Annotated in this window: 48 protein-coding genes (1 of these 48 running past the window's edge); 18 read left to right on the top strand and 30 right to left on the bottom strand. The window is 52.0% G+C overall.

Translation table 11 applies throughout. From position 1 onward, the window contains the following. Together AC0QH1_RS16530 and AC0QH1_RS16525 are read left to right on the top strand one after the other, a co-directional pair. Window positions 1-1,529, top strand: partial view of a M48 family metalloprotease gene (locus tag AC0QH1_RS16530; protein WP_324632317.1) — the 3' portion only. 376 nt of this gene lie to the left of the window's left edge; only the last 1,529 of its 1,905 coding nucleotides appear in the window; the start codon falls outside the window, past its left edge; the stop codon is at window positions 1,527-1,529. 150 nt (window positions 1,530-1,679) lie between these two features. Beyond that, a complete protein-coding gene (locus AC0QH1_RS16525) occupies window positions 1,680-1,916 on the top strand; it encodes a hypothetical protein (protein WP_324632316.1) in 237 nt (78 codons plus the stop codon). 39 nt (window positions 1,917-1,955) lie between these two features. Here AC0QH1_RS16525 and AC0QH1_RS16520 read toward each other — a convergent pair whose 3' ends face one another. The 8 genes from AC0QH1_RS16520 to AC0QH1_RS16485 form a co-directional block, all read right to left on the bottom strand. Next, window positions 1,956-2,330, bottom strand: a complete 375-nt coding sequence (locus AC0QH1_RS16520) for a hypothetical protein (protein ID WP_324632315.1) — start codon at window positions 2,328-2,330, stop codon at window positions 1,956-1,958. Window positions 2,331-2,610: 280 nt separating this feature from the next. Then, on the bottom strand, window positions 2,611-3,849 hold the full coding sequence (locus AC0QH1_RS16515; protein ID WP_324632314.1) for a hybrid sensor histidine kinase/response regulator: 1,239 nt from the start codon (window positions 3,847-3,849) through the stop codon (window positions 2,611-2,613). Then, window positions 3,846-9,062, bottom strand: coding sequence for a PAS domain S-box protein (locus AC0QH1_RS16510; protein ID WP_324632313.1), 5,217 nt, complete (start codon window positions 9,060-9,062; stop codon window positions 3,846-3,848). Before AC0QH1_RS16510 ends, AC0QH1_RS16515 begins: the two co-directional genes overlap by 4 nt. After that, on the bottom strand, window positions 9,005-9,475 hold the full coding sequence (locus tag AC0QH1_RS16505) for a response regulator (protein WP_324632312.1): 471 nt from the start codon (window positions 9,473-9,475) through the stop codon (window positions 9,005-9,007). The genes AC0QH1_RS16510 and AC0QH1_RS16505 overlap by 58 nt, the downstream gene beginning before the upstream one ends. A 6-nt stretch (window positions 9,476-9,481) precedes the next feature. Further along, window positions 9,482-11,779 carry an ATP-binding protein gene (locus AC0QH1_RS16500; protein WP_324632311.1) on the bottom strand — a complete coding sequence of 766 codons (2,298 nt, stop codon included), beginning with the start codon at window positions 11,777-11,779 and terminating at the stop codon, window positions 9,482-9,484. A 361-nt stretch (window positions 11,780-12,140) separates the two neighbouring features. Beyond that, complete coding sequence (locus tag AC0QH1_RS16495; protein ID WP_324632309.1) at window positions 12,141-12,764, bottom strand: YdcF family protein; 624 nt, start codon at window positions 12,762-12,764, stop codon at window positions 12,141-12,143. Between the two features lie 207 nt (window positions 12,765-12,971). Further along, entirely contained in the window at window positions 12,972-13,625 is a 654-nt protein-coding gene (locus tag AC0QH1_RS16490) for a DNA endonuclease (RefSeq protein ID WP_324632308.1), read from the bottom strand. A 338-nt stretch (window positions 13,626-13,963) separates the two neighbouring features. Then, a complete protein-coding gene (locus tag AC0QH1_RS16485) occupies window positions 13,964-14,176 on the bottom strand; it encodes a hypothetical protein (protein WP_324632307.1) in 213 nt (70 codons plus the stop codon). 83 nt (window positions 14,177-14,259) lie between these two features. Here AC0QH1_RS16485 and AC0QH1_RS16480 point away from each other — a divergent pair, with 83 nt between their 5' ends. Both AC0QH1_RS16480 and AC0QH1_RS16475 read left to right on the top strand, forming a co-directional pair. Continuing rightward, window positions 14,260-14,496, top strand: a complete 237-nt coding sequence (locus AC0QH1_RS16480) for a hypothetical protein (RefSeq protein WP_324632306.1) — start codon at window positions 14,260-14,262, stop codon at window positions 14,494-14,496. Between the two features lie 460 nt (window positions 14,497-14,956). Further along, a complete protein-coding gene (locus tag AC0QH1_RS16475) occupies window positions 14,957-15,895 on the top strand; it encodes a ParA family protein (protein WP_324632304.1) in 939 nt (312 codons plus the stop codon). 101 nt (window positions 15,896-15,996) lie between these two features. Here the strand turns inward: AC0QH1_RS16475 and AC0QH1_RS16470 are convergent, their stop codons facing one another. Both AC0QH1_RS16470 and ileS read right to left on the bottom strand, forming a co-directional pair. Then, on the bottom strand, window positions 15,997-16,767 hold the full coding sequence (locus AC0QH1_RS16470) for an ADP-ribosylglycohydrolase family protein (protein WP_324632303.1): 771 nt from the start codon (window positions 16,765-16,767) through the stop codon (window positions 15,997-15,999). A 248-nt stretch (window positions 16,768-17,015) separates the two neighbouring features. Continuing rightward, window positions 17,016-20,375, bottom strand: a complete 3,360-nt coding sequence (ileS, locus tag AC0QH1_RS16465; RefSeq protein ID WP_324632302.1) for an isoleucine--tRNA ligase — start codon at window positions 20,373-20,375, stop codon at window positions 17,016-17,018. A 259-nt stretch (window positions 20,376-20,634) separates the two neighbouring features. Between ileS and AC0QH1_RS16460 the strand changes: the two genes are divergently transcribed. Continuing rightward, window positions 20,635-21,705, top strand: a complete 1,071-nt coding sequence (locus AC0QH1_RS16460; RefSeq protein ID WP_324632301.1) for a tocopherol cyclase family protein — start codon at window positions 20,635-20,637, stop codon at window positions 21,703-21,705. Between the two features lie 202 nt (window positions 21,706-21,907). Here the strand turns inward: AC0QH1_RS16460 and AC0QH1_RS16455 are convergent, their stop codons facing one another. Further along, window positions 21,908-23,347, bottom strand: coding sequence for an MFS transporter (locus AC0QH1_RS16455; protein WP_324632299.1), 1,440 nt, complete (start codon window positions 23,345-23,347; stop codon window positions 21,908-21,910). Between the two features lie 322 nt (window positions 23,348-23,669). On the opposite strand from AC0QH1_RS16455, the gene AC0QH1_RS16450 reads away from it, so the two are divergent. Then, a complete protein-coding gene (locus tag AC0QH1_RS16450; RefSeq protein WP_324632298.1) occupies window positions 23,670-24,194 on the top strand; it encodes a phosphoribosyltransferase in 525 nt (174 codons plus the stop codon). Here the strand turns inward: AC0QH1_RS16450 and AC0QH1_RS16445 are convergent. Next, window positions 24,191-25,168 carry an AEC family transporter gene (locus AC0QH1_RS16445; RefSeq protein WP_324632297.1) on the bottom strand — a complete coding sequence of 326 codons (978 nt, stop codon included), beginning with the start codon at window positions 25,166-25,168 and terminating at the stop codon, window positions 24,191-24,193. The genes AC0QH1_RS16450 and AC0QH1_RS16445 overlap by 4 nt on opposite strands. 711 nt (window positions 25,169-25,879) lie before the next feature. Here AC0QH1_RS16445 and AC0QH1_RS16440 point away from each other — a divergent pair. Continuing rightward, on the top strand, window positions 25,880-26,722 hold the full coding sequence (locus AC0QH1_RS16440) for a M15 family metallopeptidase (RefSeq protein ID WP_442957325.1): 843 nt from the start codon (window positions 25,880-25,882) through the stop codon (window positions 26,720-26,722). Between the two features lie 161 nt (window positions 26,723-26,883). Beyond that, entirely contained in the window at window positions 26,884-27,570 is a 687-nt protein-coding gene (locus AC0QH1_RS16435; protein ID WP_324632296.1) for an ATP-dependent Zn protease, read from the top strand. A gap of 145 nt (window positions 27,571-27,715) precedes the next feature. On the opposite strand, the gene AC0QH1_RS16430 is transcribed toward AC0QH1_RS16435, so the two are convergent. From AC0QH1_RS16430 to AC0QH1_RS16395, 8 genes are all read right to left on the bottom strand, one after another. Next, complete coding sequence (locus AC0QH1_RS16430) at window positions 27,716-30,631, bottom strand: calcium-translocating P-type ATPase, PMCA-type (protein WP_324632294.1); 2,916 nt, start codon at window positions 30,629-30,631, stop codon at window positions 27,716-27,718. A 477-nt stretch (window positions 30,632-31,108) separates the two neighbouring features. Then, window positions 31,109-31,747, bottom strand: coding sequence for a lysophospholipid acyltransferase family protein (locus AC0QH1_RS16425; protein ID WP_324632293.1), 639 nt, complete (start codon window positions 31,745-31,747; stop codon window positions 31,109-31,111). Between the two features lie 91 nt (window positions 31,748-31,838). Further along, window positions 31,839-32,720: an ACP S-malonyltransferase gene (fabD, locus tag AC0QH1_RS16420; protein ID WP_324632292.1), complete on the bottom strand. Its 882-nt coding sequence runs from the start codon at window positions 32,718-32,720 to the stop codon at window positions 31,839-31,841. Between the two features lie 85 nt (window positions 32,721-32,805). Continuing rightward, complete coding sequence (locus AC0QH1_RS16415) at window positions 32,806-33,804, bottom strand: beta-ketoacyl-ACP synthase III (protein ID WP_324632291.1); 999 nt, start codon at window positions 33,802-33,804, stop codon at window positions 32,806-32,808. A gap of 53 nt (window positions 33,805-33,857) precedes the next feature. Continuing rightward, complete coding sequence (plsX, locus tag AC0QH1_RS16410; protein ID WP_324632290.1) at window positions 33,858-34,925, bottom strand: phosphate acyltransferase PlsX; 1,068 nt, start codon at window positions 34,923-34,925, stop codon at window positions 33,858-33,860. 597 nt (window positions 34,926-35,522) lie between these two features. Next, window positions 35,523-35,657: a hypothetical protein gene (locus AC0QH1_RS16405; RefSeq protein WP_324632289.1), complete on the bottom strand. Its 135-nt coding sequence runs from the start codon at window positions 35,655-35,657 to the stop codon at window positions 35,523-35,525. Window positions 35,658-35,694: 37 nt separating this feature from the next. Continuing rightward, entirely contained in the window at window positions 35,695-37,104 is a 1,410-nt protein-coding gene (locus tag AC0QH1_RS16400) for an LCP family protein (RefSeq protein ID WP_324632288.1), read from the bottom strand. A gap of 209 nt (window positions 37,105-37,313) precedes the next feature. Beyond that, complete coding sequence (locus tag AC0QH1_RS16395) at window positions 37,314-37,628, bottom strand: hypothetical protein (RefSeq protein WP_324632287.1); 315 nt, start codon at window positions 37,626-37,628, stop codon at window positions 37,314-37,316. A 935-nt stretch (window positions 37,629-38,563) separates the two neighbouring features. Between AC0QH1_RS16395 and AC0QH1_RS16390 the strand changes: the two genes are divergently transcribed. The 3 genes from AC0QH1_RS16390 to AC0QH1_RS16380 all read left to right on the top strand — a co-directional run bounded on the left by AC0QH1_RS16390 (window position 38,564) and on the right by AC0QH1_RS16380 (window position 41,988). Then, window positions 38,564-39,613, top strand: coding sequence for a mannose-1-phosphate guanylyltransferase (locus AC0QH1_RS16390; RefSeq protein ID WP_324632286.1), 1,050 nt, complete (start codon window positions 38,564-38,566; stop codon window positions 39,611-39,613). A gap of 217 nt (window positions 39,614-39,830) precedes the next feature. Next, window positions 39,831-40,223, top strand: coding sequence for a phosphomannose isomerase type II C-terminal cupin domain (locus AC0QH1_RS16385; protein WP_324632327.1), 393 nt, complete (start codon window positions 39,831-39,833; stop codon window positions 40,221-40,223). A gap of 103 nt (window positions 40,224-40,326) precedes the next feature. Beyond that, on the top strand, window positions 40,327-41,988 hold the full coding sequence (locus tag AC0QH1_RS16380; RefSeq protein ID WP_324632284.1) for an ABC1 kinase family protein: 1,662 nt from the start codon (window positions 40,327-40,329) through the stop codon (window positions 41,986-41,988). 312 nt (window positions 41,989-42,300) lie between these two features. On the opposite strand, the gene AC0QH1_RS16375 is transcribed toward AC0QH1_RS16380, so the two are convergent. From AC0QH1_RS16375 to coaD, 5 genes are all read right to left on the bottom strand, one after another. Beyond that, entirely contained in the window at window positions 42,301-43,143 is an 843-nt protein-coding gene (locus AC0QH1_RS16375; protein WP_442957324.1) for an acyl-CoA desaturase, read from the bottom strand. Between the two features lie 228 nt (window positions 43,144-43,371). Further along, window positions 43,372-44,091 carry a GDYXXLXY domain-containing protein gene (locus AC0QH1_RS16370; RefSeq protein ID WP_324632282.1) on the bottom strand — a complete coding sequence of 240 codons (720 nt, stop codon included), beginning with the start codon at window positions 44,089-44,091 and terminating at the stop codon, window positions 43,372-43,374. After that, window positions 44,081-45,628, bottom strand: a complete 1,548-nt coding sequence (locus AC0QH1_RS16365; RefSeq protein WP_324632280.1) for a DUF2157 domain-containing protein — start codon at window positions 45,626-45,628, stop codon at window positions 44,081-44,083. The genes AC0QH1_RS16370 and AC0QH1_RS16365 overlap by 11 nt, the downstream gene beginning before the upstream one ends. 95 nt (window positions 45,629-45,723) lie before the next feature. Next, the gene (locus AC0QH1_RS16360; protein WP_324632279.1) at window positions 45,724-46,398 is read right to left on the bottom strand and encodes an ATP synthase subunit B family protein; all 675 of its coding nucleotides are present in this window, start codon (window positions 46,396-46,398) and stop codon (window positions 45,724-45,726) included. Next, window positions 46,311-46,859 (bottom strand): pantetheine-phosphate adenylyltransferase, encoded by a 549-nt coding sequence (gene coaD, locus AC0QH1_RS16355; protein ID WP_324632278.1) that lies wholly within the window; start codon window positions 46,857-46,859, stop codon window positions 46,311-46,313. Before coaD ends, AC0QH1_RS16360 begins: the two co-directional genes overlap by 88 nt. A gap of 572 nt (window positions 46,860-47,431) precedes the next feature. Here coaD and AC0QH1_RS16350 point away from each other — a divergent pair. Next, the gene (locus tag AC0QH1_RS16350; protein WP_324632277.1) at window positions 47,432-47,593 is read left to right on the top strand and encodes a hypothetical protein; all 162 of its coding nucleotides are present in this window, start codon (window positions 47,432-47,434) and stop codon (window positions 47,591-47,593) included. Between the two features lie 177 nt (window positions 47,594-47,770). Then, a complete protein-coding gene (locus AC0QH1_RS16345; RefSeq protein WP_324632276.1) occupies window positions 47,771-49,072 on the top strand; it encodes an endonuclease/exonuclease/phosphatase family protein in 1,302 nt (433 codons plus the stop codon). Here the strand turns inward: AC0QH1_RS16345 and AC0QH1_RS16340 are convergent. Both AC0QH1_RS16340 and sipA read right to left on the bottom strand, forming a co-directional pair. Next, entirely contained in the window at window positions 49,069-49,971 is a 903-nt protein-coding gene (locus tag AC0QH1_RS16340) for a YegS/Rv2252/BmrU family lipid kinase (protein WP_324632275.1), read from the bottom strand. The genes AC0QH1_RS16345 and AC0QH1_RS16340 overlap by 4 nt on opposite strands. Continuing rightward, window positions 49,971-50,255 (bottom strand): regulatory protein SipA, encoded by a 285-nt coding sequence (gene sipA, locus AC0QH1_RS16335; RefSeq protein WP_324632274.1) that lies wholly within the window; start codon window positions 50,253-50,255, stop codon window positions 49,971-49,973. Before sipA ends, AC0QH1_RS16340 begins: the two co-directional genes overlap by 1 nt. Before the next feature lie 181 nt (window positions 50,256-50,436). On the opposite strand from sipA, the gene AC0QH1_RS16330 reads away from it, so the two are divergent. Then, a complete protein-coding gene (locus AC0QH1_RS16330) occupies window positions 50,437-51,105 on the top strand; it encodes a chemotaxis protein CheB (RefSeq protein ID WP_324632273.1) in 669 nt (222 codons plus the stop codon). Window positions 51,106-51,111: 6 nt separating this feature from the next. Here AC0QH1_RS16330 and AC0QH1_RS16325 read toward each other — a convergent pair whose 3' ends face one another. Further along, complete coding sequence (locus AC0QH1_RS16325) at window positions 51,112-51,285, bottom strand: hypothetical protein (RefSeq protein WP_324632272.1); 174 nt, start codon at window positions 51,283-51,285, stop codon at window positions 51,112-51,114. A 32-nt stretch (window positions 51,286-51,317) separates the two neighbouring features. On the opposite strand from AC0QH1_RS16325, the gene AC0QH1_RS16320 reads away from it, so the two are divergent. The 4 genes from AC0QH1_RS16320 to AC0QH1_RS16305 all read left to right on the top strand — a co-directional run bounded on the left by AC0QH1_RS16320 (window position 51,318) and on the right by AC0QH1_RS16305 (window position 55,495). Continuing rightward, complete coding sequence (locus tag AC0QH1_RS16320) at window positions 51,318-53,159, top strand: CheR family methyltransferase (RefSeq protein ID WP_324632271.1); 1,842 nt, start codon at window positions 51,318-51,320, stop codon at window positions 53,157-53,159. Window positions 53,160-53,270: 111 nt separating this feature from the next. Continuing rightward, window positions 53,271-53,672: a hypothetical protein gene (locus tag AC0QH1_RS16315; RefSeq protein ID WP_324632270.1), complete on the top strand. Its 402-nt coding sequence runs from the start codon at window positions 53,271-53,273 to the stop codon at window positions 53,670-53,672. A 2-nt stretch (window positions 53,673-53,674) separates the two neighbouring features. Next, window positions 53,675-53,851, top strand: a complete 177-nt coding sequence (locus tag AC0QH1_RS16310; RefSeq protein WP_324632269.1) for a hypothetical protein — start codon at window positions 53,675-53,677, stop codon at window positions 53,849-53,851. 342 nt (window positions 53,852-54,193) lie between these two features. Then, window positions 54,194-55,495 (top strand): PAS domain-containing sensor histidine kinase, encoded by a 1,302-nt coding sequence (locus tag AC0QH1_RS16305; RefSeq protein WP_324632268.1) that lies wholly within the window; start codon window positions 54,194-54,196, stop codon window positions 55,493-55,495. A gap of 134 nt (window positions 55,496-55,629) precedes the next feature. On the opposite strand, the gene AC0QH1_RS16300 is transcribed toward AC0QH1_RS16305, so the two are convergent. Continuing rightward, window positions 55,630-56,664 carry a sirohydrochlorin chelatase gene (locus AC0QH1_RS16300; RefSeq protein WP_324632266.1) on the bottom strand — a complete coding sequence of 345 codons (1,035 nt, stop codon included), beginning with the start codon at window positions 56,662-56,664 and terminating at the stop codon, window positions 55,630-55,632. A 351-nt stretch (window positions 56,665-57,015) separates the two neighbouring features. Next, window positions 57,016-57,297 carry a hypothetical protein gene (locus AC0QH1_RS16295; RefSeq protein WP_324632265.1) on the bottom strand — a complete coding sequence of 94 codons (282 nt, stop codon included), beginning with the start codon at window positions 57,295-57,297 and terminating at the stop codon, window positions 57,016-57,018. Between the last annotated feature and the right edge of the window lie 374 nt (window positions 57,298-57,671).

The following is a 57,671-nucleotide window of genomic DNA, read 5'->3' as shown; positions in this document are numbered from 1 at the left end:
CGGCGGCGGAAGCCTTGTATCGCGAGGTGAAACCGTCTTTTTCCGAAACGGGAGAACACGATGCGATCGCCAGCCTTCCAGACGCCACCACACAGAGCGAACAACTCTCCCCGGCGGGGCAAGTTTACTGGCGCGAAGCCCAAGCGGGATGGGAAAAAAATCTCGAATCGGGGATTTTCGTACCCTTAGAGTTCCTGGTGGAAGAATCACCGGAATTCATTCCCGGTCATCTGTTACTCGCACAAGCCCATACAAAGTATGAAGAACCGGAAAAAGCGGTGGAAGTGCTAGAACGGGCAACCACCTTGTATCCCGATCGCCCCGAACTCATCCGCGCCAAAGTTTCCGCCCTGGCAAATACGGAACAATGGCTGGAAGCCTCGATCGCAGCGCGACAATTTGCGGTACTCAACCCGGAACATCCGGAGTCTGAGGAGTTTTTGCAATTAGCCGACGATAACTTCGGGAAATTCCGCTCGCACATTCGGGAGTTAATTGCCGGCAATGCGATCGGCAATGTGGTCACCGGGGCGATCGGTGTGGCACTCACTGGCAATCCCCTCGGCGCGCTGTCGGCGGTGGAAACCTTGGTCATGCTGGCCCGGGGGGAATCGGATATCGGCGAAAGTGTGGCCAATGACGCGATCGAACACCTGGAAATGGTGGAAGATGAAGAAGTCCTCAGCTACGTGCGAGAAATGGGTCACAAACTGGCCAAAGTCACGGGGCGCGATGATTTTGAATACGAATTCTACGTCATCAAAGATAAAAACCTGAATGCGTTTGCCCTTCCCGGAGGCAAAATATTCGTGAATGCCGGTGCCATATTGCATTCCGACTCGGAAGCCGAATTAGCCGGCTTGATTACCCACGAACTGGCTCACACCGTTCTCTCTCACGGCTTCCAAATGGTGACTCACGGTAACTTGCTGGGCAGCATGACGCGCTATTTTCCCTTTGGCGGCACGTTAACCAATCTGCTAGTTCTCGATTACAGCCGCGATATGGAACGACAAGCAGACGTTCTCGGTACTCGATTGCTCACTTCGGCGGGCTATGCGGCGGATGGGTTGCGAAATCTGATGGTGAAGCTGAAACAAGAGTATGGGGAAGGCAGTTCCTTTTGGAAGTTTATGTCCTCTCACCCCCCCACAAAAGAGCGGATTACCTATCTCGAAACCCTCATCGAAGGCGGCGGTTACAATCGATTGACCTATGAAGGGGTAGAACGCCATCAGGAAGTGCGCCAACGGGTGGCTGAGTTGTTGCGCGATCGACTCTCTGAGTCAGAATTGGCTAAACTGGATATCGAATTAGAAGACCCCGAACCCGAGGTGGAAGAAGCAGAAGCGGACACCGAGGAAGACGCTTCCGCCGCGACAGAAACCGAGGCGCAAACTGATGAGGAAACTTCCGCTAATTCAGAAACCGAGGCGCAAACCGATCCGGAAACTTCCGCTGAATCCGAGTCAGAAATCGAGGTAAATGAAGCAGAAAATCCCGTGGGAGAAGGCGCGCCCACCGAATGATTTTTCGGCGCTTCTCTCCGCTACTCGGAAATCCGGTTGTTTTCACTTTATCGGCTTTCCGATTCTTTTAATCTCGGGGGAAGCGGGAGGAGGTGGGAATTTTTCTGTGTTAAAATGCCTGAAAACTCTACGTGAATTGAGGAGACAAACATGGTGCAAGAGGTCAGACGAAACGAACCGCAATATAGCTGCATTGTTCCCATTGAAAGCCTCACGGGTAATCAAAATGAAGAAATTATGACCTTTGGGGTTTCTGCTGCAGCAGCAACCGAGGAAGCTGAGCGATTATTATCGTCTCAATATGGATGTGCTGCAGAGCAAATTGCACAATTACTCGATCGCGCCACAGTGGAACCTTTAGGCCATTGGTGTGCTACCGATCGCTAGTCATCGGTCATTGGTCATCGACCAATGACCCCACTCACCTTATTCTTCGATCGCCTCTAAACCACAAGCTTCCGCTACCTGTTGCGCCAAACTGCGATAGCGTCGCGGTTCGGATGTGGTTTTGGCATTCAGTTCAAATGCTTCCACCACTCGTTCGATGAGTTCGGAACGCCATTGGGCTTCGATTTCATAATCTGATGCCAAACTTCCTTCCGATAATGCTGCCATTAACTTATCTAATATCTCATATTGCCCGATTAACCTGGCAGCTTTTGCCACTTCCCCGGCGTCCACATCGAGTCCATCCAATTCTCGCAGGATGCGATACCATTCCGACTCGATAATTTGCCCGAGCACGATCGCCCGATTGGCATTGCGTTGCGTGGATAGGGCTTGAAATTCGCGATCGCTCACGTTCGTTGCCTCCTGTTGTTAGTTTTGTACCCTGTTTTCTCCCCCATGTCAACAGCATTGGGGGTTAAAAAAAAATCGATCGCTTCTCGCCCAATTCTCTGATTCCCATTTTATCGACTTACTTTATCCTTCAGACATCAGAACGCAGCACTTCCCTCCCCCTCCAAACCACAATCCTTTATCGGACTTAACCTATCCCAAAACCCCAATAACAATTGACCAATAACAATTGACCAATAACAATTGACCAATAACAATTGACCAATGACCAATGACCAATTTAACTCACCGGCAAGCAGACGGTGAAAGTCGTTCCCACCCCCAGTTGACTGTCCACAGAAATTTTTCCTCCATGTAACTCCACGCATTTTTGCACGATTGACAGTCCCAAACCGGTGCCCTGAATCGTGGCCACATTACTGGCGCGACTGAAAGACTGAAACAACTTTTCTTGGTCTTCTGGAGGAATGCCGATGCCTTCATCTCGGACTTGGAAAACCACCTGTTCGGGGTCGCGAGAGAGGTGCAATTCCACCACACCCCCTTCGGGAGAATATTTAATTGCATTCGACAGCAAGTTCGTCAGAATTTGCCGCAGGAGTTTGGCATCGAATTGGGCATTGACCTCTCCTGCATCCGGCATAAACTTGACTTGATATTTCTCGCGATTCGGTTGTTGAATTTCTTCGACAATTTCGCTACAGAACTTCTCCAAGTTCAAATCCACCGGATAAAAGTCGAGCTTTTCCGATTCAGCGCGATTGATAAACAGCACCTCTTCCACTAAGTTGGTCATGTGCTTGATGGCGCTTTGAATCCGATTAAAATGCTTGAGCTGCTTTTGTTCGTCCCATTTATGGCGATAGGCTTCTAGCAGTTCGGCGGAAGAAGCAATGGTAGTTAAAGGGGTGCGATACTCGTGGGAAATCGTGGTAATAATTCGCGTTTTCATATCGCTGAGTTCTTTTTCTTGGGCGAGTGCGTCGCGCAACTGCACCTCTAACTGGAGTAACGCCGCATTTTTGCGTTTGAGTTCTGCAGTGCGCGCTTCTACCTTAGCTTCCAAATCGCGATTGAGGGATTCTAATTGTTCCTTTTGCTCCTCAGTTTGCTGCTGTAGTTGTCGCAGGTTCAAGTGATTTTCCACCCGGGCGAGAACTTCGGGAAATTGAAAGGGTTTGGTGATATAGTCTACTCCGCCCACTTCAAAGGCTTTCACTTTATCAAATGCATCATCTAACGCGCTGAGAAAAATCACCGGCACGGGGTTAGTGCGCGGGTCGGATTTGAGCTGCTGGCAGACTTCATAGCCATTCATTTCTGGCATCATAATGTCGAGCAAAATCAGGTCGGGCGGTTCGGCAAATGCGGCATTTAATGCCAGTTGGCCGTTAATCGCCCGTCGGACTTTGTAACCGCGATCGCCCAACAGGGCAGAAAGCAACCGCAGGTTATCCGGTTTGTCATCGACGACTAAAATATTGGCAGTTACGGAGTTAGATTCTAGGTTGCCATTCATGGTGTTTCCGGTTGAGTTAATTCAATAATTTTATCCAGACGAAAATTGTTGGCTAAATCTGCTAAAGCGGCGGCTAAAGCAGACTGGGATTCGGGAATTTCTTCGAGCAATTCCAAAATGCGATCTTCATCGACGCGAAACGCGGCGTCGTAAACCCGAGCGATCCATTCCTCGGGCATGAGCGCGATCGCCTCCCGGTTTAAGTCTACAGGCATCGCCTGGGACTCGGATAACGCCGATAAATCCTCCTCCTCATAGATATACCGCACGCCGAGATGTTCTGCCATCTTTTCAAACAAATCCGCTTCTCGGAATGGCTTTCGCAGAAAGTCATCGCAGCCGGCAGACAAAATCAGTGCCCGTTCTTCTTCAAACGCGCTGGCGGTTAAGGCGACGATGGTGGTTGCCTGACCTTTGGTGCTGGCTTTAATGGCTTGAGTGGCTTGATAGCCGTTCATCACGGGCATCCGCATATCCATCCAAATCAAATGGGGGGACCACCTGTCCCAAATTGCGATCGCTTCTTGACCATTTGCCGCATCGCGTACCTGGAAGCCCACCGACTGCAATAACTTTACCAGCAATTCGCGACTTTCGGGGTTATCTTCCACCACTAAAATGCGATACCCCCTGCTTTCCGGGGCCAGGGCTGTCACTCGCTTGGGGGGAGTTTTCCCGAGGATATCCCCCCCGCAAACTTGCTCAACCGAGATATCAAAGGTAAAGGTACTGCCCGCTCCCAGGGTACTCCTCACCTGAATTTCTCCTCCCATTAATGCCACAAATTCGTGGCTGATGGGCAACCCCAATCCGGTACCTTCTTGAGATTGGCGACCGCTTTCAGTTTGCACGAATTGCTCGAACAAACTGTTAATCTCTGCCGGGGCAATTCCCGGACCGGTATCGGAGATTTCAAACCGCAACCGATACTGGGAAGGCGATGAAAAACCCGAGTGATTTTGCGAACCCACAGTGGCAGAAGTCGGTTCCAAATCTGCAGTTTCCCTCGGCCATTCTACCACGCCGACTCGCAGGCTAACGCCGCCGCTTTCGGTAAATTTAATCCCGTTGCTCAGCAGATTAATCAGCACTTGGCGCAGTTTGCTTTCGTCGGTTTTCACGTATTGCGGGACCTCGGGAGCGCGATCGCAAATCAATTGCAATCCTTTCCCAGCGGCTTTGATTTTCAGCATATCTTCAATCGAGTCGAGCAGATGATGCAAATCAAAGTTAGTTTCGTTGAGCGTCACTCGTCCTGCCTCAATTTTTGACATATTCAACACGTCATTAATTAAGGAGAGCAAATGTTCGCCGCTGCGATTGATAATTTTTAGGGTTTCGTCCTGTTCTGCGGACAGGGTAGCGTCGCGCAGCAGGATTTGCGTAAAGCCGAGAATGGCATTGAGCGGGGTTCGCAATTCGTGGCTCATATTGGCCAAAAATTGGCTTTTCGCTTGGTTGGCGACTTCGGCTTGTTGGCGGGCTTTTTCTAGGGCAGCATTTTGCTGGGCAAGTTCTTGGCTAAATTGTTTTTCTTGTTCTAAAAGTTTGGCTTGAGCGATCGCAATTCCCAGGCGATCGGCTACTGCTTCGAGCAGTTCGATTTCATCCACCGTCCAGTGGCGAAATTCTCCGCACTGTTGCAAGGCGATCGCGCCATTGGGCTGATTTTTGTATGAAGTTCGCACCGCTAGTATGGAGTGCAAACCTACCTTTTGGCAAATCGGTTCCATTGCTTTTAACAGCGGATCGGCATACACATTATCGGAGGCGATCGCTGCATCCTGGGCTAACAGTTTTTCTGCATGAACGTTTCCTTCCACGGGAACGACAAAATCCCTCGTGGAATCCCATCCCGGCGCTAAATATTCTGCTACTACTGGCAGGATTGGGTGAGGATGTTCTTGATACCAGTGAATGTGACAGCGACTTGCATTAAACGCTTCGCCAAGTTGTTTGGCTGCGGTGGTAAAAACATGCTGTATATCCAAACTGGAGCGAATTTTGCGGCTAATTTTCTCCAGCAGCAACACTCGTTTCATCTGATTTTCGAGGGCGGTTTTGGCGTGGCTGCGGTCTAGTTCGTTATTGACCCACTGTGCCATTAATTTTAACAGTTGGATATCTCGCCGGGACGGCGGGGGTTTGTCTTCCAGGCTGAAAAAGCTCAAAATCGCCCGTTCTTCACCAGCGACCCTCGCCCTGGCATTCATGTCCCCTTTGATTTTAATTGTTGTGGTGGGTGGATTGTCAGGGGTTGTGCTATCGGAGAGAACGGCATCAGACTGGATTTCTATGGCAGTGGCGGGCACTGTGAGAAGGGTTTCGCCATCCAAATCCGCTGCGACTTGAAACCGGGTTCCGGCTTGCAGGGGCAAGGGAAAGTCCTGACTTGCTTGCACGGCGATCGCCTCGTAACTGTCTCCCTGGATGCGGGCTAACATGCCAATTTCGCGCTCGAAGTGCCGCCGTCCCATCGCCAACAGTCGTTGCAGGCGCTGCTCGAAAGTGAGGGAGCTAGAGGAAGCGACTTTATACAAAGAGCGCAGGGCGAGTTCCCCCTCTTGCAGTTCTTTTTCGGCGGCTTTGCGATCGCTGATGTCGGCGATCGTGCCGAAATAGCCCGTTACCACCCCGGCACCATCGCGCTGGGGCACCGCAGAGGCCACTACCCACACAATTGTCCCGCTCGGTCTCGCTAAGCGATATTCTGTGGCAAATTCCCCGCTGATGGCGAAGGTGGCGAACCACTCAGCCATGACGCGATCGCGATCGTCCGGATGCAGGATCTTCTCCCACTCCCGCCCCATCACTGCTGCGGCGGAAACTCCCATCATATCCACCAACCGGGAATTGACAAACACGCATTCGCCTTCGGCGTTGGTTTGAAAAATCCCCACCGGCACTTGATTCACCAACAAGCGAAATCGTTCTTCGCTGCGGCGCAATGCCTCTTCGGCTTGTTTGGCTTCGGTAATATCTGTGGACAACCCGCAAATGCCATAGGGAATGCCGCGATCGTTGTAGAGTACCGACTTCACGGACATATACGTATGAATCCTGCCATCGGCATGGGAAGCCTGTTCTTCAAATCGCAAGGGTTTGCGCGCTTGCAATACTTTGCCGTCATTGTCTCGAAATGCATTGGCGATTTCCCGGGAAAAAAGCTCGTAATCGGTTTTCCCAATTACCTCGGCTTCGCGCTTCTCACACAGGTTCAAAAACTCTCGATTTACCTTCAAAAATCGCCCGTCCATATCTTTAAGATACACTACGGCAGTGGAATTATCTAGAATCGCCTGTAGTTGTCTTTCGCTTTCGCGCAGGGCACTTTCGGCCTGTTGGCGCTCGGTTATATCCCGACCTTCCGGAATTAATAATACCAATTTACCCGACTCATCTTTTATCGGTTTTAGGGAAAAATCCAGGGCGATTATTTTATCGTTTTTTCCGATGACATCCACTTCATAATTGACCGTTTCTCCCCGAGCCGCTCGGGCGATCGCCGCTTTTAATTGCGCTTGGGTTTCTGGGTTAATTTGCCACCATCGGGTTGTCCAAAATGGCCGACCCACTACATCGGACAGGGCAATCCCGGCAAAGTCTAAAGCGGTTTGGTTGGCTTCGATTACCGTACCATCCGGGTGCAGCAATCCCACAAATTGAAAGGATTGATTGAAAATTCCGCGAAATTTTCGCTCGCTCTCGCGGATTTTCGCTTCCAGTCGTAGGCGATTTGTGATATCCTGAGCTTGGCATAAAATCGAAATTAAATTCCCTTGCGGGTCGAACAAAGCAGAGACGTACCACTCGCAATGAATCACTTCTCCGGTTTTTTTGCGATTGCGGTGGTGGTGAACCAGTCGGGGGATTTCTCGATTGAGTAGTGTGGCTATATTGGTATTGACCTGTTCTACATCTTCTGGGTAAATCAGGGGAATGTCCCAGGGGGTTTTGCCCACCACTTCAGCAGCACTCCAACCAAACATCAGTTCTGCTTGTTCCGACCATCGCTCGATTCTACCGTCCCGATCCAATTCGATAACCGCCAGGGGAGAATTTTCTATATGAAAGCGGAGGTTTTCGGTGGCGCGTTGCAATTGCTGGGTGCGCTCTTCCACGCGATTTTCTAACGCTTCGTTGACCTGGAAAAGGTCCTGTTGCGCCTGTCGCAATTGGGTTTCGGTTTGCTGGCGCTGGGCGATTTCGGTTTGCGATCGCTCGAACAGTTCCCCTTGTTGAATGGCGATCGCAATTTGCACCGCCAATTCATCGAGCAAGTCCAATTCTTCCGCTTCCCACTGGCGAAAGTCTCGACATTGATGGGCAATTAGCAATCCCCAAAGCTGTGGGGTGGATGCAGTGACATCGGCAAGAATTAAAATCGGCACTACCAGATTGGCTTTGATTTGAAATCGTTCGAGCAATTCAATGTGGCACTCGGTCAATCCCGCCTCGTAAATGTTAGAAATGGCCTGCTTTTTTCCCTGGCGATAAGACGCTCCCGCTCCAGTTTGAAAGCAAGTGTCTTTAATTTGGCAATGGATTGCTGAGGAATAGCCCGCCTCCACGGATTCGGCAACGATGGTGCCGCTCAGATCGGGGTTAAACTGATAAACCACCACCCGATCGCAGGCTAAAATGTCCCGCACTTCGGTGACGCTATTTTGCAGAATTTCGTTAAGATTCAATGAGGAGCGAATCCGCAGGGCGATCGCGCCGATTAACCGCAGTTTTTCTTGCTGTTTTTGCAGTAGTCGCTTCAGGCGCGTGCGATCGACGGCACCGTGAATGGCCCGCCGCAAATTCTCCGGCGTGAGGGTTCCTTTCACTAAATAATCTTGGGCACCGCTTTTCATCACCTGCACGGCGATCGCTTCATCTCCTTGCCCGGTTAGCATCACCACCGGCAGTTCCCTTTCGCCGGTTTGCGCTTTTAATTCTTCGATGACTTCCACCCCATCGATATCCGGTAACCTGAAGTCCAGGACAATCCCATCGGGCATCTGTGCGGCGCATAATTCTAGCGCCTCTTCCCCCAACTCGCACTCTAAAATGCGATAATTATATCGGTCATCTCTGAGCAAATACCGTCGATACATTTCCCGGTCTTCGGGAGAATCATCCACAAGCAAAATGCTGCGCGTCGCCTCGGTCATTTCTGCACCCCATTTGGTAAAATTGCCGTTTTCAACCAGTAATCCATCAAACACTGAATCGATTGTTTTAATGCCTGGGTGCCGATGGGTTTGAGCATATAACTATTCGCCCCATATCTGTAGCAAGTTTCGATATCTTTCGGACTCGAAGAAGTGGTCAGCACTACCATCGGAATAGTTTTCAGTTCCTCATGTTGCTTGACTTCCTCAATCACCTCTCGTCCATCGATTCCGGGCAAATTCAAGTCGATTAGCACTAACGCCGGACGGGGAGCGTTGGCCTGATTTTCGTATTCTCCTTCATGGTAGAGAAAATCTAACGCTTCATCCCCATCGCTGGTTCGATAAATCTCCCCGGTAAATCCGCAACTGTTGAGGACCCGGGTTAAAGCCGTAAAATCTTCGTCGCTGTCTTCTACGACCAGCAGGGGGGCGCTGAGATTGCGATCGCCATTCAACTCTACCATTGTTCGTTACTGGGCTAGGGTGAAATAAAAGGTACTGCCTTTTCCGTATGTCGATTCTACCCAGATTTTGCCCCCGTGACGTTCGATAATTTTTTTAACAATTGTTAAGCCAGCTCCCGTGCCCCCGCCGTATTTGCTCGGGGCGTGCAGGCGCTTGAACAAGCGAAACACGCTGTCAATATGCCGTTCGCGAATCCCAATCCCGTTGTCTCGGACGTAAAACCCGATGGCACTTTCCTCGGTATCCCACTGCGCCCCGGCGTCTTCACGATCGCCCCCGGGGGGATTTTCTTCCCGGACAAACCACCCCACTTCGACTCGTTTTTCGCCATTTTTGTTGTATTTAAGTGCATTGCCAATCAGGTTACTCAATACTTCTTCAATTAAGACGCGATCGCAGCAAATTTTGGGCAACGGACGGGGAATGCACAGCTCTACCTGGGTCTCGGGTTTGCTAATCCTCAAGACTTCTGCCACATTCTCTACTACTTTATTCAAATCGGTTTGCTCCATCGAGAGTTCTTCGCGTCCCAACCGAGAAAAATGCAGCAGGGCGTTAATCAAATCTTCCATGCGCGCGGTCAACCGCACCAAGGTTTCTAATTTAGTCACCCCTTCTTCGTCCAGCACTGGGGCATAATCTTCTAGCAAGAAATTAGAATAGTTATGAATCCCGCGCAGGGGTTCTTTTAAATCGTGGGAGGCAATGTAAGCAAAGGCATCTAGCTCGTTGTTGCTCCGCTCTAATTCTAAATTTATCATCGCCAGTTCTTCGGCTTTTCGCAGCACGATTCCCACAATAGCACTTCGCAGTTCTACGGCTCCTTCGATTTCGCACGGTTGCCAGGGTAAGGAATGCGATCGCACGGTTTCTTGCCATCTTTCAAAGGATTGGCGCGGCGATAAGGTGAGGCTCCCATCGGCTTCAATTTTGCCGTTTTTTACTGGATTCCCCGCCCAATTCACATTTTTTAGCACTTCCGGGCGAAACCACACTACGTAGTTTTTTTGAAGTTTGGAAATCCACAGCACTAGCACGCCACTGGCGATTTCTTTATACCTTTCCGCTTCCGGATACAGGGTCGGTAAGGCGTTGGTGCAAAAAATATCGTTCTCGATTTGCGGTTTCACCCATTCGATTAATTCTTGAATTTCGCTTTCCTGTGGCGTTTTCCCCACTAAGGTTAAGGTTCCTTCCACGCACAGGGCGGCTCCCTGCGCTCCCACTAAGCTCAGTAAGGCGTTTCTATCTGCGACTAAGCCAGTTCCTAAGTTGTCCGCTTGAGAAATCTTTTCGATAAACCGCGATTGAATGGACTTTAATTTCATTTGATAGTCCAATCCTTCCCGTTGTTCTTTTTCGGGAATTTCTATTGCCATGACTTGCCCTAAAAATTCGCAGACGGTGCGAATTTCATAAGGGACTATTTTGGGGGTTTGATGATGACAGGCAATCAATCCCCACAGGGTTTTGTTTTTTAGCAAGGAAATGGACATGGAAGCGGCAACGCCCATGTTTTTCAGGTATTCTATATGGATGGGGGAAACGCTTCTCAATCCGGATAAGCTCAGATCCAGCGGTTCGGATGCCACTGCAGCAGATGAGAGCAGTTCCCCGGGCTGATAGTTGACATCGGGGATTAATCGCAGTAAACTCAGTTCGTAGAGTCTGCGCGCGGGTTCGGGAATGTCTGTGGCGGGATAGTGCAAGCCGAGAAAACTGGGTAAATCTTCTTCCTTGTCTTCGGCAATCACGGTTCCGGATTTGTCGGCATCGAATCGATACACCATGACCCGATCGAATCCGGCAATCTGGCGGATTTCTTCGGCGATCGCTTGGCACAATTCTGACAAGTTCGCCGCTTTTTGGATTTGCACGATCGGCCCTCGCGTCATCTGATAAAATTGGAAAAAGTCGCGCTGGGTTTCTCCCGCGATCGGCTCGAGTTCCAGTATGCAATTCCCCGCCCACCGATGCACGATTCCGTTAAAGGTTTGCGGTTTGGGCGCGTTTAAATGGATTTTTAGGGGATTGACATGGGAAAAGTCATGGGACAAGCATCGTTTGATGGTTTCGGCACACTCGTTTCCCAGAACCTCTGCTAAGGTGCGATCGAGCCATTCTTCCGCTGGAATCCCGAGTAGGTCTTCCGTGTTTTTGCTGAGTCTTTGAATCTGCAATTCTGGTTCGGAAAAGACCAATAGCACCCCATGCGGTTGAATGGCACCGGGAATGTGGATCGCTTCGCGATCGCAGTTGGTCAAGTTAACGCGGTTTGCCGTAACGAGGTTGGGGTCAATCATGGTAGGTTAAAGCTATGGGAGACCACGCAGAATTGGCCTTTTAATTCCAACAAATGGTGCCTCAAAGTTCAATAAAAGTTAATTTTATTATAGGCGTTTAAATCGCGATCGGCAATTTCTTGGCTGAGTTTTCAGCCATTTTGCTTAAACGGAGAGAAACAATTAAAATTTAAGGATTAATACGGTGGTTCGCCAAGGAACAATTGTGATATGATATGCCGCCCGCGTCTGGGTGGGTGACGCCGCGCTTCACTTGTGCGATAAATGCGGGATAGGATGGGCGGCGTCACCCACCCTACGGTGAGGAGAAGAATGAAGAATCAATCGCTCTGTCAATTCTCACTTGAAAATTGCTCGGGTCTCAATTCTCCTCTTCCGATTCTGGGAGTTTCGGTTGGCCAAAACTCGCGCCGGTATATCCGGTTGTCACCCATAAAATGGCGCGCGCCCCATCGCGAATTGCTTTTTGCAGGGGTTCGGGCGATCGCCCGGAGGTGACGGGCAATGCTTTGTAGGTAATCCCGCGACTCCCAAGCACGATTTCGGCGATCGCTCTGGCGCGGCGCATGTGGTCGTCTGAGGTAATCAAATACACCCGATCGATTCCTCGGGCTTTAAATTCATCCACTAAGGTGGTAAAATTCGTTACCGTGTCCACCGCCCGATAGTCCAGATGCAACCGATTCAAATCGATTCCCGCTTCGGCAAAAATCCATTCCGCATATTCCGGGTTGCTTCCTCCGGAAATCCAAATCTCGAGTTCTGGATGTCGTCGCGCAAACTCTGCTGCAAATTCTTCTCGTTCTACGGCACCCCCCAATACTAGCAATGCGTCGGGGTCGTCAAAATAAGCTCTGAGCTGCTTGTAGCCGATCCAGCCCACCGCCGCGAGTCCTAATAGCAACACGATCGCCGATCTGCTTTTCGATCCCCAGGTTCGCGATTTAGCCTCATGTCTTCGGTGCAGACCGATCTTCCAGACCATATCTCAAATTACCAACCGTTTATATTCTGGGCAGAGGAGCAACCTTCCCCCGGGGGCGATCGCGCGATAAAATCGGCGACCCACCCGGATAGTCGAGTTGTCGTTCTTAAGAGTAGCAGACTCGGGCGGGAGAAGAGAACGGGACTGGCCGGATTCGAACCGGCGACCTAGCGCTTCAGATTGGTGTGAGTTTCCTCACTTTCTGGACTATTCCTTCACCGTAGGCGGAGTTTGATGCCCGTAGGTGGTGGCCGTTCCGTTTGCGGAGGGGTTAATTTTGTAGAGCATCGGTTCCGGGACACAGGGGCGAATCAGCTCGAAAAATCGGCGCGATTCTTTGGTTCCCATTCGCAGACGGTAAGCGCGGGAGGCTTTACTGAGTCCCCACTGGATGCCCCAAACCTGAGAAAAGTAAGCGGCGATCGCCTCATTTTCCGATTTAGGCAGATAGGTATTCAGGTAAACCTCGAGGGCATGAATTTTCCCGTCTGTTTTTTTAAAGGACTTCGACCCCTCATCGAGGAACCAAATTGCGATTCCCTGCAAGGTTAACAGGTTCAGGAACTGCGGCGAGATGGTGGGTTGACCACCGCGATACAGTTTTTTCACCAAAACCCGGGTCAGGGGAATCAACTTCGGTTCCAGACGAAGCAGGGGGTAGCCCTGTTTTGTCCGGCGGCGTTGGAGTTTGACTGGCGATCGCGTGATTTGTTCGAGAAGCTGCTGTTTGAATAAAACATAGCTCTCTTGAGTGGAGGAATGTTGGATAAAGAAGTTATGATTTCTTCTTCGTCCCTTCCCCAAAAGCATGCCAGCCAGAACGCCACGTTGCTCTACTTTGGATGAGACATCGTAGTCCATCCTGCAATAGCTCCTGCAAACCAGTCTCTGCACCTTCCTGCACTAGCGTTCCCCGAGAAAGCCAGGGATTGTTAACCCCAACCGGGGGGACGAGGGCAGGCTTGGCTCAAGATTACCTTATCGGCGGGAGACAGAATTGAGAAAAACCGTCTCCGGGGACGTAGGCTTTCTTGAATTTGACCACATTCACGCTTGGAGTTTCCTCCAAGGTGCCCGATTCATCAGGAGGCGCTTGCTCTATCCAACTGAGCCACAGCCCCAAAGCTATCCTGATTTTAGCATACCCAGAAGCGACTCGCGAGCCGACCCCAGGGCGGGAATGAAATCCCGGGCCAAAGTCAGGGAAATTTGATAGACAGGGAAGAGGACTCCCGGGGGGGAACCCACCGGTGAGAGGATCCACCCGCGCCAATCGGGGCGATCGCAGGGGGTGCAGCCGGTGTGCGATCGCGAAACCGTTTGCATTCGGCGCGATCGAGATCACCCAAAGCGCCGCAAAACGTCACCTGAGAACCCGCCAAAGCCTCACAAGCCATTACGAGAATCATCACAGGAATCGGGAAATTCGGGTCACTGAGGAATTTGGCCACAGAAGCGATACTACGGCTATAAGCCAAGCAAAGGGGAAATCACCATGACTCGAATTCGCGAGCTAGTAGAACAAGCGCTGTCCCTCGGTTATTTGACCCGAGAAGCGGAAGAACAGCTCAGAGAATTGCTCAGCAGCCAATATGACCTCGAAGACCTGAATGCGTTTATGACCTTGCAACATGCGGCGATGTCGGGGAGGGTGAAGCAAGAATCCAGACTGCGAGGCGGCGATCGCCAGTCGGTGCAGAGGATGTCCAATGCTTCCCAGGGCCATCATTAAGCCCGAGGTGGGGGAAAGCCACCACAGTCCTCCCCGGGGGATAGGTGAGGGGTCACGCGATCGCTTCAGCATCGAACCGGGAAAATTTAGCCAGATTTAAGCCGTAAAGGTGCCAGTGGGATTGCCCGCTGGCGAGGGGGGTGGGTCGAACAGAGGAACCCTGGGGGAAGCCCCGAGGGTTTTCTATTTGGGTGAGCAGGAGCGATCGGGGGGAAAGAAAAGGGCGATCGAACAGATGTGTTAGGATAGTCGGAATTTTTCAGGCGATCGCGCCACCGGGAAGGGAGGTTTGCTACCCCCTGTAGGTATCCCACTGCGGGAGTCCCTCCGAACATTTCCGGATGAGGGAAAACACCCCAGACGAGGATCCCCCATTGCTGCTCCGTTATAGTTGTTATCGATATCGCATAATGGGGCGAAGTTAACCGCTCGTGCATCTAACTGGCTGAGGAGTGAAATTATGGCACATATCATTGCAACGGCTAACATGAAAGGGGGCGTGGGCAAAACCACCCTCACCGTGAACTTAGCGGCGTCTCTCGCTAAAGATTTTCACAAGCGGGTGTTAGTCGTGGATCTCGATACGCAAATCAGCGCCACCCTGAGTTTAGTGTCTCCTCACGACTTTTCTAAACTGCGGAAAGAAAAGCGCACCTTAAAATACCTAGTCAACGACTTTATCCAACCCCTTCCTCAAAATACCCTGCCGATTCAAGATATCATCAAACCCTACATTGGCAATCTCAAAGGGCTGGATTTATTGCCCGGAGACCTGGAACTGTACGATGAATTTATGGTTTCCGAAGTCCTGCACCGCAAGGCAATAAAACTGGGAAAAGACAACTTTCAAGAAGTCTGGAAAAAGCTAGAGCGCATCTTAGTCGAAGGCATTTTGCAGCCAATTGATAAAGACTATGATTTTATCATTCTCGATTGCGCCCCCGGTTACAATCTGTTAACCCGCAGTGCGTTAGTGGCCAGTGATTTCTACCTGCTGCCCGCGAAACCCGAACCCCTTTCCTTGATTGGCATCCAATTGCTCGAACGGCGCATCAATCAATTGCGAGAAAGTTATAAGGAAGAATATCCGATTAATTTAGAAATGCTGGGGATTGGTTTTACCATGTCTGCCAATTTATTAAACGGTAGATATTATCGGCAAGTAATGAAGCGGGTGTATGAGGATTTTGGCGAAAACCGCATTTTCAAAACCCGAATACCGATTGACGTGAATGTGTCCAAAGCCGTGGATAGTTTCCTGCCCGTATTGCTGACTCATCCCACCGCGCGCGGGTCAAAAGCATTTGCAGAATTCACCCAAGAAATGATGGAGAAACTCAATGTTATCCTGGATATGAAGCAGCAAAAGAACAAGTTAAATTTGGTGAATTTGGAGTGATAGGCGATCGCGCGATCGCGCAGATGATCCGCCTCGGGATGGGCGTTCCCAGCTCATGCTGGGAACGAAGGAACCGCGAATTAAAATAGCGGATTTTACCATCATCCGCCATAGTGATTTTGAAAGCTAAAAATCACCTGGCGCAGGGGGTCGTCCAGACGCTGCAACGTTTCCCGGGCAATGGGGTCTGGGACGCTGCCATAAAACGCCTGAGCGATGCCGCCAGTAATGCAGGCAATGGTATCGCTATCGCCGCCAATCGAAATTGCATTGCGAATCGCATCCTCGAAATCCGTGGATTCGAGAAATGCAATAATGGCTTGGGGGACCGAACCCTGACAGGAGACATCGAAGCGATAGGAGGGGCGAATTTCTGCCAAAGTTTGAGTTAAATTATAACCGAAATGTTGCTCGATGTAGGATTTAATTGCTGATTTTGTGCCGCCTTGTTTGGCGAGAAAAATAGCGGCGGCGGTGACTTGTGCGCCTTTGATGCCTTCTGGGTGATTGTGGGTGACTTCCGCGCTGGATTTGGCTTGTGTGAGGGTGGTATCCAGGTCATCGAAGGCATAGCCCACGGGACTGACGCGCATTGCGGAACCATTGCCCCAACTGTAATAGGGGGCGCAGGTATCGGACTGACCCCAGCGGGTAAAATTGCCACCATAACCGGCATAGGGATAGCGACGGTAGTAGGATTTGATGAGAGATCCGTAGTCGGCGTGGTGGAGGATGGCATCCGCAACCGCCACCGTGAGTACCGTGTCATCGGTGAACCGGCATTGTGGGGCAAACAGGGGGAATTGTTTGGTTTTGATATTGTGACCTTCGTAGATAGAACCGATGATGTCACCAGCGATCGCGCCAAGCATAGGGGTGATTTTCAGGTAAAGGAATGAGCGGGAACATTTTACCCCAAGATGGGGGGCACTTGGGGAAAAGGCGATCGCCCTTGCAGGTAGAAATCAATGTAGGGTGTGGGCAATGCGAACCTCTCCGCTCAATCTCATAGCGCCTCTAGGCGGATTTTGGGGGGAATTGCGCCTGTAGAGACCTTCATTGATGGCATTTCCCGTCCCTTGATTGGGAGTAAGGTGGGCAATAATGCCCACCCGAGGATTTAGAATTCACCGGCTAAAGCGGCGACGCAGCGTTCGCAGATGGTGGGGTCTTCGGGAGATTCGCCGATGTGGGTGGAGTAGTTCCAGCAGCGATCGCATTTTTCGCCCTCTGCTTTGACCACAGCAACCCCCAAGAAATCGGCTTCCGAACGATACTCCACCCCTTTCAAGGGTTCTGGACTATCCACCACCTCCACTTGGGAGGCGATAAACAGATAGCGCAGTTCGTCCACGCCATTCCCCCGAATCGCGGGCTGAATGTGCGGCACTTCTGGGGTGACGGGTTCGGTGAGTTTGGGGGAAGGTGGCGCGATCGCCTCCTGGTCCTCACCGGGTTTTGCCTCTCCGATGACATAGGTTTTCGCCGATGCCAACATTTCCCATAACTCTTGACGATTTGCCGCACGCCACAGATAGCGCTTGACAAACCAGGCACTATATGCTATACCTACCAGTTCCAGGATTCCGGGAAGCAGGGGAAGGTCATCGATCGCATCCACAATCGCCCCGAGGACGAGAACCGAGACAATCGCGGCGAACATCAATCCCACCGTCACCAAGGGACGCTTGTACCCGGAGAAAAACTCACTCAAATAGCGGGGAAACTCGGCTAAAAATGCCGTCACCTTTTGCAACACCTCCTGCCATTGCTGCGGCGTGTCCGGCGGCGCGGGTGGTTCGGGCGTCTCGTCGGCGATAGTCGGCGGGGGTGGGAGGAGACTGGCGCGAGAATCCGGATTCATCTGCACCAATTGCTCCCGCAGTTCCTCATCGGGAACGTAAAGCAGCACCTTCGCTTCCAACGACGAGCCGATCGCCTTATTCTGACGGGCTTTTTCCAGCACTTGGTTCACTTCGCCGCGAATTTGCCGCAATTTTTGCCAGTGTGACGCCAACTCGGGATTTTTCCAGCCGGCATCTACCTTCACCCAACCGGCTTCAAACACGGACCGAGAGGGCGTCGGATAGGGGAGATTTTGCCAGATATCTTCCGCCATGTGGCACAAGACCGGCGCGATCGCTTTAGCCAGATTTTCCACCGCGATCGCCAGCACCGTCTGACAGCTACGACGGCGGTAGGCATCTGCGCCGCTGATATACAAACGGTCTTTGGCGATATCCAAATAAAAATTCGACAAATCCACCACGCAGAAATTCTGCACTGTTTGGAAGAACCGGAAAAACTGATAGCTATTAAACGCCTCGGTGATTTCTCCAAACACCTCAGTCATCCGATGCAGCATATACTTATCTAACTCCGGCAATTCCGCATAAGGAACCGCATGTTTTTCCGGGTCGAAATCATGTAAATTCCCCAACAAAAACCGCGCCGTATTGCGGATTTTGCGATACACATCCGCCAACTGCTTGAGGATATTGTTCCCAATTGGCACGTCGGAGGAATAATCCACCGAAGACACCCACAGACGCAGCACGTCCGCACCATAAGGCGGCTCTTTTTTCTGATTGTTCCCGCCATTAATAATAGTATAAGGGTCTACCACATTCCCCAGGGATTTACTCATTTTCCGCCCGGTTTCATCCAGGGTAAACCCATGAGTCAGCACGGTTTTATAAGGAGCGAAACCGTTATTCGCCACGCTGGTGAGCAAACTGGATTGAAACCAGCCGCGATGTTGGTCCGAGCCTTCCAAATACATCTCTACCGGATAGTGCAATTCCGAGCGGCGATCGGCCACTGCAGCCCAAGAGGACCCGGAATCAAACCACACATCCATTGTATCCGTCCCTTTGCGGTAGGTTTTGCCATTCTGGCGATAAGATGCGGGCAATAATTCTTCCACCGGCAGTTCCCACCAGGCATCGGAGCCACGTTCGGCCACGATTTGCTGCACGTGAGCGATGGTTTCTTCATTCATCAGGGCTTCGCCGGTATCTTCTTCGTAAAATACCGGGATGGGAACGCCCCAACTGCGCTGACGGGAGATACACCAGTCCGATCGCTCTGCAACCATTGAGGTGATGCGGTTTTCCCCTTGGGGCGGAATCCACTGCACGTCGGCGATCGCCTTCATTACCGCTTCCCGGAAGCCATCCACCGAGGCGAACCACTGTTCCGTCGCCCGAAAAATGGTGGGTTTTTTGGTGCGCCAATCGTAAGGATACTTGTGAACGTATGGCTCTTCTTTCAGCAAGGAGTTCGCCTTTTGCAGGGCCTCAATCACCGCTGCATTGCCCTCGTCTAGGACGTTTAAGCCGGCAAATTCCCCCGCTTCTGCGGTGAAATTCCCCCGTTCGTCCACTGGGGCTAAAACCGACAATCCGTAGCGCTGACCCACTTGATAGTCTTCCAACCCGTGACCCGGTGCGGTGTGAACCAACCCGGTTCCGGATTCGGTGGTCACGTAGTCGCCGCCGATGACCACTTCGCTTTCGCGATCGAACAACGGATGCTTATAGGTGCAATGTTCCAACGCCTGACCGGAAATTTTGGTTTTGACGGTGAGTTCCGTACCTAATGTGGCGGACAAGCGCTCTACCAATTCGGCGGCGACGATCAGGAATTTACCGGATCCGACTTTGTAATCCGGTTCGGTTTCCACCACGGCATATTCCAGCTTCGGATTGACGCTGACGGCGAGGTTGCCCGGAATCGTCCAAGGAGTGGTGGTCCAGATGGCAACCCACAGTTGCTTCATGTAGGGTTCGAGTGCGGCGGCGGTTTCCGAGAGTTTCGTCACCCGGAATGCGGCATAAAGACTGCGAGAGGTGTGCCCTTCGGGATATTCCAGTTCTGCCTCGGCGAGGGCTGTCTGGGAACTGGGACTCCAGTGAACCGGTTTGCGTCCTCTATAAATGTAGCCTTTGAGTACCATCTGACCGAAGACGCCGATTTGTGCGGCTTCGTATTCGGGTTTGAGGGTGAGGTAGGGGTTGTCCCAGTCTCCCCAAACGCCGTAGCGTTGGAAGCCTTGTTTTTGTTCTTCTACGGTTTTTAGGGCAAAGTCTCTGGCTTTTTGCCGCAGTTTGAGGGGGGTGAGATTTTGCCGCTCTTTGGACTTCATCGCTTGCAGGACTTTCAGTTCGATGGGCAAACCATGACAGTCCCACCCGGGGACGTAGCGCACTTTTCGCCCTTGCAATAACTGGTATTTGTTGATGATGTCCTTGAGGATTTTATTCAAGGCGTGCCCCATGTGCAGGGCACCATTGGCGTAGGGGGGGCCGTCGTGCAACACGAAGGGTGCGCCCGGATTGTTTTCCGAGAGTTTTCGGTAAATTTGATGCTCTGCCCAAAATTCCTGGAGTTCTGGCTCGCGTTTGACGGCGTTTGCCCGCATTTGAAACCCGGTTTGGGGCAGGTTTACGGTATCTTTATAGCTTTTGGCTTCGGTCACGGTTCTATCCCAAATTCTATCTGATGGAACGGTTTGTCAATCATTATAGTGGTTGAGGTGCTTTGGGTTTGCTGGATTTGCTGGCGCGGGTGGGGACTAAGCCCGCTTAGGCGGGCTATTTTGACTCGTTTGACTCGTTCCCTCCCGTCTGGGAACGCTCTTTCTGAGGCTCCGCCTCTCCCCAAAAAGGCAAGCAAAATCATCGGCACCCTGGCGTTTTGTTGTGATTCTGTGCCCAGTTTTGGGTCAATTAATTCCTATGCTGAACCGACAAACTCCCCACAGCGGCTATCACTGGGATGGCTCTGAGGGTCGTTTTTTTGAAGGATGGTACTATCGGGTGACGTTACCGCGCGATCGCCAAACGTTTGCGTTTATGTATTCGATTGAAGACCCGGCGGGCAATTCTCCTTACAGTGGCGGCGGGGCGCAAATTCTCGGTCCGGATGATGAATATCTGTGCCGGACTTTTCCCGATGTGCGGGGGTTTTGGGCGAGCGCTACCGCTCTGGCGCTGGGTCACTGGGGGAAAACGGATTTAAGGCTCAAACCGCAGTATTTGGAACCGACAAAGTTCGCGCGTCATCTGGAACAAGGGTATCAAGCGACGGCGAGGTGGCATCAAGGTCAGTTATTCGATCCGGGTACTCAACGGCGCTGCAAGTGGGAGTATGCGATTCAACCGATTTATGGGTGGGGCGATCGCTTTCGCGGTCAGCTTTCTACGGCGGGTCTGTTCTCGTTTTTCCCGATTTTTGAACCCGGATGGCAAATTTTGATGGCGCATGGTTTGGCTACGGGATGGATCGAGTGGGGCGATCGCCGCTATGAATTTACTGAGGCCCCGGCGTACAGCGAGAAAAACTGGGGCGGCGCTTTTCCGGAAAAATGGTTTTGGATCAATTGCAATTGTTTTGATGAGGAACCGGATCTGGCCCTAACTGCTGGTGGGGGACGGCGCGGGGTGCTGTGGTGGATGGAGTCGGTGGCGTTGATTTGTTTCCACTATCGCGGTGCGTTCTACGAGTTCGTCCCCTGGAATTCTCAGGTGAGTTGGAATATCGACCCTTGGGGACGCTGGGAAATGCAGGCGACGAAGGGGGATTTGCAGGTGGAAGTGAGGGCGAACGCGGATCTGCCGGGAACTCCCCTGCGTGCCCCGACTCAACAGGGGTTGGCGATCGCCTGTCGCGATACCATGAAAGGTGAGGTGATGCTGACTCTGCGATCGCGGGTGGGGGGACAATGGCGCACCCTGTTGCAAGCACAAAGTTCTCTCTGTGGGGTGGAAACTGGCGGCGGTCCTTGGGAGGAACCTTGGCGATCGTAAGGGGGTTGTCAATTGTCTAATTGTTCCCCATCTTTCCCGGGTGAGCCGTTGGCGTTCTAAACCACCACTCACGGTACCCTGAACCTGTGTACGATCCTAGCCCGCCTACGCGGGCTATAGCCCTAACGGGCATGGCTACCCTAGTGTCTGCGAAGGCGCGATTTCAATCGCCTGCTTGTTGAAGTTACTATACTTTTTTACACTACGCTCGTTCGTTGCTCTGTTTGCGTTCGCGCAATTGCAGCAAAATACTGTGGTGGACATCGCGGGTAATCGGATAGAAATAGGCTAAAATTAAACCGCCGATAATCACTAACGCCGGCATGGGCGCGATCGCGATCCGAATGGCAAGCTGTGCTGATTCCGGTTGTTGGGGAATCGCTTCCCCGGGCACTCGCTCGAGATAACCGGCAAATTCCAACGCTTGTCCCACTAAAAATAACCCCAACCCGCGACCGATTTTTTGTAACAACACCATAAACGCATAGAAAATACCTTCCCTACGCTGACCGGTTTGCAATTCGTCCAAATCGATAACATCCGGAACCATCGACCAGGGAATTAAATAAGCGGTTGCTACGCCAAATCCCGCCATCACTGCTAGGCAATACATCAAGAGATTTTGTCCCGGTTGGACGAAAAATAGGCCAAATTGGGCGATTAACCAGAGGCTCATTCCCATAAAATAAACTGCTTTTTTACCCAAGCGATCGCTCAGTTTACTCCAAAAAAACAGCATCACCAACGCCGTTCCTTGCACCGCTAGAGCCACTTGAGGAAATGCCGCTTCCGGGAGGTTCATCCAACTGACTACAAAATAGGGAATAATCGAAGCCGTCACCTGCAATGCTAACCAAGAACAAACGTAAATTCCGATCGCAAACAGGAACGGACGGTTATTTAATACAATGCGGAATTGCTCCAATAACGGCAGAGAAACCGGTTCTTCCGCCTCGGGTTTTTGCCGCTGCATTTGCTGCAGGCGATCGCGCGTTCCTAAAATGCACCAATAAATCGGCAATACGGCAATCACCGCACAAATTCCCCCCAACAAGATGTAGCGCAGTTGGGAATCTTCCACCAGGTCGAAAATAATTTTGCCGATCAGCAACGAAACAATACTTCCCCCGAGGGAAAAGGCAAAGCGAAAGCTGTTCAGATTCGTCCGTTCGTCATAGTCTTCGGTCAATTCTGGAGTTAACGCCGTGTAGGGTAAATTAACCGTCGTGTAGGCAGTATTGAACAACAAAGAAATGGCGATATAGTACCAAAATAAACCCCATTCGCTCAACGGTGGCACGATCCATTGCAAAAAGAAGAAAATGCCAAACGGAATCGCCCCAAATATCATCCACGGATAGCGACGTCCCCACCGCGATCGCGTCTTGTCGCTCAGCACTCCCACAATCGGATCGTTAATCGCATCCCAAATATTGGAAAGCGTCAGAATACTACCCGCCAACCCCGGCGACAATCCCGCCACATCGGTTAAGAAAAACAGCAGGTAAAATACAATAATATTCGCCGTCATCGCCGTGCCGAGGTCCCCGGCACCAAACGCCAATTTCGTCCCAAAGCTCAGCTTCTCAGCGATGGCGTTTTCAGCAGCAGAGTCGGAAGTTTGTCCTTTGTCATTGGTCATTTTTCATTTGTCCTTTGTCCTTTGTCATTTGTCCTTTGTCATTGGTCATTTGTCCTTTGTCCTTTGTCCTTTGTCCTTTGTCATTTGTCCTTTGTCATTTGTGGTTTGTCATTTGACCAATGACCTGTTACCACATGACCAATGACCAATGACCTGTTACCACATGACCAATGACCAATGACCAATGACCTGTTACCACATGACCTGTTACCATATGACAATCCGTATCTTGGCATACAGAATGGCGCTTTGCGGGTATGCTATGCTGGTTTATTGCCTTTGTTGTTTTATCATGTCCTGGTGTTGAATTGTTGCCTTAGCTATGGCAGACCTTTACATCGGTTGGTCGGAGTACCACCAAAAAATTGAGCGTCTAGCGGCTCAAATCTATCATTCGGGTTGGGAATTTAACCAAATTGTCTGCATTGCGAAAGGCGGACTGCGGGTGGGGGATTTAATGGCGCGGATTTACGATCGCCCCTTGGCCATTGTGTCCGCTTCTTCCTACGGCGGACCGAGCGGACAAGAGCGCGGAGCGCTAAAAATCGCCCCCACCTTGACCGCCACCCGCGATCGCCTGGGCACTCAGGTGTTATTAGTAGATGACCTAGTAGATTCGGGGATTTCCTTGCGCGAAATGCAAAAATGGCTGTGGGATCGCTATGGCGATGAGATTGAAGAAATCCGCACTGCTGTGATTTGGTACAAAGCCAATTCCATCGTCAAGCCGGATTATTATGTAGATTACTTGCCCGATAATCCGTGGATTCACCAGCCGTTTGAACCCTACGAGCGCATGACTCCGGCGGAACTCGCCGCGCAGTACGAACCGACTAGCCCCCATTAAACGCCAAATAGCCACAACCAAAAGGGAAGAAGCAGCAAAAACCCCATCGAGCCGAGGGCCAGAGCGGTCACGGTTAAATCGCGATCGAGGTTATAAGCTTCTGCAATCACTAAGGTAGCAAACGCCGGGGGCATTCCCATCTGCAACACCAAGATTAAATGAGGGGCGCTAGGGAGGTCGAATAGAAATAAACCGATGCCTAACGCCAACGGCACCAGGAGCATTTTGATGGCTAAGCTCACCGAAGCGGGTTTGATGCTGCTCCAATTGTGCAACTGGCTCAGTCTCATGCCCAGGAGTACCAGAGATGCGGCGATCGCCAATCGTCCAAAGCTGGCGAGGCTCTGTTCCAGGGGCGGAAATAGAGGGACATCGCGAATCAGCAAGCCCAGACCCAAGCCCCACAGGGTGGGGGTTTTCACAATCGCCAGCGCCAGCTCTCCCGGGCTTTTATGCCCGCCTTCGCCAAATTCCGCCGCCAGAACCACTCCGAGTCCGTAAGCGCCCACCACAGTGCCCAACAAGTCGTAAAACAGCGCCCAAGCGAAATAGCGATCGCCAAATAATGCCAAAATCACCGGATAGCCCATATAGCCAGTGTTGCCCACCATTGAGGAGAGCAGAAAGCTGCCTTGTCGCGGTGTGTTCCAGGACTCCTCGGCAGGTTCGGGAAGGGCATCGGCGTCGCTACTGTTTTCCGGGCGCTTACCCATGATTTTCAGCCATCCCCAACTGAGGAAAGCTCCCAGGAGAATCGCCACCCAAGCGATCGCCGGGGCCAGCCAAATTGCCCCGGAAAGGTCGCTGCGGCGCACGAATCCCACCACGGCGATCGGGATCCCCGCCCAAAATAAAAATTTTCCCAAGTACAAAGGCACCACTGACGGCAAGAAACGTCCCAGGATAAGTCCCACGATCGCCAATCCGCCAAGCTGCGTGTAGAGTTCGATTAGTTTCGTTCCCAAACTGGGCATGGTTTCAACTGTGATTTTCTCAACTCGATAAAATGCAGGATTTATGAAAAAATAACCCTAGTGATTTCTCTCCTGAGTGCGATCGCTCGATAAAAAAGCTCGTTATCCGATGCCATAAACCACTCCTAACTTAACTTCATTTTTCAAAATTTTGAGGCTATTGTTTGAGCCATAAAAATCGAGCCTTTTGCACTAACATTAGGATTTTTTTTAGAAACTTTTATTGTTTTTAATTAACAAATGTCTGAAATCGGTTGCCAAGGATAAGCATTGAAGAAAATCCCAATAAAAAAGAGCATGAATGAGTTTCCAACATGACTATGCAATTTTAATTGTTGCAGCCGGATAAAAAGCAACTTTTCCAGGGTGGAAAACCGGGATAACCAAAGAGCGATCGCTTTTTCCCAGGGTAGCGCTAAAATTTTAGCGTCTAAAATCGAATCGGGGAAATTTATCGTAGAAAATCCTGGATTGAGCGCGAGCGAGCAGTTGCGATACTCCATCCGATTCACCCATAAAAACAGCGGCTGCGTCTGTCAATCCTGATACGGAGAAAGCAGAAAGAAACATGATGCAAGCAGAATGCCACATTTTTAGAGAAAGGTGTCCCGAGGCAATGGTTGGAATTTCTGCGCGCAACGACGAGCGCGATGTGTGGCAGTCTAAAATTTGTATGGTGCAAGTTGGACTTTAAGTGCAGGAGTCGATCCATTGGATAAAGCAGGTCTGTCTGAAAACAAGTCGAAAACCTCGGCAGTTATGGCAGAGGATATTCCGGAGGCGGTTCGAGATACGCCCAACCCCGAGACCCCGAGTGGGTCAAAACCGATGGGGTTAATTTTGGGATTGTTAGCCACCGGCGCGATCGCCCTGTTGGCGGGAGTTTGGTTTGCCTTGCAAGCGGGACCCCCGACAGTGGGGGAAGCGCCGGAAAACACCCAAAGCCCCTCGCCCACTCCCGAAGCACCCCAAACGGAACAGCCCACCGCCGAAGCTTCCCCAACGCCGACGGCGGCAAATGGGGAGCCTTCGGAAACCGATGAGGGCCTCCTGGGGCACTTGCCTTACGAGCAAGCATCCCCAGAAGACCTGCAGGCGATCGTCAGTGATGGTAGCATCAAATTAAGACAAACGGCGGCGGAGGCATTTTTAGACATGCAAGCTGCTGCCCGCGCCGAAGGCATTTATCTAGTGCCGATTTCGGGATTTAGAACCGTAGAAGACCAACAATATTTATTTTTTGAAATCAAGGCGCAACGGGGACAGGTGGCATCGGAACGCGCCGAAGTCAGCGCCCCGCCCGGATATAGCGAACATCATACCGGCTATGCGGTGGATATCGGCGATGCGAATGTGCCGGCAACCCATGTCAATGAGAATTTTGAAAATACGGCGGCGTTTCAGTGGTTGGAAGCGAATGCGGCGTACTTTAGTTTCGAGCTTTCTTTTCCCAAGGACAATCCGCAAGGGGTGGCTTACGAACCCTGGCACTGGCGTTTCGTGGGCGATCGCCACAGCTTAGAAACCTTTTACAAGGCGCGTGGTCAGGAATAGTCTCCTCCGGATCGATTTCCCCTCATCTGCGAAAGCCCTGGGCGGCGCGATCGCCCCTGAGAACTACCAAAAGGTGTGTTAGGATGGCCTAACACGCCTTAACATTTTTTAACATTCACAGCCGCGATCGGCAAAAACGAAACTCAAATCATCATTTACCCATGAGTCAAACCGCCCTCAATCTAATTTCCATTTCCGTTTTCGCCATGACAGTTTCGACCCTCCTCGGGCCGATGTTTAACCTCTCCCCGCTGATTCCCGCCGTGGCCACATTTAGCCTATTGGGATTTTTTACCATCGACTCGGTAAGCTTGAAAGGCACCGGTGCCACCTTGTTAGTCGATACCTTCGCCGGATTTTCTCCTCAATATCGATCGCGCGTGGTGCGCCACGAAGCCGGACACTTTCTCGTCGCCCATCTCCTAGGCATTCCCATCACCGGCTATGCCCTGAATGCCTGGGAATCCCTCCAACAAGGACACCCCGCCCGAGGCGGCGTTCGGTTCGCCGATAGCGAACTGCTATCCGAACTCGAACGCGGTACCTTATCTGCCCAATTATTCGATCGCTACTGCACCATCTGGATGGCGGGAATTGCCGCAGAAACCTTGATGTATGACAGCGCCGAAGGCGGCGCAGAAGACCGCACCAAACTACGTGCCATTTTAGCCCAAAATCGCCGCTCGGCAACCGACGCTCAACTCAAAGAACGCTGGGCAACCTTGCAAGCCAAAACGCTAATCGAATCCCATCTAGACGCCTATGAAGCGTTAGTCACCGCAATGGAAAAACGCACTCCGGTAGCCGAATGTTATCACATTCTCGGGGAATTTATCGCCGAGCAGTGAGAAGCCTTGGATACGATACGTTTTCGGCAAGCTGTCAGCTGACTTTTAACGGCTTTAACTCGTTTCCCCCCCGGGGGGAACGCCCCACCCGAGGTTCCGCCGCCCGCAATCGACGTGAGGGCATCATTCACACCCTTGCTTCAATTTAATGGCTCGATCGCACTTTCATGCGCGCGAAGAATCGTGCGGCTTCTCCCAGCCACAGTACGCTAGAGGTGCCACCGATAATCATCAGCCAATCTTGCACGGAGAGGGGAACGGTTCGGAAGAGAGAACCGCCAAATTGCACCATCAGGATTTGACCGAGTAAAATCACCGTGGCAATTGTAATAAAGGCTTTATTCTCGAACAACTTGGAGAATGCCGACTTATTCAATCCGAAGCATTTCGCATTAAACAAGTTCCAGAATTGAAGCATCACGAAGGTGGTGAAGAACAAAGAGAGTTCGTACTTGGTGACGGTTCCATCTTCCTGGATGTAAAGCAAAAATCCCAGCAGAAAGAAGAGGAAAATCGGGGCAACGGTAAAGATAGCGATCGCCATTGGTTTCGTGATGATGAAGTCTTGCGGATCGCGCGGCGGCACTTCCATCACGGTTTCGCTGGGCGGTTCGGTGGCGAGGGCTAATGCAGCAAAGGTATCCATAATTAAGTTGACCCACAGCAGTTGGGTGACAGTGAGAGGCAAGTTGATGCCGATAAACGGACCGAGTAAGGCAATGCCACAAGCGGCTACGTTAATAGTGAGTTGAAACAGGATGAATTTTTGGATGTTTTGGTAAAGCGATCGCCCCCACATCACCGCCGTTTCGATACTCTCGAAGGCGCGATCCAAAATAATGATATCGCTGGCTTCTTTCGCCACAAAGGTGCTATTTTTCCCCAACGCTAACCCGACTTGCGCTTGGTTTAATGCCGGGGCATCATTGGTTCCATCCCCAGTTACCGCCACCACTTCTCCGCTGTCTTGCAGCAATTTCACCAGTCTTTGTTTGTCAGCAGGGCGCGCGCGCGCCAGCACTTTGACGTTCTGCGCGGCGGCTTTTGCCTCTTCCGCTTTCAGTTGGCTGAATTGCGGTCCGGTAAGATAGCTGGTTGACGGTTCGCTATCGCTAATTAAGCCAATTTGACGGGCGATTTCTTTGGCAGTGTTCGGGTTATCTCCGGTTACCATTTTGATGCGAATGCTGGCTTTTTTGCAGGTAGCCAAAGCTTTGGGAACGTCGGGACGAATCGGATCGGCGATCGCCACACATCCCACCCAGGTCATCTCTTGCGCTAACTCATCAATGTCCATTTCCTCCCGATAATTTTCCGGGGATGAAACCGTAGCAAATGCTAATGTCCGCATCCCCCGCATTTGATAGTCTTTGAGTTCCGCAGTAATGGTTTCTGCATGGCTGAGGGGTCGAATGCCTTCTGGGGTTAAAATTTGGCTACAGCGATCGAGAAGTATTTCCGGCGCACCTTTAACGTGCAAAATTAACCCGTTTTCCGGGGACTTTCCTAAGGTGGCCATGTATTTGCGATCGGTGGAAAATGCCCATCGCTCGACAATGCTGAATTCGCCGCGTTTTTCGGCATAATCGATGTGATGTTCGTCTAACCATAATAGCAAGGCTGCTTCGGTGGGATTGCCCAAGGGAGAAGGCATTTCTCCGGGGTTTCGTTCTAAGTTGGCTGTGGTGTTCGCGGCGATCGCTTCTGCGATAAGTGGGGAAATATTCTCATCCCGCAAACTGGGAAAGTTGGTTTCCCTAACGCGCATTTCGTTCAGCGTCAGTGTCCCGGTTTTATCGGAACAAATCACCGTCGCCGCGCCAATCGTTTCGCAGGCATTCATCCGGCGCACGAGATTGTTTTGTTGGGTCATTTTTCTCATGCTGTAGGCGAGACTGAGAGTCACGCTCAAGGCCAATCCTTCCGGAACGGCGACTACAATAATCGTGACGGCAATGGTAAAATAGGTCAGCAATTGATGGGCGGCGGCGGCGGGCATCCACTGCTGAATCGAGGCGGGCAGCCATTGGAATAGAGCACCAACCCCGATGCCAATTCCCAGGATGAGTAAGGCAAGGGCAAGGGTTTTTAGCCATTCGATCGCCCTGTCATTTTTCAACCAATTTGGTCTTTCTAGGTTGCCTTTTGCTAATTCAATGGCATCATAAACGATGGGCAACCAGATGCGAATTAAGGCGATCGCGGCGCTGATGGCAATCAGTGCGGTAAAATACCATTGACCTGCTGTGAGGGTGAGATGACCCACGAGTACCCCGCGTAAGACCAGGGCAAAATCTGTCAGCACCGCCACGCTTAACCCGAGGACGCCGATCGCTTTGCTGAGTTGGTCTAATTGGGCATTCAGGGGCGTTTCTTCCTCGGTGTCCTCGATCGCCGCGATCGCCGTTTCTCCGATTTCGGTGCGATCGCCCACCGCCGTGACTTGCATGGTGCCATGTCCGTCCGCTACAATCGTCCCGCGCAGCAGTTTATCCACCGGATAAACCCGCTGGGAATCCTCCTTCGCTTCGCTTTGGGCATGTTTGCGAACCGGAATCCCTTCCCCGGTTAAACTCGCTTCATTCACCAGCAACGAAATGGCTTCTAAAATGCACCCGTCGGCGGGCACTTCTTCCCCGGTTTCTAGCACTACGATATCTCCGACGACGATATCTTTTTTCGCCACTGCTCGCACGCTGCGATCGCGAATCACATGATACGTCACTTCATCGTTCACTTGGTTGAGGATATCGAATTCTTGTTTGGCTTTGTATTCGTTCAAGAATCCTACCGCTGTGGATAGAATAATGGCAGCAATAATCCCCAATCCTTCAATATAATCTCCCTCAAGGCTACCCACAACAATCGCGATCGCGGCGGCTACCATCAAAATCCGAATCACCGGATCTTCAAACTTCTCTAACAGCAGTTTCCACCAGGGTTCTCGTTTCGGCGGACTCAGAATATTATTGCCGTAAATTCGCCGCGACTCCTCCACTTCCTCGGGAGACAATCCTTTTAATTGCAGCAGCATTTCACTTTTTTCTCGAATAATTGTCATTAACTTACTCCCGTTTTAAAAAAGAAATCGGTGCCGTCATCAAACAGATACAACCAGAGGGACTGTGGTTGGCCAACTTTACCTACTTAATGGGTTTTGGCATCACATCCCGCTTTTTGCTGGCACGATTTCATCATAGCTCGAAATTTTCTCCCTCTGCAAGCAAACCTCTCCTCGGCTTTGGCGAGCTTTTGCCAAGTTATTATATAAATTATTAAAATTTATTAGATGAAACTGTAAGTCAGCGAAACTTTTATCTTTTTATTTTCTGCTAACTCACCTAACATTTTTTAGGGTGAAACCCACCACACCGTTCGCTCGCGTTGCTGTATTTCTATACAAATGAACGGAACTATATAAAAAACATTTGTGCTATATTTAAATAAGCGGCGGGATGTACCGGAAAATTTTGCCCATTCATTCTCAACAAGCTTTTGTAGACCCCACGGTCCGGCGGGGACTTAAGTCCCCGTCGGACTATCGCCCTAAATCGTGCATGGCATGAATCACTTCAACGCATTGATTCGTCACCGCCTCTAATTGGGGGCGTTTCGTCGAAGTGGGCGGATCGATAATCTCTCCAATTCTCACCGTTACCGGCACCGATTTTGGAACCACTTCTCCTTTCTGAAGAATTGCCTCGGTTCCCCACAAACTGACTGGCAACAGGGGGGCTTGTGCTTTGGCGGCAATCAATGCCGCACCTAATTTCGGGTTACGAATGCGGGCATCGGGGGTGCGAGTGCCGGTTAAAAATAATCCGGTTGCCCATCCATTTTCCAGATAGGATAAAGCCGATCGCATTGCGGTGCGATCGCTGGTTCCGCGCCGAACCGGATAGGCCCCATACCACTGAATCGCCTGGTTTAATATCGGCACGCGAAATAACTCTTCTTTGGCCATAAATGCCACCGGGCGCTTCATGCAATTCGACACGATCGGCGGGTCGAAATCGCTGGCGTGATTGCTCACCACCACCAGCGGTCCGGACTGCGGCACCTTTTCGGCACCATAAATCCGCCCCCGAAAATAGGCGTGAAGCATGGGGCTTACCACTGTCCATTTGAACAGATGATAGAGCACTAAACTCTCAATCGGTTCGCGTTCTTTTGCCACAGGTTTTCGATTAAAATTCGCTTAAACTAACGGGTCAGTTTTTGTCCATCGTGGGTAAGCGGTAGCCTGAGAACGAGTCACAAACCCTGGGTTATTCCGGTAAATTTGCAAGGGTTCCCACTTGCCCTAAACTGATTCCAGAACAAGCCCGTTTGATGAGATTGCTCAGCACTTTACCCGGACCGACTTCTACCACAGTTTCGATATTTTGTTCCGAGAACTGCTGCATAATTTCTCGCCAGCGCACCGAACCGGTCATTTGACTGCTGAGACGCTGTTTTAATCTCTCGCCATTCGTCGTCGGGGTGGGATCTGTATTCGACAGTACCGGCACCCCCGCATCGGCGAAGGTTACGCCGTCGAGTACCGTCTGAAATTCAGCGGCGGCGGGTGCCATGAAGGGGGAGTGAAACGCACCGGAAACGTTTAATTTCACCGCGCGTTTGGTCTTGATATTGCTCGCCACCGCTTCCACCGCTTCCGGGGTGCCGGAAATCACCACTTGGGCGTCGCTGTTGTCGTTAGCGAGTACCACGTCAGCAGTTTGTTCGATTTGCTCCTCGAGTTGCTCGCGGTTAAATCCGATCAGGGCCATCATTTGCCCCCCCGCAACAGTTGACATCAATTCGGCGCGCCGCAGGACCAGTTTTAATCCGGTCTCGAAGTCGAAAACCCCGGCTACATAGAGGGCGACATATTCCCCGAGACTATGACCCGCCACCAGATTCGGTTGCCGATCGCGATCGCGCATCAAATCCGCCAGAATGCTCTCTACCACATAAAGAGTTGGTTGCGTGTAGAGACTGTTCGATACTTTATCGTCTTCGCTGTTACAGATTTCTGGCACCGACCACCCGAGAATCTTCTCGGCGGCTTCATATTTGGCGCTCGCAATTGGCTCCTCTGCCAAATCCACTCCCATGCCAATTTTTTGGGACCCCTGTCCCGGAAACACCCATGCTGTTTTCGTCATCACTTCTTTGTTGGTTATTGGTTGTTGGTTATTGGTGGTTGGTCATTGGTCATTAGTCATTGCACAAATGACTAATGACCAGTCGCTAACCCCATTGAAAGATAGCGGCACCCCAAGTCAGGCCCGCACCGAAACCGGAGGCGGCGATCGTGTCTCCGGGTTTAATAGTGCCATCGCGCACGGCTTCATCCAGAGCGATGGGGATAGAGGCGGCGGAGGTATTGCCATAGTCAGCGAGATTGCTTATCACCTTGCGATCGGGAATTTTCAGTCGATGGGCCACCGCATCGAGGATGCGTTGATTGGCTTGATGCAGCAGCAGCCAATCGAGGTCATCGACGCCGATCGCGGCGCGAAATAAAGCTTTTTCGATAACTTCCGGCACTCGTTTGACGGCGAAGCGGTAGACTTCTTGACCGTTCATGGTAATGGGGTGATAGGTGCCTTGGGCGATCGCCACTCCTTCCAGGAGTTCTGTGGATTGAGGCTGATAGGGCAATTGCAGACATTTGTTTTGGGTGCCATCGCTGCACAATTCAAACCCCAGCAGGCGATCGGCGCGATCGCACGCCTGCATCACCACGGCCCCGGCACCATCGCCAAACAGGACGCAGGTGCGGCGATCGGTCCAGTCCACCCAGCGCGAGAGGATATCTGCCCCAATCAGCAGTACATTTTTATAAGCCCCAGTGCGAATAAACTGAGCCGCCGTCACCATGCCAAACAGAAATCCCGAGCAAGCCGCCGTCAGGTCAAATGCCACGGCTTTTCGCGCCCCCAAGCTTGCCTGAATCGTACTGGCACTGCCAAATAGGTCATCAGCAGTGGAGGTGGCCAGAATAATCAGATCCAGGTCAGCGGCGGCGATTCCAGACATGGCGATCGCCTCTCGAGCCGCGCGATCGGCCAGTTCAGTTAACGAGCAATCCGGTGCAGCCAATCGGCGGTTCCGAATCCCCGTGCGAGATGCGATCCATTCATCCGAGGTTTCCACCATCTCAGACAAGCGATCGTTGTCCAGGCAAACCGCTGGGGTTGCGGAACCACTGCCTGTAATTGCAATACCTACCCCTAGTTCTTTCAAAGTGATTCTCCCTCAGTCGCTGGGTTCATTCGCAGTCAAAGGCAAGTTCTGCCTTAGCCGTCACTCGGCTGAGAACTAACCGCCGATTGCTGACCCTTTTCTTGAAACTGCGACTGTATTCTATCAAGCACTTTATGCTCGATCGCGTCTTTTGCCAACCGAATCGCATGATAAATCGTCGGGGCTTGGGAACTACCGTGGCTAATAATGCACACGCCGGCCACTCCCAATAACAACCCACCCCCATGTTCCACGTGATCCACCCGCTGCTTAAACCGCTTCAAGCTCGGTTTCAACAGCGCCATGCCCAGTTTGCCTTGGATGCCGTCGGTCAACTCTTCTTTCAGAGTTTGCAGCACCACCTCACCCACGGCTTCGGCGAACTTCAATAACACATTGCCCGCAAATCCATCACAGACAATCACATCAAAGTTGCCCGAAAGCACGTCCCGTCCTTCGGCATTGCCCACAAACGGTACTTGGGGATTGTCCAGCAACATCTGATGAGTCCGAACCGCCAAATCGTTTCCTTTGGTGGGTTCTTCCCCAATATTAAGCAGTCCTACCCGGGGTTCTTCCACGCCGAGTACGTATTGGCTGTAAATCGTGCCCATCACCGCAAACTGCTCGAGAAACTTGGGGCGACAGTCCACATTGGCTCCCACATCTAAAATCAGAACCCGCTTATCCGGGTCGATGGTGGGCAACACTGCTCCGATCGCCGGTCTGTCAATCCCGGGCAAACGCCCCAATTGCAGCAAAGCGGCTGCCATTGCGGCTCCCGAGTGTCCTGCAGACACCACAGCATGAGCGTCGTTGTTTTTCACCAGCCCCATCGCTACCCGGATAGAAGCCTTGCGCTTCCGTTTCAATGCACTCAGGGGTTCCTCGTGCATTTCCACCACATCCTCAGCCGGAACGATTTCCAAACGTTCCACAGCGGCGGGGTTCGCGTCTTTTTTACGCTCATTTAGGCAGGATTCAATCTTTTCGGGATTTCCTACCAATAAAACCTCAACGCCTAGCTCTTCAGAAGCTCTAAGCGCTCCAGCGACAATTTCGGCAGGGGCATGATCCCCACCCATCGCATCTATTGCAATCCTTGCGCGTCTCGTTCCCATCGATCGTGCGTCATAGAAACCTTCAAAATTCTACCAGAAGGGTTGCCTTCTGTGGACGAATGCTCCTCCACCTGCTACGCAAAGTGGTGGTGTCTTCTTGATTAGAAGGGCTTATCCCTCCCCACAGGCGGCATTCTCGCCGTGTTCTGGAAACTTTAGCCCAGCAACACCCCCAAGTCGTTTCCGCTATGGGGCGTGTAGTGAAACTTTGACCCGCACTCCCACCGGTATGAACCGACTCTCTAGGATTTACAGGGTGTTAGTCCATCTCTCAAGAGGTCGTGTCTGCGGGTGGCTCGGAATCGGTAGTTGGGTCTTTTACTGTACCGCTCGAGATGAAATCATTGTACCACCCTGCTTTGCGACAAAAGGAGAGTGCGGCGAATCTCGTTCAAAAGCCAGGGAAAAGCGGATAAAATTAACTCGAATTGGCCAGTGACTCAGGGGAGCGCACTCTCTGGTATCGCTTTTCACCCTCGGTACTCCGGTTTTCCCCCCTGATATTCCGCTGTCGGATACCAGCTATTGTAAACAATGCATTATCCCTGACAAAGCAAGGTAACAGGGGAGGAGGCTGTTTCTCCACCCTCCCCGGATTTATCCGCCTTCCCCTCCGATCGCCGGTGTGGCACTGAGCATCACCCACAACCATGCCAGTGCCCCCACTAAGATGACGATGGACAAGCGCCGTACTAAAGAGCCTTTCGCCGCTCTCGATTTTTTCTGTGCCATCTGGGTTGCTGCCTTCTAGCCGCGTTTTGCCTCCGGTTTACTTTAGCAAATCGGATTCGGAAGCCTCGAGCCAGTCGTCACCGATTCTAATCGTCATCTCGGAACCGAGTTCCCCAGTGAAACTCACCTCAATCCGCCCGGTGGTTAACAGGGTTTGCAGGGCGCTGGCGGCGGCGAAGTCCCCATTTTGGGCAATAATTTCGGTGTGCCGTTGGGTTTGCGGCGAGGGGGCTACCGGGTAAACCTTTTCTAACCCTTGCGCTTTGAGGGAGTTAACCAATTGTCCCACCGCCAATGGATCCCGGGATGCATTTTGAACGGCAATTTTTACCCGTTTGAGCGATCGCTGCGCCTCTGAGCTGTCCTCTGCGCTTTCCTCGGTATCGGCGTTGCGAGACTCGGGAAGGAAATACTCGGCGATGAGGCGATCGCGATCGGACTCATCGATGGTCCACTGTCGGTTTTCCTCGGAATCGGCGTTGCGCCACCGCCCGGGTAACAGAACCATTTTCAACCCCTCGGGCGATCGCGATCGGGCCAGATTCACCAGGGCCAGCATTTCTTCGGCGCTTAAATTCGTATCCACATATTCCTGCATCAACCGCACCATGCGCTCTAACTGCGGTGCGACCCTGGGACTCGCGAGGCGATGTCGCAATCCCTTCAGAAATCTTTGCTGTCGCTGCACTCGCTCCAATTCTCCATCCGCTTCGCCGTCTCTCATCCCGACAAACTGTAGCGCCCGCAAGCCGGTTAAGGTTTCCCATCCCGGTGGTCGGTTTTCCGACACCGAGTCCTCCTCCTGCACAATGGGAATCGACTCGGCGAGATTCATTTCTACCCCCCCTAACCAATCCACTCCCTGTCGAAATCCTTGGCTATTGAGGCGAATGTAGCGGTCGATCGCCACGCCGTTTAAGCGATCGCTCACCAAACGGGCGGTGAGCGCGGTTCCGCCAATTCGGTTCGCTTCTGCAATGGTTGCTCGTCCCCGTTGCGGAATCTTCACTCGCGTCTGGGGCGGTATCCACAGCGCCCGCACCGATTCGGTTTCGGGATCGAAGCGCATTAGCACCATCAGATCGCTGTTTTCTGTTCTCCACTCTGGGGAGTTCTGCGCCTCGGAGTCTGGGTGAATCCCCACCAGCAAAACGTTCATGGGTCTGGATAATTCATACCCCTGCAGGGGATCGCGCATTTCTTGGCTCAGCGATCGCCTCTGCGTTCCGATCCACGCCACATTTGGGCGCACCAGTGCCAAAATCCCCCCCACGGTTGCCGATATGCTACCTAGCAATAGCAACCCACAACTGCAAAATACCAGACGCGCCAGCATCGCGGACAATGACGCTTTCGCTCTTGTGGGCTTTCGTTTTCGCGATTTTTTTTTCCGGTGCGGTGGCGGCGGTGGAGAGGCATTTTCATACACCTCTACGGTATCGAACATTCTCTATCCTCAGTCCAGCTTTTCTGTGCTTGTAAAATACCCATTTTCCCCCTCGGACTCAGGATGGTTCTCACCGCGCCTTTCCCTTTGGCGGGCGGTTGATTTTATTTTACCCTTTGACTCAATTCACACCACTCACAAGCGCCGCCCGCTTTTTACCCACTGGCCATCTCCATCGAGATGATTGGCTGTTGACTTATTTTTTCAGATTACTCAACGTTGGACACGCCGGTCAATACCCGATCGCGCTTAATTGGCGATCGCCCCGTTGACATGTTCGACACCTCATACCGCTGCGGTGTTGGTTTGGCATTGTCAAACTTACTATTGCGCGCCACAACTCGCGCGTTGTCTCTCAAGCTGATTTCGCATTCCCACGGATCCCGTACCATTGGCATTACCTGTGGTGCATCCACCCCACTCGATACTCCCACAGTTAAGGGTTCACACTCGCCAAAGTTGGGCATTTCTTGCCAGCAATGGTGGCAAAACCAGTAGATACTATGACTGCGAATGTGTCGCATTAATGGGTAGGAACAACAAGGACAAGTATTCATATATCCCCCATGCTGGTTTATTAAATTACCGTTCGTTCTCAAATGTAAAGAGAAGCACTCAGCTAGGCAATAACCCGTTATCGATGGGGAGCGACGCTTCTCAACCGATTGACTGTACCTCCGGCAGTCAGTGGAACTTTTCCCCTTCCACCGGAGCGCGATCGCCTGCTCGCTCTACAGTGCTTCGTCTTTCTATGACCAACGTAAAATTCCTTTGTGAATAAGTTGTGAAGTTCTCAGCAAACTTTACAAAACGATACAATTCTTCGCATCCCGTTCTCAAGTCGCTCCAATTCACAACTTTTTCACATCAAGCATTCTCTTACCCGAGACCCCCAGCCCTCAACGGTTCCACCGCAAAAGGGTTTTTCTTTCGGATCCCCGGGGGTTTTGTATCTTAGATAACAATCCCTTGCCAAGTCGCCTCTCTGGTTTCCCGGCACTCAAAGCCAGAGCATGCCACAGAATAATTTCGCGCAAATACTGCCAAAAAATACTGCTTTTCCGAGGTTGATTTTCCCAAGCGATCCCAAACATTTCCCCCAAAAGCCGTAATTCTGCCGGAAATAAACCGGAATTTAATCTCATCTTTACCGCCTATTTTACCAAAATTTAATCGTCATAATTGTATCCAAACCTGCCGGGGTAATAAACAACCTTTGCCCCAGTGGCTTCCCCCGCAGGCAACTTATGGAGAATTCCCAACAATTGCGGCAATTCCTCCACAAAAGGGGTTGCAATTTACCCCTGAGTATGTTAAAAGATAAGATTGCCAAAAAGGGAAGTGGGCTTTGACCCAATAACCCGGGGAAAGCTGCCGGGAGAAAAATCAAACGCCCAGCCAAGTCCGAGGCGAGAACGGGTATAATGAAACCCAACAATTGAGCTAAAAAAAACAGTCAATGATTCCCGTAATTCTCGCTGGTGGCAAAGGGGAACGATTCTGGCCTCTTTCTCGCCGATCGCGTCCGAAACAGTTTTTATCATTAGATGGAAGTGGCAAAAGCCTGCTACAAGCCACCGCCGATCGCTTGTTGGAAGTTGCGGGGGGTTGGGACGGCTTGTGGGTAGTCACCAATGCCCAAATTGCCGATGGAATCAAAGAACAGTTACCCGAATTGCCGGTAGAAAACTTACTGGTAGAACCCCAGGGAAAAGATACGGCCCCTGCAGTGGCTTGGGCCACCTTAGAAATCGCGCGGCGACATGGGGAAGAGGCGATCGTGGGCTTTTTCCCCGCCGATCACTGGATCGGGGACGAATCGGCTTATCGCAAAACCCTCCTTTCGGCGCGGGATCTGGCGCAAAACCAAAGGGCGATCGTCACCTTGGGCATCCAACCCACCCATCCCGCCACGGGATACGGCTATATCGAACAAGGAGAATCCGTCGGCACCTATGGCTTCCTCACCGCCTATCGCGTCAATCGGTTTACGGAAAAACCCGTACGCGACACCGCCGAACACTTTATCGCCACCGGTCGCTACAGTTGGAATAGCGGCATGTTTATTTTCAAAGCCGGTGTGGTGTTAGAAGAACTCCGCACCCACGCCCAGGAAATCCTGGATCCCTTAGCCGAAAAAGGTGCCGCCGCCTACGCCGAATTGCCGAAAACCAGTATCGACTATGCGGTAATGGAAAAAACTCGCGTCGCCTATGTGATTCCCACCTCGTTTGGCTGGGATGACCTAGGAGACTGGGTGGCGTTGGAACGACTCCGCAAAGGAGACCAAGCGAATTTGGAACTTGCGCCTCATATCGGGATGGACACCACCGGGGCGATCGTCTATTCCAGCAGCGAAGACGATCGCATTGTCACCATTGGATTGTCCGATGTGGTGGTAGTGCGCGATCGCAACGTCACCTTGGTGGTGAAAAAAGACCGCACCCAAGACATCAAAAAAGTGCTCAAGCGCTTAGAAGAAGACCCGCAATTTCGCAGCGAATTGTAACCCGCCCGGGAAAACGGGCAAGTCCCCAGGCCCGTTCACCCTCGCCACCTTCCGCCGTCCCTGCGTTATCTTGTAGGAAAGCGCGCGTGTGAACCGTCCGGGAATGCGTAGGGGGCTAACGTCCATCAGCCGCAGCGCAACCGAGGCGATCGCGCTACAAACCTTCGGGAGATACTCAATGAGCGAAACCAAAACCGAAACCAAACCAGAAAAAACAATGGATCGGTCCGCATCGAACACTTCCACCGTAGACAACCGGGAAGTGACCACCGAAAGCCGCTATTGGGGCACCGTTACGGTGTTGGAAAGCGGCGATCGCTATCGCATTAGCCGGGTAGAAATCAAACCCGGACATCGCCTCAAAACCCAAATCCACTATCACCGCAGCGAACATTGGATCGTGGTTTCCGGTACCGCAAAGGTGATCTGCGGCGATAACGAATCCCTGGTGGTGCAAAACCAATCCACCTACGTTCCCGCCTGTACCCCCCATCACCTAGAAAATCCGGGGGTGATTCCTTTGGTCCTCATCGAAGTTCAAAACGGCGAATATCTCGGCGAACAAGATATCGTCCGTCCTGAAGGAGACGGCGAACAGCCCAATCCCTAGTTTGGCAATCCCAGGACCGATTCGGTAGGTGGCGCTGGATCGACCCGCCATCTTTGTCCCTTCTTCCTGAGTCCTTTTCATTTAATCAGCGGCGAGTTATAGCATGATATCAAACCTCACTCAAACCAGCGGTCGTCAGCGCGATATCGCTGAGGTCGTTTTTCGCAATGGTTGGGATTATATGCGGCGGCTGCTGACGGGTGGAAAACCCGATGAGCCGAAACTCCCGCCACCAGCCGTTCTGCGGAATATTTTCGTGGATCTCGGCCCGGTTTATGTCAAATTGGGTCAACTGCTCAGTACCCGCCCGGACCTTTTACCCCAGGAGTATATTGACGAGCTGACGGCGCTACAAGCGGAAGTACCGCCAGTTCCTTGGGAGGAAGTGGAAGTCACGATTCGCAAAGAAATTCGACAGCCTCTCGAAGAGGTGTTTTCCACTTTTAATACCCAACCCGTGGCGGCGGGATCCATTGCCCAAACCCATCGGGCTACCCTGCGCGATGGACGGGAAGTGGCGGTGAAGGTTCAGCGCCCCGGAATCGAAACTGTGGTGGAGCAAGATATTGCCTTGCTCTCGGGATTGGCAGAATTGGCGTCGATTACTGACTATGGCGAATCTTACGATCTCGAATCGCTCGCGGATGAATTCGGCGGTGCGTTGCGTGGGGAATTGGATTTTGCGGAAGAAGCCGGATTTACCGATCGCCTGCGCCGCAATTTATCCAAGAGTCGCTGGTTCGACCCGAGCAAGTTAATCATTCCGGAAATTATCTGGAATTTGACGACCGAAAAATTGCTGGTGATGGAATGGGTGGAAGGCGCTCCCATTTTGCTGGCAGATTATGGGGATAAAAAAGACCCCAATAATGCAGATAGTAGGCTGCAAAAACGCGAGGTCGCTACTCTGGTGACTCGGGTCTTTTTCCAGCAAATCTGCGTGGATGGCTTTTTCCACGCTGACCCCCATCCGGGCAATTTATTCTATATCGGGGAAGGGCGGGTGGCGCTGATCGATTGTGGCATGATCGGTCGCATGGATCCGCGCACCCAGCAGCTTCTGATCGAGATGCTGTTGGCAATGGTCAATCTCGATGCCCAACGCTGCAGTCAGCTTGCGGTGGAAATGGCGGGAACTACCAGCAAGGGCGTGAATATGTCCACCCTGGAAACCAGCTACGATCGCTTGCTGCGGCGGTACTATAACATGAGTCTGTCCGAGCTGAGCTTTAGCCAGATGTTTTATGAAATTCTGGAAGTGTCTCGGAATAACAACCTGCGAATGCCTTCGAATATGGGGCTGTGCGCGAAGGCGATCGCCAATCTCGAAGGAATCGCTCGCAATCTCGACCCGGAGTATAATTTCGCCGAGCAAATCAAACCGTTAATGACGGATATATTCGGACGTCAGCTCATCGGCGAAGCTCCCCTGCAAGGGTTGCTCAGAACGGCCCTGGATGTGAAAAATCTCTCGTTACAATCTCCCCGGCAATTTGAGGTGCTCTTAGACCGGGTAACTTCGGAAACCTTGCGCTGGAATTTGTCGGTGCGCGAGGTGGAAGGCTTGCGTCGCACGATCGATGATTCGGCGAACCGTCTCTCGTTTAGTATCTTGGTCGGTTCTCTGATTATGGGCGCGGCAATTATCTCCGCTCAAACGGAAATTTCTCAGGTCTACTGGGTGAGTGATGTGCTGTTTGCGGCGGCTAGTTTTATCGGTTTGTGGTTGATTGTCAGCATTCTGCGATCGGGCCGCTTGAAGTAATCCCGGTTTCCCCGCCGGGGGGAACCTCACCTCACTTAGGGTCATTCGCTCTCTTAAACCCACGATGTGGCATTCCCATCCACCGGATTGCGGTGCGTGACCCCCGCAGGCGATCGCGCGCCACATTGCCCAACCTCGGTGCGGGGGTCGCGCACCCTACGGCGGCTCGTTTAAAGGCATACATTGGGTAAGTTAATTGGCGATCGCGCCGAGGGCAATTGCCGCTTTTATATCACTTGCTATCGAACATTGCCCTCGGTTTCCGGAGAACCGGAATCTATACGGGGGACTCGAACCCCCTACAGGTGTATCTTATCCTTTGCTCGTGCTTTGTGCCGGGGGCATGACCACTTTTTGCGCCAGACCCAGGCGTTTGAGCAGCCAAATCGCCCACCAGGTGGGGTCGTATTCCCACCAACGCCATCCGGCTTTGGCAACGTTGGGATAAGCGTGGTGGTTGTTGTGCCAGCCTTCGCCATAGGTGAAAATCGCCGCCCACCACAGATTGCGAGAGTTGTCTTTGCTCTCAAAGGTGCGGTATCCCCACACGTGGGTCACGGAATTGATGAACCAGGTGCTATGCCACAACAAGACCGATCGCACGAAAACGCCATAGATGATAAACGACCAACCCCCAATGACGTACAGCAGCACGGCTAAGGGAATTTGTAGCAGGAGAAAGTACCGATTTAACCACCGATAAAAGGGATCGCGGCTCAAATCCGGTGCAAATCGGTTATAGCGCTCGTAGTCAAAAAATTCCCCCCGGGGATAGAAAATCCATAACATATGGCTCCACCAAAATCCCCGCTGCGCCGAATAGGGGTCTTTCTCTTTATCTTCAGTGTACGCATGATGCAGGCGGTGTCCGGCGACCCAGAAAATCGGTCCGCCTTGCAGGGCTAATGCGCCGATGAAGGCGAGTACGTACTCCAACCACTGCGGAACTTGCAAACTACGATGACTCAACAACCGATGATAGCCCAAACATATCCCAATACTCCCAAACAGCCAGTGCAGCAACAGCGTCACCCCCAGGGCGGACCAGGAAAAAAACCACGGGGCGAGCAACGCCACCCCATGAAAAGTGGCAAAAAATAGCACCGCCCACCAATTCAGCTTTAAGGGTTGGGAACTCTCATGCGTTGTTTGCACGGATGATGTCATGTAATTTTCTCCTTCTCCAATTTTGAAACAACATGTTTTTTCGCCTGCGATCGCTCGATCGCAGAACGCTCGCTCATTATTTTACTTTATCGCAATGCAGCTATATTACCATAAATGTTCCTCAAGAACGGTTTCGATCGCCTTTCCAACAGATGCGCGGTCATTTAATCATGGGAATTTGCAACCGTGGAACGGCGCGGGTGGGAGAGAAATCGATTAAAAAGGATAATAGCGATCGCCCAGCCAAACCCCCACTGGGAGGGCATTCCCTTTCTCATCCACCTTCACCTCCACCACCAACTCCTGCAGATTCGGTTCCTCTGATTCCTCGGTTTCTGGGGGTGGCACCGACCTAGCCAGCTCACTTAAGTGCTGGCGCAGGGGCGGAGATAAATAAAACCGCTCCACGCCATACTTAAGTGAAGTCCCCGTCGATCGCGCCGCGATGGCGATTTGGTCTGGGGGCAAATTGGTGGGGCGATCGCGGCTTAAGCCCACCGGTTCCCAGACCTTTGGCGACCCCGGCTCTGGCTCACCTTCCGCTGCTTGCAAAATCACATAAACTCCAATCCCGGCTGACAAAAACTGCACTTCATTTTCGCACTCCCGCGACCCGCTCGACGATCGCTGAGTGCAAAGGGAGGTCCCCGGTAACCTCTCCCACCCGGGAAGCCTATCGAGCATTTCCAAATGAGAAATTTGATAAGACACCGTAGGCGATCGCGCCGCTACCATCTGCGCCGGATCCATCGGTTCCGTTGCCAACCGCACCACCCGACCGGTTCTGTGGATGTAAATTGCCGGTAGGGGTACCGACAGAATCAGCAACGCTTGAAACAGCATAGGAATCCAAAATCGCCATGCGCAGACCGACTTGGGAGCGAATAAATTGCCGATCGCCGATTCTGAGTTGCGATCGCGCGGTTCATTCATCATCGCTTCGGTTGTCCCCCTTCTCCTCCACCGATGCCGAGGCCAAAGACAGCCACCGACTGCGGCGAATCAGATAATGCTCGAACCACACTCCGAGCGCGATCGTGCAGACACCAAAACCGAGAAACACAACCGCCTTAACTCCTAATCCCATATTGTACTCGATCGCGCGGCTGAAAATCTGCACCGCTAACAGAATCGTCCCCCACCAAAACGTACCGCGCACCCCGCGCGCCACCGCTTCGCGAATCAACCCATACCCCAAGAAAAACAGCAGCAGATTAAACACAAATGCCCCAATTCCCAGCAGAGGTTCGATCGCCACATGCCAAAACAGCACCCCCGAGGCGATCGCGATCGCGCACCCCAACCCATTCCCCACCACCGCTTCGATCTCAAACTTCCATCGCCCCGGCGACGCGGGGAAGCGAGTATTCCACTCTAACGCCACCCAACTCCCGAGCACGATCGCCACATCCACCAGATAAGACAACCCGTGACGAACCTGCGCCGCCGCCACTGGACCGGTCCACATCCAGCTTTCCAATTCTCCCGCGATCGCCAAATTCTGCACCCGAGACGACCAAAACCAATGAAACGACATAAAATAAAACGTCACGGTCAGAAACACCAGGGCCAAAGTCCGCGCCAACGGGCGAAACCGAATCCCCGGGTCGAATTTATCGAACAGAGAGGTTAACTGCCAGCGATTGTCATCGTAGCTCCACAGCAGGGTGGGGGGCAAGGCATAGGCGATCGCCAGCATCCAAGGGTTAGGCAGGTTTAAAAGGCTCATCCCCACCAGCAAATTCACTTCCAGAGACACCATCAGCAGAATCGCCGCCCCCAAGAAAATGAAGCGCGATCGGCACCAATAAGCCAACGGTAACAGCAGAAACGCCGACATCAAGGGCATGTGCTGCACGATCGGCCTGAGCCAAGATATCCCATCTGTGGAATAAACCTCTGCCAATCCGGGCCAATAACTCAGGCCAATTAATGCCGTCGCCACCATGCCGGCAGACTTCAACCGCAGGCTATAGGCCATCCCCAGCACTCCCAGGCCCCAGATCAAAAACCACTCGGCGCGCGCCCCATGCAGGAGGAACATTTCCCGGATCAGCACCATGTTGGCTCCCATAATCACGGATCCGAATAGCAGCAATCCCTGTCCCACCCGATGTTGCCAATCCCAGGTTAGCTCCGATGCCTTCCCGGGCACGCGCCACAAGTAAAACCCGATCGCGTTCATCCCTACAAATAGCCCCATGAGCAGGGAAATCTTCAGCGATCGCGACCACACTTGCCAATTCGCTTCCACTAAGGCGATCGCGCCGATGCCCACCAGAATCGCCCCCAACCCAATTAAAATGGCAATCAGGCGATTTCGGGTACTCGTCTCCAGGCTGTCAAACTGATATCGCGCCGCAAAGTGTTGGTACTGTTCCTCGGAAATTTCCCCTTCTGCCCGCCACTGGCGAGCGCACTCTCGTAACTGACGGCGAAACTTTTCTGAACCCATCAAGCCAGAGCAAACCATTAAAAATTAAAACAAAAATACGGAAGAATTTTTAGCTGAGAACCTCTCGATTTGCCATTCCAAATTCTTCCTTTAATTCCAATCTTTTGTCTTTCTCATCGCTCTGGATAAGATCCGGAACTCGGTGGCGCGGACCCGCCGCCCGGGTTGCGATCGAGTTGCGCTCTCCCGTTTTGGATTACCCGCAGCATCTCGCCGAGTTGGCTCTCGAGGTTTTGCAGCACGCTGTCGGCGTATTCGTCCGCTCCGCGTTCGATGCCTTCTGCTTGAGCGATCGCCCTTGCGCGCATTTCGTCAAGCTCCTGTTGCGCCTGTCGCCGCAAGTTTTCAATTTCGGATATGGTCTGTTCCTGGGCCGCTTCGCAGTCGAGCTGCACCTGCTGTCTGAGGCGGTCCGCTTCTAGCTTCGCTTGGCGGACAATGCCCATTTCATCGAGAATCTGGTTTGCTCTTTGCTCCGCTGCATCGAGGATTTCCTGGGCGTATTGTTCCGCTTGCACGATAATCTCGTCTTTGTGGCGGATAATTTCTTCCACTTCCTGAAACGCACCAGGCAAATTCAGCCGCAGCAGGTCTAAGTGCTCGAGCAACTGTTCTTCGTCTACGAGAGTACGTCCGGTTAAGGGAATGCGGGGACTATCGAGGATCATCTCTTCGAGTCGGTTCAGTTCCCGCTGGATATCTAGGGATCCAGCTCCGGTGTCGGAGGATTCTTCGGGGATGCTGGATCGGTCTTCGGGGTCAATCCTGGCTGAGTCTTGGCGTAACATCGGTAGATATCGAGCGCAACGTATTGGGGAACAAGGCGATCGAGCGGCCCGCCGAATCTGGCAATTTCTTTCACGACGCTACTGCTTAAAAAGCTGTATTCGTTCGAAGATGCCAGAAAAACGGTTTCGATCTCGGAAGCAAGAGTTTGGTTTGTATGAGCCATCTGGAGTTCTAGCTCGAAATCCGAGAGAACTCGCAGCCCTCGCAAGAGGACCGCAGCTCCCCGTATTTTGGCATAGTTCACCGTTAGCCCTTCAAAACTGTCTACTTCTAGGTTAGACAGATGAGCGGTGCAGTGGCGAATCTGCTCTAACCGCTTTTCTACGGTAAACAGGGGCGTTTTGTTCGGATTCCTTAACACCGCCACAATGACGCGATCGAACAGCTTGCAGCCTCGCTCTATGATGTCGAGGTGCCCTAGGGTGATCGGATCGAAGCTGCCCGGATAGATTGCAATCACGAAAAAACTCCGGTAGTTTGGAAGCCGCGCCTATGCAAGAGCGCGGAGGAAAAACGACACGAGCGGCTTGAGCCGCCGTCCCCCACTGGGGAGAGCGAAAAGAGGTGCAGTTTTCGCTCGCTCAATTCGCCTCGGTTCTAGCCGCTCGGGACTGGCGTGGCATCCCAAAGTAGGTATTTTAACTCTTGCCGATAACGCAGCCCTCGTTCATGGGATAGCTGGTCAGCTACCGTTCATATCGAGGCTTGAAGCCCCGCCTATGCACGAGCGGGGTGCTGACGTATTCAGAAATCTCAGATGAGCTATGGGGACTGTATTGATAACTTAGCGCGAAACCGGGTCTGACGCAAATCGCAACTGGCTGCGCGATCGCCCCTCCATTTGCTATTTCCCTCATTTATCGTATGCATTGGGCGCTTTTTCCCCACTCTGGCGGCGGATCTCTTCGGTTTGGTTCCCCGCAACCTGTCTCTACCTTCACCCTCCTCGGGGGGCGAATTTTTTCAACTCTTCTCTTCTTCTTCTTTTCTTCTCGAATCACTTTAGTGAGGTTAGGCGGATGCAAAAGTTCGATGCTTTTTTTAGGACTCGGGCCACTCCAGTCCATCCTGCTGCTGGGACTGAAAGTGGGTATTGTTTTGCTGACTTTCTTTTCCCTCGCCGACTACTTAGGACAATTCCACTTATTGTGGGAATTAACCTCTCATTTTAAAGCGACACCCGAGGGGGATTAAAATCCCCGCCGGATCGTCGGGTGACAAAGGGTTATTGAGAATGGTGCAAGATGTGGGTTAAAACCGACTAAAATGCTTTTAATGTAAAGTTCCTAGTCGGTTTATAACCAACTTTAGCTATAAGGCTTTTTTTAACCCAATCCAGCAAAAAAATGCTGACCCTAGAGGAAACCAACAATGGATGAAATCTTCATCAAAGCCACATCAATTGGCATTCCCACCTTGTATTTATTTCTGAGGGTAAATGCCCGGGGGGGAATTGGGAATGACGAGGTGTTATCTGCCCTAAAAAGTCTGGGAGGACCGTTGGGATTATTTGGCGGATTATTCATTTTAACCCTTATCGGATTGCTGGCGAATTTTGCGAGCAAGTTGGTGGTGGATGGAATCGCCATCGAACTGTATAAAAAGCGCAGCAAAACCCAACCGATAGAACAACTGGTAGAAGAAATCAACAAACTCCCTATTTCTGCTGATTTGAAAGTCAAACTGAAATGGGGAGTGCTTCATCGCCCGATTCGCTGGTATCCGCAGTGGAAGCGGTTTTTTACCCGAGGATTTATTCTGTTCACCTTGGGGGTAATGGGTCCTTCCATTGCCGGCTATTTGGGAGGCTTTCATCAAGGATTTGAACTGCTGTCTCATTTCAAACTGCAATATCTGATTTTAGCGATTTTTCCGGCGATTTATTTCGCGCTGACGCGCCAGGGATTTTGGCTGTTATTCAGTGGAGTTTGTCTGCTGATTAATTTATGGGCGATTCTCCCGTGGTATTTTCCGGCGCAATCTTTCCCGGATCGGGTGGAATTTTCCCCACCGCATCGGGTGTTGATATCCAATGTTTTGGGGAGGAACGAACAGTACGATCGCGCGATTTCTTTGGTGCGAAACGAACAACCGGACTTTGCCGTTTTCCTGGAATCTAACGGGACTTGGGCGGATAAATTAGCGGTTTTGCAGGATGAATTTCCCTATGTGGTGCGGGCGGGGGGCGTGACAGTGTACAGCAAGAAATCCCTCGAAGATGTCAGCATCCAACAAGTGGTGAAAAATCGTCCGGCTATTTTAGCACGAGTCACCTTAAACGGACAAGAATTATCCCTGGTGGCGACTCATCCGCATATTCCCACTCGCCGCCAATTGTTTAAAGCGCGAAACCGACAGTTAGCCGCGATCGCCGAATATGTTTCTGACCTGAAAACCCCGGCGATGGTAGTGGGAGATTTAAACACCACCATGTGGTCGCCTTACTATCAAGTTATGGTGAAAACTGCCAACTTGCAAAATAGCCGTCAGGGATTTGGCGTCATGCCCACTTGGCCCACCCACAAGCCTTTATTTTATATCCCCATCGATCATTGTTTGGTTTCTCCAGAAATTAAAATTATCCACATGCGAATCGGACCAAATGTTGGTTCGGATCATCTGCCGATTATTGTGGATTTTGCGGTGGCGAAATCCACCGGCGATCGCCCTTAAACCTGGGGAACCACCACCTGCAATGCCAGGGGAAGACAGCGAAAGTTCAAACAGGGAATTTCATCTTTCAACTCGCCATCGATCGCCACTTTTTGTGGCGGCGTGGCGGTAATTTTTATGTCTTTTGCCCGCAGGTAAACGATATCTTCCCGGTTCGCTGCAGTGCCGAGTAATGCCCCTCCCATCAAACTCGATACTGCTTGCAACGCCCCGATTTCGTTGGCGGTGGAAATAATCGTCACATCCAATTTTCCGTCATCCACAAGCACGCCGGCAGGCCCTTGGGCCAAGACAGAACTCGGCGGCGCTGCATTGGCAATTGTCACGGCAAGGGCTTTAATTTCCGTGACTTCTCCTTCGATTTCGATCTGGGCAGTAAACGAGTGCATATCCCATAATTTTTCAAATCCGGAGAGCACGTAAGCAAGAAAACCAAACCAGTTTTTTGCCTCGCGATCGGCATTTTCTACCGCTTCGGCTTCCCATCCCATTCCGGTGAGCAAAATCGTGGGTTGGTCGTTGCAAGATGCCGCATCGATAACCCGGGTCACGCCGTTTAAAATCGCGTCACAAGCTTCGGGAATCTTATCGGAAATTCCCAAAGCGGCGGCGAACGCATTGGCGGTTCCTCGGGGAATAATACCCAAGGGAATTTCCGTGTGAACTAAGGCTTTGGCGGCGGCGGAAATGGTGCCATCCCCGCCAGAAGCAATCACCAAATCCACGCCATCGGCGATCGCTGCTTTTGCCAACTCGGTGGCGCTGACATCCGGCTGGGTATAGCGAATATCGAGCTTTATCTGCGGTGACAAAAGCTGGAAAATGGTTCTTAACTCGGCGTCGGCATTTCCTTTCCCCGCCACGGGATTAAAAATCAAGCAAGCAGTATGAGTTTTCATCAGTTTTCTTCAGGTGCCAGGGGGTCTGGCCCGGTATCGGATTCGGTTTCCGGTGGGGGTTGCTCCTCCCTCGCCGATTCGATATACTGGCTTTCGAGCAGAAACGCTCCGTTGGTAAAGCGCACGCTCCAATATCCGCCCGGTTGGCGATCGAGGATAGTCCCTTCTTCTCCTATCTTAATCACATTCGGCGGACGCAGCATCGGCATGGATTCGGCGGTCTTCACATAAGCGGGCAAAGCCACCACCCGGACTTTATCCCCAATCGTAAATTCTTTGGACATTGCTCTGGTGATGAACACTTCTCAGGTCTATCCCTTGTATTTTACAAGTTGAGGGTAAATTACTACAATCTCCCGGCTACAAAACAAAAATTATTTATGCTACAGTTTAAGACAATAGTAAAAAACAGAATTTTTAAAAAAATATATCAGTGAGTAGAGAACTAATAAAAGAGGTTATGATATGATAAACAATTCTTCAAAAACAGAAGACAACAAAACGGACGATCGCGCCGGATCCGCCGCTAAGCGTCGATTTGAAATTGTGGCGATCGCCACCTCGGCGGGGGGCGTCCAAGCCTTGATTGAAGTGCTCGGGCATTTACCGGAAGATTTTCCCCTGCCCCTGGTGGTGGTGCAACATCTCGATCCCCGCCATCCTTCGATGATGGGGGAGATTCTCGCGAAGCGGATCGCCTTATCGATCTACCCCGTAGAGGAAGGGCAGGCTCTTTCTGACGGCTGCTTGTACCTTGCGCCGGCGAATTACCATCTGTCGATCGCCGAGAATGGGACCTTTCACCTGACGCAAACCGAGCGCGTTAACTTCGTGCGACCCTCCGCCGACATCCTCTTCGAGTCGATCGCCACGCGCTACAAAGACCGGGCGCTGGTTGCCATCCTCACCGGCATGGGTCACGATGGGGCAAAAGGCATAGAAGCCATCAAACGCAATGGCGGCACCGTCATCGCGCAAAACCAAGCCACTGCGGAACATTTTGGCATGCCTGGAGCCGCGATCGCCACCGGCCTAGTAGACGCGATCGTGCCCTTGTCGGAAGTAGCTGCCACTCTGGTGAAATTGACGAACTCCCAGGGATCCTGGGATGCGGAAACAACCCTGGGCAACTGACATCCCCTAGCTGCCAAATTCTTCACCGCTCATCCCGCCGGCAGGCGATCGGCTTTTTTCCCTGACTCCCACACCGATCGCGCCGACTTGTTTTTCCCATGTCTTTATCCCTGCACAAGCGCTACCATTCAAGCGCCGCCGACGGATGAGGATTGGTGGTAAAATCGAGATCGCAAGCACTCCGCGATCCGGTAGGTAGACACCCGAACCCCATGAATAGCAACGACGATAGAGTATTTGAAGCCCTCCTCGACTTTTTGCGGCAATCGCGCGGCTTTGACTTCACCGGCTACAAGCGCTCCACCCTGAAGCGCCGGGTGAGAAAGCAAATGCACTCGCACAACATCGACAACTTTAGCGATTACTTAGATTACCTGGAAGTCCATCCCGAAGAGTTCTCTCCCCTATTTAACACTATTTTAATCAACGTCACCAGCTTCTTCCGCGATGCCAGTGCCTGGGAGTATTTTGAGCGTCATACCCTGCAAAATCTTCTCAACGCCAAACCTCCGCAAGAAAAGATCCGCATTTGGAGTGCCGGCTGCGCTTCGGGAGAAGAACCCTACACCCTGGCGATGATTTTGGCCGAAGCGATCGGGGTAGAGCAGTTTCGTCAGCGCGTCAAAATCTATGCCACGGATATGGACCGCGATGCCTTGGTGCAGGCCCGTCAGGGAACCTATCACCCTCAACAGCTCGAAGTGCTGCCCAACGAATTGCGAGAGAAATACTTCCAGCCCGTGGGAGAGCGGTGGGTGGTTGACTCCGACCTGCGCCGGGGGGTGATTTTCGGCTGTCACGACCTGGTGCAGCATGCGCCGATTTCTCGCCTGGACTTGCTGGTGTGTCGCAACACCTTGATGTATTTTAATGCCGAAACTCAATCGCGGATTTTGGCTCGCTTTCACTTTGCCTTGAAAGAGCGCGGGGCCTTGTTTCTGGGCAAGGCGGAAATGCTGCTCACTCACACGAACCTGTTTACCCCGCTGAGTTTGCAACACCGCATCTTTACGAAAGTGGCGCAACTCGAGCTGCGCGATCGCCTGATGGTGTTAGCCCAGGGGACGGACGAAGATGTCAGCTACCGTAGTTCGCCAAACGTGCTGTTGCGCGAAGCGGCGTTTAACAAGCTGCCGATAGCTCAAGTGGTGGTAGACTTCAACGGCATCCTGGTTTTGGCCAATCAGCAGGCGCGCTCCATGTTCCGCCTCGACCTCCAGGATATCGGCAAACCCTTGCAGGATTTGGAAATTTCCTACCGCCCCCTGGAGTTGCGATCGCGCATCGAGCGGGTTTACCGCGATCGCACCTCCGTGATGGAAAAAGATGTGGTTCGCCATTTGCCAGAAAATGCCGTCCAATACCTGGATGTGGAACTCGCCGTGTTGGAAGAAAATGGCAGTGACTTGTTTGGCGCCAGCATTACCTTTATGGACGTGACTCGCTATCACGACCTGCAAGAACAACTGCACTCTTCCACCCAAGAATTGGAAACCGCAAATGAAGAACTGCAATCGAGCAACGAAGAATTGGAGACCACCAACGAGGAACTGCAATCCACCAACGAAGAACTCGAAACCACCAACGAGGAACTGCAATCCACCAACGAAGAACTCGAAACCATGAATGAAGAACTGCACTCAACTAACGAAGAATTGCAAACCATTAATGACGAGTTGCGGTTGCGGACCAATGACCTGAATCAAGCCAATGCATTTTTATATTCCATCCTCACCAGTTTGCAAAACGGGGTGGTGGTGGTCAATCGCGAATTTAACATTACCAGTTGGAACGAAGCCGCAGAAGACCTGTGGGGATTGCGCGCCGATGAGGTGGAAGAGCGCTCGATTTTTAGCTTGGATATCGGTTTGCCCGTGGACCGCCTGCGAGAACCCATGCGCCAATGCCTCGCCGGGGAACAGGAACGTCCGCAAATGATCGTGGATGCCGTGAATCGCCGAGGGCGATCGATTCAGTGTTGCGTCAGCTTCAATCCCCTGCGAGACCACAACAGAGAATGCCAAGGGGTAATTTTGATGATGGAGCAGATGTAATTCATCCCCTGAGCGATCGATAAATTCTACCTTCTGATAGTGCCAAAAACCCCGATGGTTTGTTTATCGTGAAAGCAAACATGCAATTTTAACCCACAGGGGTGATTTTTTATGGAACATGAAACATCACAACGCAACGCTAAAGCCGCCCAACAACACGCGCGCCAATCGCAAAAGCACGCCAAGCATTTAGAGCAAATCGGCCAGTCTTTGCAAGAGGGTGACGCGCGATCGCCCGAGGTGGGGAAAGAAATCGAGGCAGGGGCACGGGAAATCCACCGACTGGCCAAAAAGTCCGAGGAATACGGCAAAAAAGCCGAACAAGCCGGCGAACCGGGAAATAAAGCCTATGAAGCCGCTGTAGAGGCACATTCTGAGGCGGTTCGCATCCACAGGGACATTAGCGAGAAATTGGCAGAACGCGCCGAAGTGCAGCTAAAAAAATCAAAACAGATCGCCGATGACTCGTCCTCAGACCATCAGTCACAAAACCATGACAACCGGGAGGGATAATTTTGACAATCTCCTGTGGGGTGTGGATTCTCCCGGGTGGAATGCGGTTCGCTGCCGGTGAATCCTTGTATTTGCCCCGTCCCTCGGTGTGTTTCTCCCCGGTACCCGCCTCGCCCTCACCCCTACCCCCGGAAAGCACAGAGGCGAGTTCTGGGGGATTTTTCGATTATAATGATTGAGGCGTACAATTTTCTCAATTTGTAGCAGCAAATCCCCGGCGTTCTTCCAGAACCAGATTTAACCTTCGCTTTGCGAAAACCATTCCCCACTCGGCTGTGAATGGAAAGCACCAAAGGCCATTGTAGCGACAATTTTCCCCGGTTTATTTTATTTTATAAAGCCTGCATTTAATTCTCTTTCAACCCCAGTCCAACTTTAACAACTCGTTAACTCCTTAACTCGTTCCCCGCCCATGCTGGGAACGTCCCTCCCGAGGCTACCGCCTCCCCCCCAATAAATGTGCATGCATATTTTGCACCCTTGCTTATGTCAAAAGTAGTTACACCCTTACGGATGGCTTCATGGATTTTCATAACTTTACAGAAGAACTCGAATCTGCCCAAAATCGCTTAGAGACCCTTCAAAAATCTGTCGTCGTGATAAACAATCAGCCCCCAGAAGTCATTGCAACTGTGGTGAGCGAATTGTCCGTTGCGTTAGAAGAGTTGCACGTTGCGGCAGAAGAGATGCATCAGCAAAATCAAGAATTAGCGATCGCCCGGGAACAAGTGGAAGTGGAGCGATCGCGCTATTGGGAGTTATTCGAACAAGCGCCAGATGGCTATCTCGTCACCGATACTCGGGGCAAGATTCAGGAAGCCAACCGCGCCGCAGCAGGGCTTTTGAATGCAGACCCCAGGTTTATGCGCGGAAAACCCCTTACCGTGTTCGTCGCCCAATCCCACCGCCAAATTTTTCGCCGTCAACTTCATGCCCTGCAAGAAAACCCAGCGGTAAGGGACTGGGAAGTGTGGCTGCAACCGCACAATAAACAAGGGTTTCTCAGCTCTATTTCGATTTCTGCAATGCTCGATTCTCAGCGAGAATTAACCGGCTTTCGCTGGTCGATCCGCGACCTCACGGACCGCCAAAAATTGGAAGACTTTCGCATCCAGTTAGAAACCCAAACCAAAGTCAGCCAGTTCAAATCCCGGATCATTTGTACCCTTTCCCACGAGTTTCGCACGCCGCTCAACCTCATTTATCTCTCGTGCCAAATGTTGGAACGCTACTATGAGGGAATCGCAAGAGACAAAACGACTCCTTTGTTTGACAAAATTCGCCTCGGGATTCGCAACATGACCAGCTTGCTCGAAGATGCGTTATTGTTCGACAAAGGAGAAAGGCAGCAACTGGAATTTAAACCGGCACAATTGGATTTAAATGAGTTTTGCGCCCATGTGATTCGAGAACAACTGTTTCTTCATTCAAGAAGCGATCGCGCCATTGATTTTGTGCCTTGCAATGAGTGCCAAAGCGTCTGTTTGGATGCCAAACTTTTAAAACATATTGTGGAAAATTTATTGTGCAATGCTTTAAAATATACCCCATCAGAACGCTTTATTTATTTTACCTTAAATTGTAACAAGAATAACGTCATGTTGACCGTGAAAGATGAGGGGCGCGGCATTCCCGAGGATGATTTACCCCATGTTTTCGAACCCTTTCATCGCGCCGCCAATGTAGGCGGAATTGGGGGAAGCGGTTTGGGGTTGGCGATCGTGCAAAAATGCGTGGAAGCGCATGGCGGAACCATCGAAGTGGAAAGTCACCTGAACGAAGGCAGCACCTTTACCGTCACCCTGTCGATCGCCCGCTTCTAGGGCGAAACCCGCCCCACCCCCACGGGTTGCCTGCGCGTCCCCCGAACCCGCCTGTGGGAGAATTGCCTACCGGAATCGGGGAATCGCGCCCTACGCCTCACTTGCACAGAGACGCAAACTCACATGGGGAGAGATTAGGGGGTTTGCCAAATGCGATCGTGGTAGGCGCTGAGATCCGCATAGGGGTCTTCGCTGCCGTGGCTATGTCCGTGGTCATGCCCGTGGCTATGTCCGTGGTCATGCCCGTGGCTATGTCCGTGGCTATGGTCGTGGCCGTGATGGTGATGGGCGTGACCGTTGCCGTTGCCCACTGCAGCCAGACGGAACTTGCAGGCTTCGCAGTTCATCTGCACTTCACCCAGTTGGGTTTCGATTTCGCGATCGCGCATCAATTGTAGCAATTCCGGCTGGATGCCCATTTCCGGCAAACAGGTAATTGAAATATCCGGATATTGCGCTTGTTGTGCGGCGCTGATGTGGAAAATCTTCTCCACTAATACCCCGGTAAACAAGAAATAGGGTAAAACGATAATCCGTTTGGGCTGGAACAAGCGGGCGCGATCGAATCCTTCTTCCAGGCGGGGGTGAGTAATGCCGATAAAGCAGACTTCCACATTTTTATACCCGCTGCCTTCCCAGAGCATCCGGGCCATTTTATAAACATCGCCATTGGCATCGGGATCGCTAGACCCGCGTCCCACAAACAGCACCACAGTGTCCGAGCGCTCGATTTGCTGCGGATTGCGATCGCCGCTATCGAGTTGCGCCAAACGCGATCGCCACATCTGCAAAATCGACGGCGCAATGCCAAAATGACGCCCGTAGTGAAATTTAAGCTGCGGATGGCGCTCTCTGGCCCGGTCTAATTCGTTGGTAATATCGAACTTGTTGTGGCGCGCGGCAAATAACAGCACCGGCAGAGCAGACAGTTCGGTATAGCCCTGTTCGATGCAGCGATCGACCCCTTCCTGAATCGTCGGGCCAGTGAGTTCGAGAAAACAAGGCACCACCGGGCGCGACGGATCTAAAGCTTCATACGCCGTAGCAAAATCCAAAAACGTCTGCCGCCCTTGGGCGTTTCGCGTACCGTGACCGATGAGCAACAGGGGACGCTTCATCGGCAAAGGGGGCAGTTTTACAGACTGGATGTCTCGGGTTTGAGATGTCACGGCGATCGAGTTGGTTGTGTTTAGGTTATGCATTCTTAACTATGGAGCTCCTTTCCCGTGCAAGGCAGGAATATCGTGAGCGAGTAACGGAGGGGCATTCTGGCTGACCTCGGTTGAGAGTGGCGCAGTTCGAGCGTCCAGTTGCCACTGGGAAAATCCCACCGGCTCGAACTTCTCCCCTCTTCCCGGGGTTTACAGTTGCCGCACAGCCCCGGACTTGCACCGGCGTTTCCCCGCACCGTTACGGTTCACTTGTGCCTTGATATCTTAACCCATTGCCCGCTCATGCAAAATCCTCGGGAGGGGGATGATTTTTCTGCCACCCCCTCGGTCCGGTACTGTCGGCGCAGCCTATCCGGGCAGTTTGATGGGCGATCGGTTGCGGTTTTGCACCCCGCTGCTACAAAAAATTGCCAGGGGAAATGCCCCGCATCCGGGCAAGTTGATGTTGCACGGTGACGCCGTTTCTCCCCGGGGTGGGCCATCCGCAACCTGCCCTCTCCGGCATCCCGCCGCCACCCCCTCCCTGGCAGGATCCCCTAGGCGATGCCTTCTATCCTCTCCCCAGGCATCCTCGCCCAACCCCTCCGCCCCCATCAGCAGACCCGCGAAAAGCCTCTTCGCTATTTCCATCCCCCACGTTTCTCGCCCCCTCCCCCACCGGCTTGGTTTGCACAAGGTTTTGATGTTGATACTTTGCATATAATCAAACTCGTCAAACTCGTCAAACTCGTTCAAACTCGTTCCCAGGCTCAGCCTGGGAACGCATATCCCGAGGCTCCGCCTCCCCCGCAAGCCGCGTAGGGTGGGCAACAAGTTGCCCACCCTAGCGGTTTATGTATAAAATCTCCTCTCTCGCATTAAGTATAAAAATTAATAAAGTATACCATTTTGGATTCAACCCGGCTCGCCCGAGAACGAGAATCCCTCTGTGACGTACTCCCGACGCCGACCGCTTAGGCGGTACGGCGCGGGCTTCTGGGCCGAGACCTTTGAGATCTGGGTTT

The organism is Phormidium sp. CCY1219 (assembly GCF_055795085.1).
Note: the sequence above shows the minus strand (reverse complement) of the source record. Positions and strands in the feature narration are given on the sequence as shown.

Coding starts and splice junctions, on each gene's coding strand:
- AC0QH1_RS16525 (WP_324632316.1), top strand. CDS start 1,680: ATGGTGCAAGAGGTCAGACGAAACGAACCGCAATATAGCTGCATTGTT.
- AC0QH1_RS16515 (WP_324632314.1), bottom strand. CDS start 3,849: ATGAATGGCAACCTAGAATCTAACTCCGTAACTGCCAATATTTTAGTC.
- AC0QH1_RS16505 (WP_324632312.1), bottom strand. CDS start 9,475: ATGGTAGAGTTGAATGGCGATCGCAATCTCAGCGCCCCCCTGCTGGTC.
- AC0QH1_RS16500 (WP_324632311.1), bottom strand. CDS start 11,779: ATGATTGACCCCAACCTCGTTACGGCAAACCGCGTTAACTTGACCAAC.
- AC0QH1_RS16495 (WP_324632309.1), bottom strand. CDS start 12,764: ATGGTCTGGAAGATCGGTCTGCACCGAAGACATGAGGCTAAATCGCGA.
- AC0QH1_RS16490 (WP_324632308.1), bottom strand. CDS start 13,625: ATGGACTACGATGTCTCATCCAAAGTAGAGCAACGTGGCGTTCTGGCT.
- AC0QH1_RS16480 (WP_324632306.1), top strand. CDS start 14,260: ATGACTCGAATTCGCGAGCTAGTAGAACAAGCGCTGTCCCTCGGTTAT.
- AC0QH1_RS16475 (WP_324632304.1), top strand. CDS start 14,957: ATGGCACATATCATTGCAACGGCTAACATGAAAGGGGGCGTGGGCAAA.
- AC0QH1_RS16470 (WP_324632303.1), bottom strand. CDS start 16,767: ATGCTTGGCGCGATCGCTGGTGACATCATCGGTTCTATCTACGAAGGT.
- AC0QH1_RS16460 (WP_324632301.1), top strand. CDS start 20,635: ATGCTGAACCGACAAACTCCCCACAGCGGCTATCACTGGGATGGCTCT.
- AC0QH1_RS16455 (WP_324632299.1), bottom strand. CDS start 23,347: ATGACCAATGACAAAGGACAAACTTCCGACTCTGCTGCTGAAAACGCC.
- AC0QH1_RS16450 (WP_324632298.1), top strand. CDS start 23,670: ATGGCAGACCTTTACATCGGTTGGTCGGAGTACCACCAAAAAATTGAG.
- AC0QH1_RS16445 (WP_324632297.1), bottom strand. CDS start 25,168: ATGCCCAGTTTGGGAACGAAACTAATCGAACTCTACACGCAGCTTGGC.
- AC0QH1_RS16435 (WP_324632296.1), top strand. CDS start 26,884: ATGAGTCAAACCGCCCTCAATCTAATTTCCATTTCCGTTTTCGCCATG.
- AC0QH1_RS16430 (WP_324632294.1), bottom strand. CDS start 30,631: ATGACAATTATTCGAGAAAAAAGTGAAATGCTGCTGCAATTAAAAGGA.
- fabD (WP_324632292.1), bottom strand. CDS start 32,720: ATGACGAAAACAGCATGGGTGTTTCCGGGACAGGGGTCCCAAAAAATT.
- plsX (WP_324632290.1), bottom strand. CDS start 34,925: ATGGGAACGAGACGCGCAAGGATTGCAATAGATGCGATGGGTGGGGAT.
- AC0QH1_RS16405 (WP_324632289.1), bottom strand. CDS start 35,657: ATGGCACAGAAAAAATCGAGAGCGGCGAAAGGCTCTTTAGTACGGCGC.
- AC0QH1_RS16400 (WP_324632288.1), bottom strand. CDS start 37,104: ATGTTCGATACCGTAGAGGTGTATGAAAATGCCTCTCCACCGCCGCCA.
- AC0QH1_RS16395 (WP_324632287.1), bottom strand. CDS start 37,628: ATGCGACACATTCGCAGTCATAGTATCTACTGGTTTTGCCACCATTGC.
- AC0QH1_RS16390 (WP_324632286.1), top strand. CDS start 38,564: ATGATTCCCGTAATTCTCGCTGGTGGCAAAGGGGAACGATTCTGGCCT.
- AC0QH1_RS16385 (WP_324632327.1), top strand. CDS start 39,831: ATGGATCGGTCCGCATCGAACACTTCCACCGTAGACAACCGGGAAGTG.
- AC0QH1_RS16380 (WP_324632284.1), top strand. CDS start 40,327: ATGATATCAAACCTCACTCAAACCAGCGGTCGTCAGCGCGATATCGCT.
- AC0QH1_RS16370 (WP_324632282.1), bottom strand. CDS start 44,091: ATGATGAATGAACCGCGCGATCGCAACTCAGAATCGGCGATCGGCAAT.
- AC0QH1_RS16365 (WP_324632280.1), bottom strand. CDS start 45,628: ATGGTTTGCTCTGGCTTGATGGGTTCAGAAAAGTTTCGCCGTCAGTTA.
- AC0QH1_RS16360 (WP_324632279.1), bottom strand. CDS start 46,398: ATGTTACGCCAAGACTCAGCCAGGATTGACCCCGAAGACCGATCCAGC.
- AC0QH1_RS16350 (WP_324632277.1), top strand. CDS start 47,432: ATGCTTTTTTTAGGACTCGGGCCACTCCAGTCCATCCTGCTGCTGGGA.
- AC0QH1_RS16345 (WP_324632276.1), top strand. CDS start 47,771: ATGGATGAAATCTTCATCAAAGCCACATCAATTGGCATTCCCACCTTG.
- AC0QH1_RS16340 (WP_324632275.1), bottom strand. CDS start 49,971: ATGAAAACTCATACTGCTTGCTTGATTTTTAATCCCGTGGCGGGGAAA.
- sipA (WP_324632274.1), bottom strand. CDS start 50,255: ATGTCCAAAGAATTTACGATTGGGGATAAAGTCCGGGTGGTGGCTTTG.
- AC0QH1_RS16330 (WP_324632273.1), top strand. CDS start 50,437: ATGATAAACAATTCTTCAAAAACAGAAGACAACAAAACGGACGATCGC.
- AC0QH1_RS16320 (WP_324632271.1), top strand. CDS start 51,318: ATGAATAGCAACGACGATAGAGTATTTGAAGCCCTCCTCGACTTTTTG.
- AC0QH1_RS16315 (WP_324632270.1), top strand. CDS start 53,271: ATGGAACATGAAACATCACAACGCAACGCTAAAGCCGCCCAACAACAC.
- AC0QH1_RS16305 (WP_324632268.1), top strand. CDS start 54,194: ATGGATTTTCATAACTTTACAGAAGAACTCGAATCTGCCCAAAATCGC.
- AC0QH1_RS16295 (WP_324632265.1), bottom strand. CDS start 57,297: ATGGAAATAGCGAAGAGGCTTTTCGCGGGTCTGCTGATGGGGGCGGAG.